Here is a 56,235-nt window from a genome sequence, read left to right as displayed (position 1 = left end):
GTCCTACTTATTCGTCGCCCAGGGGTTCCAACTCCCCGTAGAGGGGGATTTCATCCAAGTACATGTCTTCGGGACGGGCCAGCTCATAGGCGCGGAGAATCTTATGTGCCAGGGCAACTGCTTGATCCTTCGGAACAACTAAACGCACTAGGTCGGGGTAGTGGGACTTTCCGGCCCAGATAGTTTGTCCTTTGCCTACTGTGAATTCGTGATCCTTTGTAGCCATGCTGGTTTCCTCGTTACTAAGCAGCCGGAGTGGGCTGCGGGCCAACCAGATACTCGCCGTCACGGAGCCAAGACTGCTCAGCGCCGTTGAGCGATTTGAATTTCCTTCCCCACTTCGCCCGGTTGATCAGCACCGGGAGAGGCTCGGAGACACCGTTCTCGAAGTGCCAAAACAGGCCTTCGATCTCGGGCACGCTTGTGAACTTGTCCACTCCTGTTTTCCTCGGCTATACGATTGGGGTGACCCAATCCTCAACTCTCAAGCCGGGTACGCGGTCGAACTCGCGGCGGTTATTGGTGACCACGATCAGGCCCTGAGAGCGGGCGTGCCCGGCGATCATCTGGTCATAGGGGCCGATTTGCTTGCCGAGGCGGGCCAGTTCAGCGCGGAGCTGGCCGGTGTGGGCGGCAGCGTCCTGGTCGTACTTGAGCACCTCCAGACGAGCAGCGAAGCCTTCCACGTCTGCAAGATTGCGCGAGGGGTTCGAGGACTTCTCTGCGCCGTAGATCAGCTCCATCAGCGTCACGGTGCTGATGCACATCTGGTCGTGATGGCGCAGGAACGCCTCGCGCACCTCTTGCGGACGTTTTTTGATGGTGAAGATGCAGATGTTGGTGTCAAGCATGAACTTGAGCATCAGAAAGTCTCGCGCTCCTGATCGGCAGGCTGTTCACGCTCTGCCATAAAGTCGGCAGTAACGCCCTCGCCATCGAACCAGCTATCCCAAGACTCACCGGCAGGCGTGATGATTCTGGCGCGCCCCACAGCGACCACATCCACACGCTTAACGTCATCAGGAAGCGCGACGGCCTTGGGCAGTCTTACGGCCTGGCTACGATTGCTCTGAAAAACAGAACCTTGTTCCACGATACACCTCATGGGATATATCAAACGTATATCCCATAGTATTCACCTCTCGGGATATGTCAATGGGATATACGACAATGGCTTTATAACGCGACCTCGAAGGCCCGCCGAATGGCGTCCTGACACAAGCCAAGCTAGGTCTTGGAATGGTCCAGGCAGGTGTGCACGTTGCCCAGGAGCAGCAACAGCAGCTCGACTTCTGATGACGTTACCCTTCAGCTCCTCCCGAAAACTGCAACAGCGCACCGTCCATTTCGCATTGTTGGCCAGCTCTCTGATCGCGACAGTTCGACCGACTGTTCCGAGAGATTCCGCCGATGCACCTCGTAATCATTGAAGCCCCGGGCAAGCTGAAAAAGCTGAGGTCCCTTCTACCCTCGATTCGTCCCGACGTGACCTGGCAGGTCGAGGCGACAGCCGGCCACATCAGAGACCTCCCCGTTCACGGCCAGGATCCGCAGATGCTCACCGTCGGCGTGGGCCAGGATTTCAAACCGCACTACCAGATCCTCTCGGGCAAGGAAAAAACCGTTGCACGGCTGAAGGAGCTGCAGCAGAAAGCGCTGGAGATCTACGTCGCATCCGACCCGGATCGCGAAGGCGAAAGCATCGGCTGGCACATCCTCCAGGCTGCCGGGATCAAGAACTACAAGCGCGTTGCCTTCAAGGAAATCACCAAGTCGTGCATCAGCGCCGAGCTCAACTCGCCGCGCCGTCTGGACCTCCCGAAGGTCGCCTCGCAGGAATGCCGTCGCGTCATCGATCGCCTGGTGGGGTATCTGGTCACGCCAGAGCTGCGGCGCGTGATGGGCAGGCCAACCACCGCCGGGCGCGTGCAGTCCGTCGCGGTGTACCTGGTAGTCCTGCGAGAGCGGGAGATTCGCGCCTTCACAGCAATCAAGCACTTCGGGGTGGAACTGGCCTTCGTTTCGCCCAGCGACGGCCGCACCTGGAAGGCGGAGTGGGATCCAGTGCCCACGTTTGCCAGCAAGGAGTTCCCGTATGTCCAGGATCGTCAACTCGCAGAACTGGTGGGGGCTATACGCAATGTCATCGTCGAGACCTGCATCGATGGCGAAGAAACCGATACGCCTCCGGCACCGTTCATCTCCTCCTCGCTCCAGATGGCCGCCGGGAATGCGCTGAAGTGGTCACCCGACAAGACGATGAAGATCGCCCAGCGGCTGTATGAACAGGGGCTCATCACCTACCACCGGACGGACAACCCCAATATTTCGAAGGACTCCATGCCGGATATCCGTGCTGTCGCCAAGGCATTGGGGCTGAAGTGTGTTGAGCAACAGCGGATGTTCAAGGCTGACCAGGACGCCCAAGAGGGCCACCCCGCCATCACCCCTACCGATTGGACGGCCGCTACCGCCGGTGAAACTGCTGATGAGCAGGCCCTGTACCAGCTCATTCGAGTTCGTGCGCTTGCCAGCCAGATCGAAGCTGCCGTGTACGCAGTGAGAACCATCACCCTCCTGGGCGTCGGCCCCGACAAAAAGCCGCTGCGCTTCGGCGCCAAAGGGAAGCTGTTGAACGTGCCTGGCTGGAGAAAACTGCTGCAGGGTGATGACGCAGAGGAGCAGAAGAACGAAAGGCCTTCAAACACCATCCCGGCGCTGGAGTCAGGCCAGATACTCAAGGTCTACAGCGGCGAGGTCCTGGAGAAGAAAACCACCCCTCCCAACCGATTCACCGACGCCAGCCTGGTGGGCGAGATGAAGCGCCGCGGGATTGGTCGGCCATCCTCCTACGCCTCGATCGTGAAGAACATCATCGACAAGGGCCAGGTGCAGATGAAGGGGCGAAGCCTGATCCCCGGCGAGCTGGGAGAGGCCACCATCGCGCTCCTGGAGCACAACTTCAGCTTCCTCAGCCTCGACTTCACCCGCAACCTCGAGGTCGCCTTGGACCGGATCGCCAACAGCGAGGACACCTACATGAACGTGGTCCAGCAGTTCTACCAGCTACTACAGACACAGCTGCAGACACTCCGCGCGCTCCCCAGCGCACAGGACGAACCACGCGCAAGCTCCACCGCCAGTATCTCCTCGGCGCCGACCAGCGACTTCCTTTGCGGCAAGTGCGGTCTGCCCCTGGTTCACCGCAAGAAAGCCGGCAAGGGCGGCTTCGACTTCTGGGGTTGCAGCGGCTATCGCACCATAGGGTGCAAGGTTAGCTACCCCACCAAGAGCGGCCGGCCTGACTTCGACAACCCGCGCGGGCTATAGGTAATACATGAACATGCAAACCAGCACCGACAGGAACCTCAATTTCGACTTCGTGCGCAGGCAAGTCGAGCAACCGCCAGCATGGGCCTCAGAGGTCCTGCGCTCATGGGAGGAAGCCTACCCCCAGGAAAAGCACGCCTTCCTTCAAAGCCACTACTGGACCGAGACGGGATCGATCAATGTGTTCCGCGTCGTGGGTACGGACCATTGGGATTACCAAGGAAAGTCCTGGCTCGACTTCCTCACTGGCGGCAAGCGAATGCAGCGAAACCTGCAGGCCTTGCTGGACAACCCGAGCTACTACCTGCAGCCAACGGAGCGCAGGCCCGCGATCCACTACAACACGCTCGATGGCTTGAGCTTCTACGTCGGCTCCGACGGCAACCACCGCACCTGTATTGCCCGATTCTTCCTGGCCGAACAGCAGAAAAGCCAGCTTCACGACGTGACGCTCAACCACTACCAGGTCAACGACAGCTTCTACCGCCTGTACGGGCAACTTCGGCAACTGCTCCTGCTACAGGGTCTGCCTGTGCAAATTCATCCGGAGCGCGTGCAGTTAGGTCGGGAAGATACTGCTGGCTGGAAGATGGATACTTACCAGACCACATTGAACTGGTTGAACCTCAAGACCCAGGTGGAAATTTCTCTGAACGAAGCCCAGGCGCGGGAGCAACTAATCAACCTCATGCGGGGAAAGCCGTCTGAAGGGCAATCACGGGATTGGAAAACACGACTGAAATTGCTTATTTCGGGCTGAGTTACTGATCAGTTGCGCAATTGCGCTTACTTGACCGCCTGATTGCATTCGACTTGACCAAGCATTTGCATCGGATCTGACCAGCAGAGAGCGACGCAAAGCGGACGGTTGCTTGCCTAGCGAATAGGCAGTAGCGCACCAAAGGCCACAAAGAATCCACCACACACTCGATTGAAACGCCGCCCCGCTCGTGCCAACCAGGGGCGCACGCGATTGGCGGCGCTGGCTACACCGAACTCCACCGCGAACTCCACCACTGCATAGGTCAGTGCCATGACTATCGTCTGGAGCAGAAGATTCTGCTGCGAATCGATAAAGGGCGTGATGAATGCGGTGAACAGCAGCAGCGCTTTGGGGTTGGAAATGGCGGACAGCAGCCCCTGACGAAATAGCGACCACCGGCTCGAGTTGGAAAGATCGCCCAGGGAGAGGGTCACTGGCTCCGAACGCCAGATGTTGACGCCAAGCCAGATGAGATAGAGCCCACCGACAACCTTCAGAACGGTCAGCCAGAGCATCGATGCCTTCAGCAGTGCGCCCAGGCCGAGCACACACAGCGCGATCATGGCGATGAAGCCGATGACGCCACCGGTAATCGTGAAAAGCGTCTTGCGGTTGCCATGAAGCGCGCCGTGGGTGAGAACGAGCAGCGCGTTGGGGCCGGGGACGACCGAGATGCCACAGCACGTCAGCAGATAGAACAGCCAGGTATCGAAGTGCATGAAATCTCCAGGATTAATTCCGCCGGCGGCGCGCCAGTGGATCATGCAAAGACTTTGGCTGGACGAAAAGCGCATAATCTAGCAATCAGCTATTCGTTTATCGAATGCAGGAGCTATGCAGATGTCGCCTCGGGATCTACAGATCGATTGGCTGAAGTGCTTCGTTGCGGCGGTTGATACGGGCTCTCTGTCCAGCGCCGCCACTGAGGTGCACCGGTCGCAATCCGCTGTGAGCATGCAGCTCAAGAAGCTGGAGGCGGCGCTCGGTCGCCAGGTGCTGAGCCGGGGGCCACGGCATCTTGAATTGACTGAGGACGGGCAGACGCTGCTGGGCTACGCCCGACGGATGCTAGCGTTGCACGCCGAGACCCAGGCTGCCTTCTGGGGCGAGGAGCTTACCGGGAAAATTCGCCTGGGTGTCGCGGAGGACTATGCGGCGCACTACCTCACGCCGGTCTTGAAACGTTTTGCACCACGGCACGGTGGCGTCGAGATCGAGTTGAGCTGCGAACAATCGACCGCACTTATCCCCCGCGTGATGAGTGGCGACCTGGATCTGGCATTGGTTTCGCGCGACAACCCACGGCGGGGCGCTTTCCTTTTCCAGGAGCCCATGGTCTGGGTGGGTTCCGCGCAGTTCGATCTGTGGCGACGCGATCCATTGCCCATTGCGGTCTACGAGTCGGCCAGCCTCGCACGTCGATGCGCCGTGGATTCTCTGGCCCGGCAAGGCCGTCGATACAAAGTCGTTTACAACAGTTCGAGTCTGGCGGGGCAGATCGCTGCCGTTGAGAGCGGCATCGCGGTGGCAGTACTGACACGCTGCACCGTGCCGACCCACCTTCAGATTCTGGGGCGGGAACACGATCTGGGACCGCTGGAGTCCATGGACGTTGCCGTCTATCGCAGCAAGGCATCGCAGGGCTCCAAGGCAGTGGCCAGTCTCAGGAGCTTCCTGATTAGAACGCTTTCCTCATCACCAACTGGATGACACCTAGTTCGACCAACGTCCACTCCTGGCCGGTTGCTGCCGATAATGGTTTCAAACCGTTCTGGCCAAATCCGATGCAGTCGGTGGTCAGAACGAATGCAAACGGATAGTCAAGTGCAGTGCTATTTCGCCATCAGCCTTGCACCATTATGTCAGCCAGCTACCCTCACTCATACACGCTGTTTATACGCGGCGTGTTCCTCACCTCCGACAAGCCTGCCCCCGCACCCAGGCTTGTCGGGGGTTCTCTTTGAGGCCAGAGCGATGAAAGGCACAGTTTTCGGCATATTCGCCCTTCTGTTCTTGGTGATTTCACTGAGCACGTACTTAATGCTCCAAGCCCCGTAGAGGTGAGAAATCCCCCCCTCTGAACTGAACATTTCCCATCGATCCGTAGCACACCGACCAGCCACAGTGCTGCTCGCTTACACAGGAGCATGCGCGTGGCACCACTCGACAACGCCCCCCCTAGCAGGCCGCTACAGGATCCATCCCTGGCCCGCTACAGCGAGCGGCAGCTCGCCGTCGCCAACACCTGGGCAACGCATTTCTCCCTCGTAGGGACAGCTCGAACCAAGTTCATCCGTCACTACCTGCGCAGCACATCTACGAGCAGGTGCTGGTGCATCACCGTCGCGGCTGACAACGGTGTGCGTTATACCATCATGCGTGCAGGGCCGCTGCTCCAGGTATTCGACGGTCAACTGATCGGTGCGTGGGAGTGCAAGCCTGCCCATCGTATCCCGGCAAGCACGCCGTCTCCAGCAGGGGCCTTGAAGCTGCTACAGCGCCTTCAAAAGTTCGACGACGCAGTTGCTGTACTCAGCTCATACACAAAGCGAGCGCACGACCTAGCCACACAGATGGCCAGGGACGATCTCGGACTTCAACATCGCCTCGTGTATCCGAGCCACAGGAACAAGCGCTACTACGCGCCAAGGCACCAGTTCTACTTGAAGCAGATCGGAGCGGTCTTGCGAACCTTCAGACAGTCCCTGGACCAAGACCTGCTGTTCGCCATCCGCTCGGTTCGGTGCCTCTCGCCCCAGCTCTACAACTGGCTCGCTCAAGGCGACCAAGTGCGCCGGCTACAAATGTTGAAGGCTCAGCCGGTCTTGACGCCACTACTGGTGGATTGCGAGGAGGGAGTCTGGCCCTACACGACGACCAATGACAACGGCGAGAGCATCCGCCATTACCTTCCTTGCCCCTTTTCCCTGCTCGACAGTGAACGACCGCAGGCCGCCGCCATGCCATGCGACTTGTACCTCGATATGGGCCGTATTCTGGGGCAGGTCGCGGACGAAGGGATTTCGGTCATCAACTTTTTCGCCTGGCTATTTCAGGCGCCGCGGGCCTCGATTCGATTTCTTAGTCACGTCAGCCCCGGCCGTGCGGGAGGAGCTCTCTTCCATCGCAAACGGGAAGGCCGATATTCGGGTTGGCATGCTCTCCTACTGGCTGCATCGCTAGGTAACCGGCGGCCGATCACTCGCGCTCAATGGACAGCATTCTATGCCGCCTATAATGCGATCCCCTGGCAAATTCACAATGCCAAGCCCGACTACAACCGTCTCTTCAACGGCTGCCCGTCGGATTGGCAGGATCCGGCATGGCTTGCAATCACTGCACGGCTGAGCGACATCAAGGAGTTCTATTCCGCCCTCGACCAGGGGAACTCACAGGTTGTTTGGCAGGCGCGCAGCGCCCTGAAAGCGTATCTGGGTCATTGTACCTACCGACAGGCTGGCAACCTGGTGGACGACTACCACCAGGTCCAGAGGGAGCTGCGTACCGCAGTGCAGAGCAGCCTGCCCGATCTGATCGACACCGACGAGTACACCACCTGGGAGGGAATGCTGTCTGTCGGCCTTATCGATTGCCCTAATGGCCTGCAGATCGTCGAGCTCCGCTGTCCTGCCGACCTCTATGCCGAACATATCGCTCTGGCACATTGCATCGATAGCTACGACCAGGCCGCCTACCGAGGAGACTGCCGACTGCTCTCAGTACGTGAGGCTGGTCGTCCGCTGGCCTCTGCCGAATTGGAGCTCAGGCGTGAGCATGGCGAGCCTATAGGTAGGCCCTGGAATCCCAAGCACCTTTCCACGGTGCAACTGCGCGAATTCGATAATGCCCCCGTGCCGACAGACTCGCCTGCCGGCCAGGCATACCGCTGGTTCATGGAACGGATTCGCTCGGGAGCCATAGCGACGAACCTGAACTGGCCCGACATGACCGTCCACATGACGCGCTTCGCCAATGGCCGCTGGAAGGCGGGCCTCGCCGAAGCCACGGCGAAGTGGCTGCTCACTCGGTTGGAAGACCGATGAACCGTCCACGCCTGATCAACCGTACCTCCGCGACACGTTCGACGCTTCTGCAGCGGGCGATCTTCGACGGCTACGACTTCGGCTTGAAGATCCCCTATATCGCAGGCAGCAACCGCGCGCTGCTGGAGCTATCCGGCTTCTTCATCAGCGCCCGGGAGCATCCGTTGCACCGCTACTGGCGGGTCCCCAAGGGCAAGCTGCTGCCTGAACTGGACACTCTGTACAACCGTCTCGCCGAGCTCGCTGGAGGCCTTCACTCCCAGTCCTGGCGGGAGTTCAGCTCCTTGGTCGAATCCGCGCAGGCCTCGCTTGACCGACAGGTCTTCACCTGGGGGATGCTGCTGCGCATCGCGCCCCTGGCCGAGGGAGGCGTCCTACTGTCAGGCGAGTTCCATCCTGGTGTGGTGGCGGTGGCTCGGCGGATGCGCGGGGTATTCCTGCGCCCATCGAGCTCCTGGCGCATCGACACCACTCCCGAGCTGCTCCGAAGCAACCTGATTCTGGAGCTTGGCCTCGCCGAGGAACAATTCGAGATTCTGGATACTGTCCAGGAGCTGCTCAGCGACGGCAGCTTCGCGCCGTCGACCGAGCTGCCCAGCATGAGCATCGGCGGTCCACAGCAGGAACCGGCAGCGCCATCCCTGGAGGACGAGTCAGCCTCTGACATCTACCTCGCCGCGGTGCCGGAGATCGAGCGCACCGAGTACAGCTCGGCTGATATCGAGGCGGCGCTCCAGGGCTACTCACTACTGGCCCACCAGCCTGACGGCATCGCTCATCTGCTGCAGAGGACCAGCGCCTTACTGGCCGACGACATGGGACTGGGCAAGACCCGCCAGGCGGTCATCGCCGCTTCGATCCGCGCGGCGGGCAGACCAATTCTGGTCATCACCCTGGCCACCCTGCTGATCAATTGGCAGCGGGAGATCCAGGAGGTCTATCCCTCGGCCACCGTGGCCATCCAGCAGGACACCCCAGAGGCGCAGTGGATACTCGTCAACTACGAGCAGTTGAGCCCTCTCGTCGCCAACGCTTCGCGCTTCGCCGTGATGGTCATCGACGAGGCGCAACGGATGAAGGAACCGACGGCGCAATGCACGCGGCACGGTTTCGACATTGCCGCCCAAGTGCCGAACCGCTACCTGCTTACCGGCACGCCGGTGCTCAACCGCGAGACCGAGCTGCACACCCTGCTGCGCCTCTCAGGCCACCCCATCGGCCAACTGCCGCTGAAAGAGTTCTGCGACCGTTTCGCCGGCAACCCGGGGTTCCGCCAGAGTCTGCGGGCGGAGCTGGGTGACTGGATGCTGCGCAGGCGCAAAGATGTGCTGCCCAGCCTCAAGGGCAAGCAGCGGCAGTTGCTGAAGGTGGCTCTCTCCAGCGAGGAACGCCAGCAGTACGAGATGCTGCGCCTCGAGGACCGACCGGTCTTCGCGCGACTCGGCGCGCTGCGGCGTTACCTGGAAACGGTGAAGGTTCGCGTGGCGATGGACCTGTTGAGCGAGCTCGACGCCGAGGACAAGGTGATCCTGTTCTGCGAGTTCAAGCCGACCGTGGCTGCGCTGAAGGAACTCTGCGAGCAGGCCGGGCTCGGCTGCGTCACGCTGGTGGGCAATGACTCGCTCACCAAGCGGCAGAAGGCGATCGATCGCTTCCAGCAGGATCCCGACTGCCGAGTGTTCATCTGCACTACGGCGGCCGCAGGGACGGGCAACAACCTCACTGCGGCGAACTACGTGTTTTTCCTCGGCCTGCCCTGGACTCCCGGTCAGCAGGAACAAGCCGAAGACCGCGCGTACCGAAACGGCCAGCTCCGCATGGTCGTGGTGAAAATCCCACTGGTCGAGGCCACGATCGACGAGCAACTGTGGCAACTGCTCAACGCGAAACGCCAGGTTGCCCAGGACCTCATCGAGCCCGAGCAGGTCGACGGAAACCGCGCGCTTTTAGCCGCAAGCCTAACTGGATAAAAAAGCCCTGATCCTCCGCCGAGTATTTCCTGCTGAAGCATGGCGGATGGCCTGCCACTGTGTGCCCCATCATCAAAGGGGGCCTCAATGACCAGGCAGTTGACCACTCTCACGCTGTGCCTGCTGCTCGCCAGCTGCACGACCCACAAGGCTGAGCCGGCCAGGCCAGCCTTCGACAGCAGCCGCAATCCAGACCTGCTCTCCCCGGACCTGTATCCAAACGGCGTGCAGCCGGAGAAAGAGCCCGTCGTGCGCTACGGGCGCTACACCCTGGTCAGCACCCAGCCTGATGCCGGTCAACGCGACCTGATGGCCCAGATCATCGACGTAACCATCCCGTCGAGCATGAACCCGAGCGTCAAGGACGCCATGCAGTACGTGATGAGCCGCTCGGGTTACTCGCTATGCCCGGCAGACGCCGGTCATGTGAACATCCTCTACACCCGGCCGCTGCCGGCAGCTCAGTACAAGCTTGGCCCGATGACCCTGCGCAACACCCTCCAGGTCCTCTCCGGCCCAGCCTGGCAGGTTAAGGTCGACGAGGTCGCGCGGCAGGTCTGCTTCGTGCTGCGCCCGGGCTATCAACTTCCCCCGGCGCCGAGGCCGATACCGGTCCAGCAACTGTATGCGAAGCCCGCTGCCCCAACTCCGCCGGCGGTAGCGCAACCCTCCTCCACGGAGAAAGTCAGCACGCTGGAGTCGCCCATCGTGGTCGCCTCGGTGCCGATCACAACCAGCCCCGCTCCGGCCAAGAAGCCTGAATCCACCACTGTGCTCCCCCCAGCCGCACCGGCCAAGGATGGCCACCCCTCTTCTCCTCCTCCCGCGGCTTCGGCACCGATCGAGCCCCCGGCTTCCGCCGTGAAGTCCACGCCGCCCACTCCGGCCACCGTGGCTTCCGCCCCACCGGTCAAGGTGCTCACGCCGGCGGAACCGAGCCGGCCGCTGGCACAGGCCTGGTCAGCCGAGACGGGATCAACCCTGCGCGACACCTTGGAAGCTTGGGCAAAGCGCGCACGCTGGACCGTCCGCTGGGAGCCGCAGGATCTCAACTATCCGATCGAGGCTCCCCTGACCTTCCACGGCTCCTTCGAGGACGCGGTATCCGAGCTGTTCCCACTGTATGACGCTGCCGAACGGCCCTTCCTGGTGAACGCCAGCCGCCCGCAGTCCCTGATCATCATCAAGGAGCGCAAGAACTGATGCGTGCCCCCCTGAAGAACCTCTTGGCTTGCCTCCTGATCCCCGCGCTGGCCAGTTGCTCGGTCACGCGGGTGAACGAGTCGGCGGATCGTGTCGAAGCTACGGCAGATTCCGCGTCTACGATCGCAGCGCAGATGCGCAACACCCGACCGGATCGGCGCGATACGGTGGTGTTCTCCGACAAACCCTGGGTCAGCACGAAACCCCTGAGCGTTTCGCACACCTTGTCCAGTGACTGCATCGTAACGTGGCGCCCTTCAGGCGCAGCGTCGCTGCAGGAGGCCGCCCAGGAAGTCATCAACCAATGCCACATGGCGGTCAGTATCACGCCCGACGCGCTGAACCCGGCCGCCTTCGCCCTACAACCTCAGCAGCGCGCGAGCAACGCCCCGCCGCCCATCCAAGGCGGCCAGGACATGGCCACCATGCTGTTTCCTGCCTCCGTCGCCAACGGCATGTCGCTCGGTGCCGGCGGCAGCATGGGGTCGAGCTTCGGGTCCTACGGCCCGCGGTCTCTGTACAACATCAAATGGAACGGCAAAGTCAGCGGGTTCCTCGATCTCATCGCCGCCCGCGCTGGCGTGTCCTGGCGCTACAACCCAACCGAGAAACGGGTCGAGTTCTACTACCTGGACACTCGGACCTTCCGCATCTACGCCTTTGACGACGTCAACACGGTGGACTCCACCGTGCGTTCCGGTATGACGACGGCCGCCGGCATCAGCGGGGACGGCTCCGGATCCACCGGACAGAATGGCAGCTCCGGCATCAGCGGCGACTCCGGCAGCAAGCAGACCACCAGCTCGGAGCTGAAGACATCGATCCTCAGCGACATCGAGAACAGCATCAACTCGATGCTGACGCCGAGCATGGGACGCATGTCGCTGTCGCGTGCCACGGGCACCCTGACCGTCACCGACCGTCCAGAGGTCCTCAACCGTGTCCAGCATCTGGTCAACCGGGAGAACGAGAGCATCACCAAGCAGGTGCTGCTGAACGTCAACGTGCTCTCGGTCGCCCTCACCGACAAGGATCAACTGGGGATCGACTGGAACCTGGTCTACAAGTCGCTCAACAACAAGTGGGGCATCGGCCTGAAGAACACCATGCCGGGCATCGACCAAAGTGCGATCTCCGGCTCCGTGAGCATCCTGGATACCGCCAACAGCGCCTGGGCAGGATCCAAGGCCATGGTCCAGGCGCTGGCCCAGCAGGGCCGCGTCTCGACCGTCCGCTCCCCGTCCGTGACCACGCTCAACCTCCAGTCGGCGCCGATCCAGATCGGCCGCTACGACAGCTACCTGGCCTCCAGCCAGATCTCCAACGTCGCCCAGGTCGGCAGTACCACCTCGCTGATCCCGGGCGCCGTGACCAGCGGCTACAACATGAGCCTGCTGCCGTTCGTGATGGAAAGCGGCGAGATGCTGCTGAAGATCAACATCAACATGACCTCCCGGCCGACGTTCGAAATGCAGACCAGCGGGGACTCCAAAGCCCAGTTCCCGAGCTACGACATACAACTGTTCGACCAGAAGGTACGCCTGCGCAGTGGCGAGACCTTGGTACTCTCCGGCTTCGACCAGACCACCGAGGACACCAACAAGGTCGGCACCGGCGACGCTGGGTTCTTCGGGCTTGGCGGCGGGTTGACCCGCAATACCAAGCGCGAGGTCATCGTGGTGCTGATCACCCCCGTCGTGCTGGGCTGAACCATGGAGAAGCTTGACCTCGGCAGCCGTGGACCAGACGTCTCGATCCTGAGCTACCACGGCAACAAGTTCGTCAGCGGCCTGTTCTGGCGGCCGCTGTCCAGCCAGCGGCAGTACATGAAGGAAGCGCGCAAGCTGGGCAAGGAAGAGCATCTGGACATCGTTGCCATCCGCCATTCGCCGACGGTGATCCAGGCCGGCTTCGTTTCGAAGTCGCAAGGCGCAGTCGAGGGCATGTACTCCCTGGCCTCGGCGCTTTCAGGCCAGTTCGACGGCGACTTCCTGGCCTGCTGGAAAGTCGACGAGGACCGCTACGCGCTGGTCGCCACGCTCGATGGCGCGATTGTCCCCGGGCAGGATTTGGTCACCACCCTCGACGAGGCCCGGGACCGGGTCAGGAAGCTCTCTACGCGCGGCGTGCTGCGAAACGCACAGGTCTTCGTTCCCGAAGGGTTCGATTTCCCCGTCAAGGACTTCGACATCGAGGAATTGCTCGCGCCGAAGCGCCTGCGGCGCGACTACCGCCTCCGGCAACTCACCTTCGGCTTGTCCGCCAGGGAGTGGACGGCAGTGGCCCTGCTCGGTTGCGTGGTAGGCGGGTCGCTAACCGCCTACTACCTATGGAATGCCCACCAAGAAGAGCTCGCCAGGCAAGCCGCGCTCCTCGAGGAGCAGAGGCGCCTCGCCGAGCTGGCCGAGAAGAACGCCCAGGCCAAGCAGCCGCTGGACCTGGCGTCATTGCAGAAGCCCTGGACGCTCATGCCTGACCTCGAGGACATGCTACGCGCCTGTAGCAAGGCAACGGGGGTACTGTCGCTGTCGATCCAGGGCTGGCTCTTCGAATCCAGCAAGTGCGACGGCAGGGTCCTGGTCGCCACCTACCACCGTACCGGCAACAGCACGGCAGCCGACCTGACAGCGGCCAGCCAGCACCTGTTCGCCGACCGCCCCGCCTTCGTCATCGACAACGGCAACACCGCGGCCCTGAAGGTCGATCTGAAGGTCGCCATCGGCAGTGATGAGCCGCTACTGCCGGCGGACGACGTTCTGCAGGCGCTGACCAGCCACCTGTACCGTCAAGGGGTCGAGCCCAAGCTGTCGATCAGCCAGGAAACAACTCCGCCCCTCCCTGGCGCGGAAGCTGCGACTGAACAGCAAGTTGTGTTGCCTTCCTGGAAAAAATTCACCTTCAGCGCCCAGACCCGGCTCCCGGCAGACCTGACCTTCCAGGGGCTGAACGCTGCCGGTGTCCGCATCACCAACCTCGAAACCACGCTCAAGGACAGCCGGTTGGACTGGACTGTCACAGGAGAAATCTATGCGAACTGAGCCGATCGGCATGGCCGTGGCCGTGCTCTTCCTCCTCGCGTCCGGCCAGGCCTGCGCTGGCACCGTTGGCGAACTTGCGGAGATCCAGGCCCAGGCCATCCTCACCGAGGCCAAGGTGCGCCTGGCCACGGCGCAGCGGCAATTGGAAGGCAAAGGCGAAACCGGGCAGGTCGTCAGCGCCCAGGGGCAGACGTTCGCCATGCCGGTGCCGGCGGCGCCGCCGACGATCACGCAGCCGGTTCCGCCAGTGGTGCGGACCATCTACGGCGCCGGCGGCAAGATGACTGCCACGTTCTTGTTCCCGGGCGGGTACGAGGTTGACGCCGCCAGCGGCGCGGAGCTGCCGGGCAACTACCGCGTCGAGTCAATCTCGCTGGACCAGGTCGTGCTCACCGACAAGGACGGCAACCGCGTGCCCGTGGGCTTCTCCAGCGTTGCCCCCACCCAAGCCTCCTCTTCGGCCCAAGGCGCCTCGGTTCCGCCGGCGCTACCCGGGGCTGTACCGCAGCCGTTCATCCAGTAGGCACCGCCATGACGAACCTTCAGATTGCCGCGCTTGCGCAACCCTCCATGGTGACCCAACTGCTCACCGCCGACGGTGGTGAATGGGAGGTATCGAAGCACCTGCAGGAAATCATGGCCCTGGCCGCCGACGGCACGCTCTATCTATCGGAGAGCCACCAGAACGACATACACGTTCTGTCGTTCATCGACCGTCTCGATCGCCGTGGCTTCCGATACCAGCTCAACCTCACCGACCTGCAGACCATTCACCAGCTTTACCGCGCCGTCGCCATGGACGGTCTGGTCGATAGCGATGGCCAGCGCGCCACCCAGATGCAGGAGCGCGTGGTCAAGATCATTCGTAAGGCCACTGAGCTGCGCGCCAGTGACGTGCATTTCGTCGTGAGTCCCGCCGGCACCGGCAGCAAGATCCGTTTCCGCGTCGACGGCCTGCTGAAGACCGTCGAGCAGTTCCGCAGCCAGGAGCTGCACGAACTCTGTGCAACCATCTACCAATCCATGTGCGACGTGGCCGAGCCACTGTTCAAGCCGCAACTGGACCAGGACGCGCGGATGAGCCAGACCTTCGTCGAGAAGCTCAACCTGTTCAGTGCCCGGATCGCCACCCGCCCGCGTGCCGGGGGGTTCCTGATGATCCTGCGACTGCTCTACGACGACACCGGCCTCGACAGCCTGGAGCAGCTCGGCTACCTGCCCGAGCAGAACGCACTGTTCGATCGCATGATGCGTATGCCCTACGGCATCAACATCCTGTCCGGCCCCACCGGGTCAGGGAAGTCGATGACCTTGAAGGTCACAATGGAAGGCCTCGACAAGCTGCATGGCGGATCCAAGCACATCCTGACCATCGAGGATCCGCCGGAATACCGCATTCGCGGCGAAGGCATCAACCAGACTCCACTGGTCTACGACGCCACCGACCCAGACGCAGAACGCCAGGCCTGGGCCGCGGGCATCGCCAACGGCATGCGCCTGGATCCGGACTACATGATGATCGGCGAGGTACGCGATCTCTTCGCCGCTGTCGCCGCGTTCCGTGGTTCGATGACCGGGCACGGCCTGTGGTCGACCCTGCACACCAACAGCGCGATCGGCATTGTCCAGCGGCTGAAAGACCTGGGCGTCGACCCCGGACTGCTGTTTGATCCTGCCCTGCTAACCGGCCTGATCAACCAGAGCCTGCTGCCCAAGCTCTGCCCCCACTGCAAAGTGCGCTTCCAAGACCACCAAGACCAACTCGCGCCCGACTTGGTCGAACGGGTTCGACGCTTGACCGATGTTTCCCAGGTTCACGTCAAGGGGCCTGGCTGCCAGGCCTGCCGTGGCTCCGGGGTCAACGGCCGCTCGATCGTCGCCGAGGTGGTGCTGCCCACCCTCGCCTTCATGCGTGTGTTCGCCAAAGGCGGCCCAGCCGAGGCACGCAACTACTGGGTCAAGACCATGCAGGGCATCACCAAGCACGCCCACGCCATCCGCCGCATCAACGAGGGCATGTTCGACCCGCAGATGGTCGAGGATTTCATTGGGCCACTCGACTTCGATGAGCATCTGCTCGACGACAGCTTCTACTCGCAGGAGGCGTGCTGATGGGGGGCTTCTGGGAGCAGTTGCAGTTCGCCTTCTACAGCAAACAGTTCGGCCGCAAGGAACGCCTGCAGTTCTACGAAAGCATGTCCACCCTGCTCGAAAACGGGGTCCCGTTGAAGGATGCTGTGGCAGAGGTGCACAAGATATTCGCTCATGAGGGGCAGCATCCGTTTCATCCGGTGGCCATCGCCAGTCGCGAAGCGCTGATGGGGCTGTCCAACGGCAAGCGTCTGGCCACCGCCATGGCGCTCTATCTCCCCGCCCAGGAGCGAGCGCTGATCGAGGCCGGCGAGATGAGCGGCAACCTAGTTCAGGCCATGGGCGATGCCGTCTCCCTGGTCGAGGCCCAGGCCAGGATCCGCGCCACCATCTGGCAGGCGCTGCTCTACCCCTCGGCGCTGTCCGCCATGATGGTGTTCCTGCTGTGCATCGTGGCCTATCGCATGGTCCCCAGCCTGGCCAGGCTCTCCGACCCAGTCACCTGGACCGGCCCGCTCGCCACGCTCAACGCCATTGCCAGCTTCGTCACAGGACCTGGTATCTACGTTCTGGTCGCCGTCATCACCCTCACGGTGGTGGTCATCGTCACGTTGCCGACCTACCGCTGGAAAGGCCGGGTCTGGCTGGACCGGACGCTGCCGCCCTGGTCCATCTACCGCATGCTCCAGGGCACCACCTTCCTGCTGAACATGGCGGTCATGCTCAACGCCGGCATACGCCCCTACGACAGCCTGGCCAGCATGATCAAGATCTCCCCGCCCTGGCTGAAGCAGCGCTTGGAAGCTGCCCGCTACGGCGTGGGCCTGGGCCAGAACTTGGGTGTTGCCCTTCGCAGCGCCGGTCACGATTTCCCCGACCGGCAGGCCATCCAGTACCTGTGCATCCTCGCCAACCGGGGAGGCTTCTCCGAGGCGCTGGTCAAGTTCAGCCGCCGCTGGCAGGAGACCAGCCTCAAGCAGATCGAGCTGGCCGCCGGGCTGGTGAAGAACTTCGCCCTGATCTTCATCGGCGCGCTGATGATCCTGGTCCTGCTCGGCGCCTACCAGGCACAGCAGCTCATCCAATCCATGAACCACTGAAACCTCACCAAGGAGCGCTCCATGAGCACTACGCAACGCACTTCCCGTCCGACGCAGGGCGGTTTCGTTTCCATCGAGATGATCATCGTGCTGATCATCATCGCCATCGGGGTCGGCCTGGGCCTGGCCGCAGCGGCTGGGATGTTCAGTTCGTCCAACGCCAACGAGGAACAGCGCAACATCAGCGTTATCGCGGCCAACGCGCGGGCCCTGAAGACCTCTTCGGGCTACGGCTCCAGCGGTACCAACCTGATCCCGAGCCTGATCGCAATCAACGGCGTGCCGAAGAACATGAGTGTCTCCTCCGGCGTCGTCTACAACGTCTACGGCGGATCGGTCACTGTCTCGTCCACCGGCATGGGCTTCTCGATCACCACCAGCAAGTTGCCCCAGGACGCCTGTATCACGCTGGCCACCAAGATCGCGAAGAACACCTTCGAGCAGACCAAGATCAACAGCGGATCCGCGATCACCGGAGAAGTGACCACCGCAGCCGCGACCCAGGCCTGCAGCAGCGACAGCAACAGCATTACCTGGACCTATAGTTCGTGAGTGTGAACCCGATCATCCAGGCTCAGTTCGTCGACCTCTACCTCGGTGAAGGCTTCGCCGACGTGAAAGGCCTGGCCGGCGCCGGCGCGCGCCGAGTCGAAGTGCCTCGCGAGTGGGAGTCGCACGCCCAGGAACTGCTCCAGATCTGCAGGCAAACGCTGGAGGAGCTGCAGGATCCTGAGTTCGCCATCGTCGTCGACGGCGTTCTGCTTCGCGTCACCCTCCTCGAGGACGCTTTCAGTGGCAGCGTCTTCGTGCTGCGCCGGTCGAGCGCCCAATTGCGGGAGTTCCAAGAGATCGGCTATCCGAGCGAAGTGGTTTCCGCACTGATGGATCCGCAGTTGCAGGGCCTGGTCCTGTTCTGCGGCGAGATGGCGACCGGCAAGACCAGCTCCGCCGCCTCTCTGCTCCTGGCCCGCCTGCAGGAGTTGGGCGGGGTGGGCTGCGCCGTCGAGGACCCGCAGGAAACCAACCTCAGCGGTCAGCATGGGCTCGGCCGCTGCATCCAGGTCAGAACCTCACGGCGCTCAGGCGGATACAGCGAGGCCCTGCTGCGCACGCTGCGGGCCGGTGCCGACCTGGTGCTGATTGGCGAGATCCGCGACGAGGACACCGCCTACCAGGCCTGCAAGGCCTCTCTGACCGGCAGCTTGGTGATCGCCACCATTCACGCGAAAAGCTGTCATCAGGCGATCGAGCGCTTGGTGACGCTCGCCCAGCCACTGGCGAGAAACGCCTACGACGTGGTTGCCGAGGGCATCCAAGCTGTGATCTGCCAAGCGCTGGAGAGCGATGGCTCCTCGCGCCGCCTGACCGCCGAGCCACTGCTGTTCACCGGCGACGACGGCCCGTCCATGCGCGACAAGATCCGCCGAAAGGAGGCTCATCTGCTGCAGGACGACCAAGCTCGCCAGTCCCGGCAAAGCCTGTGGAGATAACACCATGAGGAGTAAGCGCAGCAGTGGATTCATTTCGATCGAACTGCTGATCGCCCTGGTCGTGATCGCCATCGCGACCGCCGGCGGCATATCGGTCCTGATGAGCTACCTGGACGGCCTGGACGAGCAGCACGCGGCCCAGCAGCAACAGCAGGTGGCCAAGGCAGCGGAGAAGTACCTGAAGGACAACTTCAGCACGGTTCTGGCCAGCGCCGGCGCCACGGCCCCGGCGGTGATCACCGTCCCGATGCTGCGCAACACCCGTTACCTGCCCGCAGGCTTCCGCGACACCAACATCTACGGCCAGCAATACCAGGTCCTGGCCCGCAAGCCGGCGGCAAGCCAGCTCGAAACGCTGATCGTGACCACGGGTGGTCAGGTAGCTTCCGAACTCTCGATCCGCCGGATCGCGCAACTCATGGGAGCCACCGGGGGATACATCTCGAAAACCAACACCAGTATCGCCCAGGGCGCCGCCTGGCAGGTGGCCTTAAGCAATTTCGATAGCGCTCCCGGCGCTGGACATCTGGCGACGGCGCTGTTCTTCCAGGACGGCGCCATCGCCAACGAGTACCTCTACCGCAATGCCGTCCCGGGTCATCCTGAACTCAACCGGATGAATACCACGCTGGACCTGGGAGGCAACAATATCGCCGCGGCCGGGGCGATCACGGCCAGCGGCAACATCACCACCAGCGCGGACATCAGCGCGCGCAACGTGACAGCCACTGGCACGGTGAAAGCCGGTACTGCTGACGTCGCCGGCGAGACGTACACCGGAGGCTGGTTCCGGACCCGTGGTGACACGGGCTGGTACAACGAGAAATGGGGCGGCGGCTGGTACATGAGCGACAGCACCTGGGTGCGCTCCTGGATGAACAAGAACGTCTACACCGGCGGCGAGATGAAAGCGGGCAAACTCACCGCCGAGGGCCGGACGGAAGTCGGCGAGTACCTACAGCTCAAAGGCGTGGCCACTGAAGGAGCCAACTGCTCGCCGAACGGGCTGGCAGGCATCACCAGCAGCGGACTCTGGCTGTCCTGCCAGAACGGGAAATGGGGACGAACCGCTGCCTCCATGCGCCTGAACACCACGGCCGGCGTGATCAAGGACTGGTGTACGTTGCATGGTCAGGATAGCGCCATGGTGAACTACGACTACGTCCGCTACGCGATCACCTGCGGCGGCCGATTCTGCGCAGTGGGCTTCAACCAGACATTTGGCACCAACTACTCGTTCGGGCTAATCACTGAGATCGGCCCAGGCTTCAACTACCCGGAACCCTACAAGACCCCCGACTCGACCAACGTGACCGTTACCTGCGTGAACTAGCAGGTCGCCACGACTCAAGGACTACCGTATGCCGCTGATGTGGATCGTCCTGGTGCTCGCGCTCATCACCGGTACCTGGCTGAGTGTACAAAGCGACCACGCGACCTCGAGCGCCGAACTGGCCGAGGTCGACACCCTGGCTAGGAGCTTGCTGCTCTACCGCTCCAGTCTGGCGGAGTACGCACACGCCAACCCCGGTTTCACCGGTTTGCCGGCGGACTCCGCTCTTGGTTTACCGGCCTGGTTCCACAAGCCTGCGCGGCTTCAGGGCTACATCGCCGCCGGCACCAGCTACGCCTTCATCGCCTCGCCGCCGGCGGGGCTGGCGGCGGCCGTGGATGCTGGTACGGAATCCGACCTGGTTGGCGTCAGGCGCAACGGCCAGTTAGTCACGCGCCGCCTCGGAGCCACTGCCATTGCGCTCCCTGCGCCCATCCCCGAGGGCGCGGTGGTCGCGGTCAAGTAATCTCCACAGGCCAGTAAACCCCGGCGCTGCTTGATAAACCAGCCTTCTGAACACATAATGCCATCAACTTTGATTTCACCCCGCTGGCTACTGACGGTCATCAGTAGCGCCCTGGTGATGCAGGTTCGCCTCATCGCCAAACCGTAAGCACGCTACAACACCGGGTGGGGCGTGCGGATCTGGTTGAGAATTCTCCCTGTGTCTCCCTGTTCTTTTGCTTGTCATGCAGCCGTCAACTCGTGTCGAGCGAGTTTAAAGGCACATAGGGTTCTCAAGAGGTTCGGTGTTTCCTCGATTTAAGGGTCGTACTGGTGTTACGGCCCCTCCTTTTCCCCTCTCCATGGGTAGCCTGATGCTCCTGCTCCAGGACTATCAGGCTACCCATCGGGATACTTCTCCCTGCCGGTGGCCCGCCGGTGATACGCAGGGCTCCCTTTGTACGCGGATGCGTGCCTACTGTTTGCTGGCCAAGCCACGATAATGGCCGGGTGATGGGATCGAGACGATCAATGCCCAGGGATCGACGATTCAACCACAGGTGGCTCACTTGACTCCCCTTCCAGACACGGCTGGGGAAACCTTTGACAGGGTTTCTGCCAGCCGCTCTCCTCCATCTCCATCGTTGGTTCAGCATAGAGTTGGGTAATCAAAAAAGCAGAGACTGCTGTGAGGGCCGGAAGATTCAATAAGATCTGCTGGCGAAACCTGCCCCCCGAAACCAGAAAAACACGAGCACCTTGCTGCGTCTGCGGCTGCCGAGCACCTGAAGTAATTCAGGGGCGATTCAGAGAGCATTTCTAGAAGGCTTACTCTTCCCTGAGCAAAACAATCTGCTGATTATCTGCCGCCTCCTGCCCGGGCATGCCTAAATTGAGCCGCCTCTTTAGATAGAAAAGTAACGCCCGCCGCGTTTTTATAACGGCCTGACCATTGACCATTTTATAGTCGCGTTCAATAGCTTGTCTTCGAGGCTTTGAGTAGCCTGGGTTCGGACCGATGACTAAAGTGACGAATGTATTCCAATCATTATCTTCAGGGATATCAGATATCGGAGCAAGAACTTCGCCTGTCGAATAAATTCTCCCTAAGACAAAATCCTTATGTTTCTCAGATTTTAAACAGAAGGCCCTGAGATGCCAGCGAAATCCATCAAAGGCAAATGCTCTTGGGAATATCTGTCGATCCTCTGGGAGTGGATGCTCCATTGACTGGTACCCAATCACTATCACTGCTTGCTGTTGGATTGCCCGCAGTAGGGCAAGCATCACGTTGATGTCAGCATTTCGGGTGGGGAACGGCAATGTATCCACCTGCGGGAACCAACCGACGAAGCTATCGCTATGTGCTACCGTTCCTGAGTTTCTCCACAGCAACTCATTTAGATATTGGGTGCTATCAGGTCTATTCAGAACTGGCTCGAAATTTTCCGTGGCGACATAGGTCTTTTGGGTTCGATCGTAGACCATGTTCTGAGGAGCAATCTCCTGGTATCTCGACAGATCCAAGGAGGCCTGAGGAATGGAGATTTTAAAAAATTTCGTAAGGTCAGATCGGTTGAGGCGCCCCTCCCAAAGCAACCTGAAGTCGATGAACTCAAGGCGGCGCTCCTGCCCCCAGCGGCCTGCACGCGGCGAGATATCACTCATGCCTTTGATTTTCCTGTAATTTAAAATAGATATAAAAAATATTCGCACAAAAACTAGACGAGCATAATTTCTAGTCGTATCTTAGCTCCTCAAGTGTGGCCTATCAACCAACACCCGGGAGGATCCATGACTGCGAAAGTAACCTTCTTTCCTGTAGACAACGGGGACATGACTTTAGTGCGCTTGGCTGATACCCGGGTCACTACATTGCTGATCGACATCCACATACGCCAGACTGCCGACGACCCAGCAGATCCTACTCCCGATGTGGCAAGCGAGCTGCGAAAGCGTCTCCAGTACGACAGCAATGGCCGCCCGTTTGTAGACGCATTTCTTCTGAGCCATCCCGACAAGGATCACTGCTCGGGACTGCGCAATCATTTCTGGCTGGGCGCGCCAGAGGACTACCCGGACGATGAACTGGAGATGACAAAGAAGCGAATCTTGATTCGTGAGCTCTGGTCGTCACCAATGGTTTTCCGTCGGGCTTCGAAGAGTCATACGCTCTGCGATGACGCGAAGGCATTCAATACTGAGGCTAGGCGCCGCGTGGCCTACTGGCGGACTTATCGGTCTGCCGGGGATGGCAATCGAATTCGCATTATGGGAGAGGATGAGAATGGTAAAACCGATGACCTGACTCCAATCCTGGTGAAAGCTGGAGAAATTTTCGAGCAGATCAATGGCCAGTCGACTGCAGGACTCTTCACCGCACGACTGTTGGCCCCCTACCCCAAACAGGATGACGCAGAGCTGGAGGAGACACTGTCGAAAAACCATTCCAGTGTGATCCTCAATATTCACCTCTCACCGTATCAATGGGCAGCCAATCCCACTCGCTTTCTCACTGGAGGGGATGCGGAGGTAGCTATCTGGAAACGGCTTTGGGAGAAGTATGAACTCACTCCTGAAGTATTGGCATACGACCTACTTCAGACGCCCCACCACTGTTCATGGCACTCGCTCTCTTACGACAGTTGGTCAACCTATGGCGAGGAAGCGGAGGTCTGCCAGGAGGCTCGGAATGCTTTAGGACAGGCACGTGAGGGGGCAACCATCGTCTCTAGCAGCAAGAAAATTCTTGACGATGATATCGATCCGCCCTGCATCCGCGCTAAGCGAGAGTACAAGTTTATTCTTCAGTCGGTTGATGGCAGTTTTCTGTGCACGGGGGATCTCAAAGGGCCGGAGCCCCTTGAGCTTGAATCGCAATCAGATGGCACGTTGGCTCGGGTTATTGTTGGATTGGGAAGCGCAGCAGGTAGCGCTGTTGCCGCAGCTGCACCTCGAGCAGGCCGAGCATGATCGAGTACTTCGATTGGGGAAGTCCTCTCAACAGGACAGATGCTGAGCGATCATTGAGTCCGCTAGCCCAGTCATTGCTGAAGGCTTGCGAGAATAACCCCTACATCGAAGTAATTGAGCTGCGTGCAGGGGAGGATTTGGGCCCTGTAGAGGCGATCATCATTGATGCCTGCGATGGAACTGTTCCGCGAGCGAATCCCGGCGGCATCCATCGCAATGAGCGACTTGCCATCACAGTAGGACACAGTGATGGCCTCCGCATGCCCGTGATCGTGCGCCCACTGCGTAAGGACTTTCCCGCCCTATCTCACCAGCATCCGACACCTCCTGATGCTCCTCGTGCATTGTGCCTCTACAACATTGCGTGGAGTGCAGTGGAGCGCACATGGACAGCTGAGCGGTTCCTTTCCAGGCTTTTCTGGTGGCTGCGTGAATCTGCTGCGCTGAAGCTTCATCGTGAAGATCAGCCTTTGGAGCAGCTCTTCTATATGAGCCCTTATCAGGTACTGCTCCCTGCCAACTTTTCAGAGCTTGCCGGTCGCAATGGTAGCTGCGTCATTAAGTTGGTGGCGGGAGATTTCAGCGGTTCGACAACACTCCGTGTTACGCCTACCTCTTCAGCGAAGATTGCCAAACAGGAGTTGCGTGGCTACAGATTGCTATCGCTTGCTGTTGATGGGGTTGGTTCATCCGCGGTGCTGGAGTTCCCTCAGACACTTGGCCAGTTGCATGAGCGTTTAGGTACTTGGGGGAGCAATCTAGCTATCAATTTATACGAAACCTTAGTTAACGGGATCCCTACCAATGGCCTCTCCGCGTTATCGGAGACGAAGCATGAGGGACTGTTAATCGTCGTCTGGATTCCGCGACTCCGAGATGGCCAGGTGGAGCGATATGATGCTCTGGGGTACCTGGTTATGAGCTCTTTCTTTGAGCTTGCCAAAGCATGCGGAGTGATCTCGCATCCTGACGCAGACGGGCGATATTTTCATTCGCCATTGATAGGTCTACCGGCGGGTGAAATGCCGGCATCCGATTGGCTCTCCACTGCATTAATTCCGGTCGAAGTGCGCATTGCACTAGATGCAGAAAGAGCCCGAAAAATTTCCGCACTGGATCCAGCAACAGCAGACTTCAAAGGCGTGCTGGCTGGGGCTGGGGCACTGGGTAGTATGCTAGCCGATATTTGGACTCGGCAAGCATGGGGAGAGTGGGTATATGTCGATCCAGATCAATTTTTACCCCATAACCTAGCCCGCCATGTTGGCTTCGATGATCAGCTTGGATACAGCAAGGTTGACTCCGTGCAGGCATTGGCACGAAGCGTCTATCCAAACGAGCATGTACCTGTAGCTATCTCGAAAAGCATCGTTGATCAGGATGAGGTGGTTCTGGCGGCGATTGCAAATGCGAGCCTTCTTGTTGATGTAACTACTACATTTAGTGCACCTAGAGAGCTAGCCCAACGAGACAATGTGCCGAGAACAGCCAGCCTGTTCCTTACTCCATCGGGTGGGGCGTGCGTCTTACTGCTTGAGGATGCCGATAGAGCGATACGAACCCCTGCATTAGAGGGGCAGTATTACAGGGCCATTCTTGGGGAGGACTGGGGGGCGCACCATCTTGACAATCATTATGGCGATATGTGGGTTGGCGGAGGGTGTCGTGATATTTCCGTTTGCTTGCCTGTCGAGCGTGTTCACCTGCACGCAGGGATCCTTTCTCGTCAGCTTAGGCAAAGCCTCCTAGCGCCCTGTGCTAGGGCCTGCGTGTGGAGCATCGACGAGCGGTCTGATTCGGTAACAGCCTCAGAAATTGAGCTTCAACCTGTACATGTGGCACAGGTCAATGGGTGGTCGATTATCTATGACGATGGTCTGATTGCTTTGCTCTGCCAGCTCCGTGAGCGGGCTCTTCCTTGCGAAACTGGGGGCATTTTATTAGGAGTGACAGACCTTAAAAGCAAAACCATTGTTTTGGTCGACGCTCCTCCTGCGCCTATTGATAGCCAATCTAGTCCGAGCCACTTTGTACGTGGACGAGAAGGTCAAGAAGAAGTTCTAAAAGAGGTCCATCGACGTACTGCAAATGTGGTGGATTACGTGGGGGAGTGGCATTCCCACCCTCAGGGATGTTCTGCAAACGCCAGCACCGATGACCAAAAGCTTTTGGCTTCGCTTTCCAACTTGATGTCCGGAGAGGGGCTACCCGCACTTATGCTGATTATGGCCGATAAAGAGGTCAGTCTGCACCTAGCTTGAAGTTGTTGTTTCAAAGTAGGCAGCACCATGCGCGTATCGCGCAGTGAGCTGCCTTGGATTAACTCATAACTTTGGCAGAGTTTTTATGGGCAAAGGAATGGCAGAAGGTATAGAGATTGATTTTTTACCTGTAGGCAACGGAGAGCACAGCGGAGACGCAATCGCTATTCGTTGGCGTGAGGGAGATGTGTTTCGCGTGCTGGTTTATGACGGTGGTACTCAAGAGTATGGTGCCGCATTGGTTGAGCACATCCAGAAGCACTTTGACACCAACCACGTCGACTACCTAGTTAACTCTCACCCGGACAACGACCATGCTGGAGGGTTAACGCATATAGTGGAGACCCTTTCTGTAGGAGAGGTGTGGATGCATCGCCCTTGGGAGTACAGTAGCGAGATTCGCCACTACTTCCATGATGGGCGCATTACTGACGACAGCCTAGCTGAACGCTTGAAAAGCAAAATGACGGCTGCTTTTCGCTTGGAAGAAGCTGCTCTGCAGAGAAAGATCCCTATCTTTGAGCCTTTCGCGGGTAGTCGAATTGGAATTTTTCAAGTGCTGTCACCCACTCGGGAGCGATATGTTCACGACCTTATTCCCGCATTCGAGAAGTCCCCTGAGCTAAAGGTGGAGAGTGCAATGGAGGCAGTCTTGGACTTCGGCCGTAAAGCCATTCAACTCATCGCAGGTGCTTGGGACATTGAATATTTGCCCGATAGCGTCACTACGAGTGCCGAGAACGAGAGTAGCGCCATTTTGTTTGGGATCAATGGGGGGCGCGGCTATTTGCTGACCGGTGATGCCGGAGTTGAGTCACTCAAGGCTGCAGCTGAGTTCGCCACTGGCCAGGGCATCAATCTTCCGTCTGCCGTTAATTTCGTACAGATCCCACATCACGGAGGCCGTCACAATGTGTCCACTGACGCATTAAATTTGATTGTTGGAGAACCTGTGCCAGAGAGTCACTCGCCACAGCGGAGAGCTTATGTCTCAGCTTCGAAAAAAGCACCAACTCATCCCAAGCGTGTGGTCACAAACGCGTTCATTCGCCGCGGCTTCAAGATTGGCCAAACGAAGGGTGTTGCCATCCGCCACCACCGTAACATGCCTGCAAGAAATGGCTACGGAGTGATGACCTATGTTCCTTTCCATTATGAGGTTGAAGAATGAGCAATCTGCAGGGGTTAGGCACAGGGCTATCCAAAGCTGCGCTTTTGTTCGAACCTTATGAGCGCCAAGCACGCCTATATCCAGCTTTTCTCTGTATCTTGCCGCTCGTGGTCATGGCCATCACGCTATACGGCAATCAATTGCTCGATATGAAAGGGATCTTCGCGCTTGCGGGAGGAGCGGGCTTGATGTACCTCCTAGCCGACATCGTGCGTAGTAAGGGTAAGGAAAAGGAGAAAGCTCTCTGGCAGGAATGGGGCGGCGCCCCTAGCATCCAGATCCTACGTCACCGAGATGGTGTCTTAGATTCAGTATCTAAGGGACGGTACCACGAAATCCTAGCGTCAAAGATCAAAGTGAAATTCCCGACTAAGGAGGCAGAGGCTGCGGATCCGGCAGCAGCAGATGCCGTCTATGCGGCAGCAGGCAACTGGCTTCGGGAGGCCACGCGCGATAAGAAAAGGTTCGACTTACTGTTCCGAGCCAACGTGACCTACGGCTATCGCAGAAATGGTTTTGGTGTGCGTTGGCTCGGCCTTCTGATCAGCTTGGGGGTCGTGGGCTGGGTTGTAGTTCGGCTAGGCTTCAGTTCCTGGGAGCAGAGACTGAGTGCTGCTGCTACCCCAGAAGCGCTCTTGGGGGCCGGCGAAGTTGCCTCGCTTGGAGCGGCTCTACTCATGGCTCTCATCTGGGTCTTCTACTTTTCAAAGTCCCGCGTACATGAAGCTGCATACTCATACGCTTGCCGTCTCATTTTGGCATGCGAGGCTCTTCCTCTCCGCGTAACTACAAAAGCTGCCAAAAGAGAGACGGCATCTAAATAGTGACGCTGTCGCCACGTAGACTTTTGTAAGAGCGATTTAACTCTTCTCACCCATTTGGGCATTAGGTTCGTCTCATCAGCTATTGGAGTATTTCGTTAATCATATCTCCACCTCCAATGTTGAGCGCTGTCCTATCGCTTGACACCTCCCTCCCCCGCTTCGATGATAAGCGCGTGATCCGCTGACGTTGTCAGCGACATGCCCCATGCAGCTCGGATCCGAAATGCTGCAGCACAGTCCACCGTGTTGATCCAACCCAAGACCGCATAGCTTCTGGTAGCGCGGTCGGTCGGCCTCGGTCGATAGAAGCTCCCTTCCGCAACCCAGCGGGGAATCCACTTCCCCGCCAGGGCCAGTGTTTTCTCCGCACCCTCAACCTGCAGGAGAAACACCATGTCCAAGCAATCCACCAGCTTCGAAATCGGCTTTGCCCTCGGCAGTGTTGTGCGTGAGTTCCGCAGAGCGCTCAGGCGCCCTCCGGTCGTAGTGCAAGCACAAGCGCCGGTTGCGTTGAGCGTCCAGCGCATCGATCCTGCCTTCCTGGCCGGCCCGACCGCTGGCGAGCTAGAACACATCAGCGACATCCCAGCCATCGTCCGGCTGAAGAAGGTCAACCTGAATGACTGGTATCTAGCCAATACGCGCGAGGCGCAAAAGCCCAAGCGCGCACGCAAACCCAAGCCGGCCAAGGCGACCGCCAAAGCTGAAACGCCAGTCAGGAAGGAGCTCAAGCTGGGTTCCCTCGATCAACTGATCGCCCCGGTTGATCCGCTGACCTGCTGATCCACACCTCCCACCAACCCTGCCGGGAAACCATCCCGCAGGGTGGTTTTCCGGTATTCATCGAGGAAAACCATGGGGTCCGCAAAACTTTCCGCAATCGCAGAAGATCTACGCAAGATTGGAACCACGGCGGTAGCCGCTGGTTTGATCGGCATTTTTCTCGGCGAGCATCGCATCCTGACTGCCCTTGCGCTGTCGGTAGGTGTGGTAATCTGGTCTACAGGTATCTACCTGACTCAGGAGGAATCTTGAGATGAGCCAAACGACTTTCGGCGTGATCATGCTGACCGCCTTGCTTGTAGTGTGCTTGTCGATGGCGGCCTGGGCCGATTGGCCCAACCTCAAGCGCAAGCTTACGAAGTTGAATCATCGGCACCGCCCGCACTGACCTCAAGCCCCTCCGTATGAGGGGCTTTTTCATTCGCGGGGGCTTGACAACTGCAACAGGCCTTTTCATTCTTTGCATCGTGAGCTGCTGACGTTGTCGGCAACCCTCCCCCAGTAGTCATGATCTGAAAGACTACGACACGGATTTCCGTGTAGATCGAACCCAAGATCGCACCAGCTTCCGGTAGCGCGATCAATCAGCCCACAGGTTGATGGAAGCCCTCTCCCTCTGCTTTACCTCCCAATACCGACCCATGCGGGGAATACTTTTCCCTGACGGGCAAGGTGTTTCTCCGCTTTCGCTTACGAAACTGGAGAATCATCATGAGCAACAACACCCAAGCCCAAGAAGCCAAATATTTCGACCTGCACACCACCGGTATCGGCTACCTCAATCGCATCCGCGAGGTACCGATCCGCCGAGGTGAACCATTCCTCGCCGTAACCGTCGCAGCCCTCCATGGCGCGGCAGACAGCGTGGAATACTCCTACATCGACTGCAAAGTGGTCGGCGCCCAGGCTGAAAAGCTTGTCCGCCGTTGCAAGGAAGCAGTCGAGGCCAAGAAGAAGGTTCTGATTTCCTTCCGTATCGGCGATATCTGGGCGGATCCCTTCATCCACCAGAAAGGCGAGAAACAAGGTAAGCCCGACGCAAGCCTCAAAGGCCGGCTGCTCTTCATCTCCTGGATCAAAGTGGATGGCACCACCGTCTACGATGCGAAGGAAGAAGCTGAAAAAGCCCAGCAAGGCCAAGGCGAACCTCAAGGTGAGCCCGCAGCCCCCGCTGATCACGCTGAACCAGCTGCTGCTTGAGCACGGCTTGATCGAATACCGGCCCTCATCCCGAGGGCCTTTCACTACCTACGCTATGCGCCACTCTTCATCGCATACCCATCCGGGGGGCACCATCTCCCCCAGGGCGTGGTGTTCTCCATTATCTGGAGATCATCATGAGCAATATCCAAATCGTAGATCTGCCCGCCCTGCCGGAAGTTGAGGAGGTTAGCCTCAGCGACGTCGAGGACGAGCTGCTGCTCAGCAGTCAGTTCTGCAACTTCGCCTGGCTGTTCCTGGCCAGCAACAATGCCCAGGTATCTGCCTTGGCCTAACCGCCAGACATTTCCCATTTAGGGGACCACAGTCCCCTGTGGGACTGGTGTTTCCTACCGAAAGGAGAATCACCATGCAATACGGAAAGCGGGCACTTGCCCATCTTCGTCTCGAACTGCCGCTGCAGGTTCTTATGTCTAACGCCGGCTTCTATATCGGCACCCTTGATGAAGAAGGGCCAGCCTCGCGCGAGTCGGTTGAATATTACCCCTCACGCGAACTTGCCCAACAGGCATTAGACAACGGCACTTGGACGCAACGGGGATATTAAGCTTTACCCTTTTGCCCATGTGCATCTTCTAATTCAACCCAGACGGGGTCATCACCCCTGTTGGGAGGTGACCTCTCCGATTTGATTACGAATTGGAACTCACCATGAACACATACCCAGAAAGGCTCCCAGCTCTACTCAACATCGGAGTGCATGCTGCACAAAGCAGGTTCGAGTACATCCAGTGCAAAGGCTTGGTTGATGAATTTGGCGATGCCGGACTCAGTATCGAGCTTTATGTAATTCAAGATGCAATCGAAGCTTTGGCGCAGGCCGACTGTGATCATGGTTGCGACTCAAGCACATCACCGGTACTTCAATACTATGGCCTGGTAGAGCGATACCAGAAGGCTCGGCGTAAAGAAGAACACCTATCGCGTTAACTGCAACAACTCGACATCACCTGGGCGCTTCGGCGCCCCTTACTCACCTGGAGGTCCATAGCCTCCAAGGGCATGGGCTTCCCGGCAACCGGAGATATCCCATGACTCAACTCAACCCGTTTATTCGCGGGTATGAGAGTTTCCGCATCGAGCGAAACCTGCAGATTACTGACGAAGGCAACAATCTACCGTGCTACCGCGCTCTGCATGAAACCCAGCAGCACCTCCCAGACGAATATTTTCAGTGCGAGCTGTGCTACTTCAATAACGATTTCGCCGTGGTAGTCCAAGAGTTAGACGATGAAAGAGTTGAAAAATGCCCTCACCAAGGAATAGTGAGAAACGTACTTTACAGCATCTACGGTGAGCAGGACGGCAGAAAAAAGCTTATCGGAGACCAATACTCACTGACCGAAGCCGAGAGTGTCGTTCGGTACCTTTCGTTCGGCGGCGGTTATAACCGCTGCTGGGAGATCAGAAAAACACATCTACCCATCAGCGCGTGGAATAGCCTCTACGAAAGGTTCTCGACCAAGATGCCAATCCGCTTGCCCTCGGTGTTGGTATCGCTCTTCTGGTGTAACGAGCACGGTGCCGTGGGCTTTCGCTTGCACAACACCCCTTGGACGGATGAGTGTCTGGAGATCCTGGAGATGACCGCAGCCGCTCTTCGACAAGAACAGCTTGCCTTCGGCCTCGACGAACACCTGGTCGATCTGCTTCACCTCGCGGGACAAGCAGACATTCGGCTCCTGGTACTTGATCCATTCGCGCCCACGCTCAAGGGCCTGCCGCTTTATGACGATTGAGCAATCCGGCCGGCGGGAAATCCCGCCAGCCCCCGAATTCGAATTGGCTCGCTGTCGTTGACAGCGCCTCCCAAGGAGCCAGGGTTTAAGGCTCCGGCGCGCAAGCGCTAACCCACCCAAGACCGCCACAGCACTCGGCAGCGCGGTCGCATCACGCAAGTGATGGAGTGCATCCTACCCACCCACGCGGGGACCTCATCCCCGCGGGAGAGGCCTGCGTATTCGGAGACCTCTCATGACCTCTCTCAACAACCACTCCAGCGCAGGTCACACTGCTGCTTACCTCAAACTCCCGATCGTTCTCACCAACGCGGCCTGGCTGCGCCTGGTCTATCTCGCCAACCCTGCCAGGGTCGACGAGATGGGCACCCGGCTGGCCAGTGTCGTTCAAACCGCCTGGCAGGAGCTTTCGCTCCAGCCGACCGAGAAGCACATCCAATTCCACCTGTACCACAAGGAGGAAGAGGGGCAGGACCGCGCGCTCGCGCTGCTGGTTCTCTCGATAGTCGAGCCGTCCGATGAGCCTTCCTACCTGCGCATCGAGCTGCAGGAAGAAAGCCTCCCGGGCGACCCGGATACCGAGTAGCTCTCCCCTCACCACGATCCCGCTTCGGCGGGATCATCCTTTTCGCAGGTCACGCCATGATCAACATACCCGGCCAGTTGGCCATTCGAACCATCAATGGTCGCAATGGCGAGTTCAACGTGGGAAAGCTCTCGACCTCGATCGGGGAGTTCGTCATCAAGGACGCTCTCCTGGACCAGCACATCGAAGGCAAGTACCGCGGTGATTTCGCCATCACCGAGATCCGTCCCTCGTACTACACCACCGGCGGCCGGCTGGTCGTCGAGATCCGCGCCAAGCTCGACAGCATGACGCTGGACGACGTGGACAACCTCAGCGACGAGGAGGCAGAGCGTCTCTCTGGAAATGAGGTGGATCCGCTCGACGAAGTGCCCGCGATACAGCAACCCACTGCCGCACCGGCGGCACTGCCGAAGTCGCCCCCGAAACCGAAGCCTCTGCGCCCCAGTGCAACTGGGGACGACGCGCCTTTCGGTATGGACCCTCCGGCTTCTGCAAAGCAGGCCGCCCCTCTGGACACAGATGCGGATGCAGAACTGTTCGGGACGGTCTGGCCGCTAGGCGAAATCGTCAAGCTGGACACCACGGTCGACCGCAAGCGACTACGCCAACAGTGCGTGCGACTCGGCGCGCTGGGCTATGAGCTCGACTTCAAACAACAGGTGTGGACCCGCAAGGAGGCCGCATGAAATCGATCTACAACACCCCAGGCTTCAGCGAGGAGTTGTTGCTGGTTTGCGCCTCGCTGCGCGAGGTCGGACTAGACAATCTGGCTGACCAGTTCCGCGCGGCAGTGTTCGACCGATCTGTCGTCGACCAGGCCATCATCGCACTGCGTGAGCGGGTGAAGACCCCTTCGCCGGAGCATGCGGCCGACAACGAGCCCTGGTTGTACTGCGACTGGCAGGCCAGGCAAACAGCTTACCGGCTCCTCCAGCGCCTTGAGCGCGCAACACGCTGAAGCAACACCCTACCAACCCCTGCCGGGCTCTCCCGTCAGGGAGACCTGGCCAACCACAGGAGCACACCTATGGGATGGCTTTTCTCACATCAGACGAAGGAAGACCTGCTGCGTGAGCTGCTGGCCCCAACCAGTACCTTCGCAGGCAGCACCGAGGTGCTGGCACACGCAGTCTCCGGCAATGAACTTTGGACTGTCGTAAAACGAACTTTTCACCTTGCCGGATTCTATTTCGGCAAGCCGGCCGGTCACTCGATCACCATGATCGAGCTGCACTTGCTGGACTGCTCGGCCGGGCAATGGGGCTACAAGACCATTCCAGAAAGCGCCGGCCCGTTCTACTACGGCTGTCCGCTGGAGTTCCTGGACCTGGCTCACGATGAGATCAACCAGGAATGGCGTGAACGCCTGACGCACGAACACCAAGCCTGACCGCACCAACCACTTCCCTTGAGGGGCTCCCTCAAGGGCGCTCCTCGTCTACCACCAGGAGCACACCATGAACCCATTGTTCACCAACCTCACCCAGGAAACCCTCGCCTACCTCGAGGACCAACTGTCCAACAACGACGTCGCCGGCGACGACGAGCTCATCGACCTGTTCATCGAGGAGCTGTCGCTGACCTTGGAGCAGGCCGAAGCGGCTGTCGCGCTACGCGATCAGTACCTCTGCCAGGTCTTCCTGATCGGCCAAGGGCCGCTGCACCAAGCCGATGGGCTCAGGTTCGACCCTCACACCAAGAGCGTTCGGTAGCCACCACGCTCCCCTGCACCAGTTGGACTACACCCCGAGGGGCTTCACCGCCCCTTGAGGGCGGCGTGGCTCCTCCTTCCAGGAGGTTCCTATGCCCAGTCCCACCCCGCTCTACCAGATCGAAGAGTGCCCAGACCTGTACGTCGACGCCTGCGTGTGCGACGAGCAGCGCAACCTGGTCTTTCTTTCGGCCTGGGGCCGCGACACCGTGACACAAGAGTTCCTGGCCAGGCTGACGCTGGGCCGGGAAGAAAATGGCATCGACCATTTCCACATCATCGTGGACGGCCGCCGATTACCTGTCTTTCCAAACCAGGATCTCCTGGAGAAACGCACCACCCGCCAGTTCCGCGGCACGTTGTTCGGCAGCCTGCTCAATCTTTGGCTGTTCGATCGACGCGCCTCGGCGCCCGACCGAGGCAATCACCTCGCCTTCGCACTCCTGCAGCGCGATGAGGATCCACACCAGAGGCTCTGGCCGCTGGTGATGGAAACCTGTCCGCTCCCCCTCCTGCAGCACTGGCGCGAGCCGGTGATGGAGGTCCTCACCCAGCACCAGATGTTGACCGCCCTACCCGGGACGATCGGCAACGTCTGCGCCTGGCGACTCGCCCTGCGGGTCGACGTGCTCGAGCCCACCCTCGGTGAGCTGATCCGCGAAAGCATTCTTACCACCGATGCTCAGGCGCAAGCCTGAGCCATCCCTCTCAGACTCAAGGAGGCCCCATGGCCCTCATGTTCCCGCGCTTGGCGCGCAACTTCGCACGCAACGGCTATTTCCCTACCGATGAGGTCACCCTCGAACGCGCTCTGCAGGCCCTCGCTCCTGCCCCGTCGGGCAGAATGAGGATCTGTGATCCCTGCGCCGGTGAGGGTGTTGCCCTGGCTGAGGCAGCACACACCCTCGGCCGCGATCAGGTCCAAGCCCTCGCTGTCGAGTACGACCGCGAGCGCGCCGACCATGCCCGAGGATTGCTTGACCGAGTGCTGCACAGTGACCTTTTCGACACCATGATCAGCAGGCAGTCGTTCGGACTGCTCTGGCTCAACCCGCCTTATGGCGACCTGGTGGCGGACCACTCCGGTGCGTCGCAGTACCAGGGCAGCGGCCGCCGGCGTCTGGAGAAAGCGTTCTACCAGCGCTGCCTGCCGTTGCTGCAGTACGGCGGCGTCATGGTTCTGATTGTTCCTCACTACGTCTTGGACGATGAGCTGACTGGCTGGCTGAGCAACCACTTCACCGGCCTGCGCATCTACGCAGCCGCGGATCCTACCTTCAAGCAGGTGGTGATCTTCGGCATCCGGGTCCGTCGGCAGGACCTGGCCCGGGCGGACGCCAATCAGGTGAGGTCTCGCCTGCAGACGATTGGCGCGGGCCAGGAAAAGGCCGAGGAAATTCCAGCGGCTTGGCCGTGGGAACCCTACGTGGTTCTGCCGGCCACCAGCGAGCTGGAGCACTTCTACCGAGTAACCCTGGAGCCGGAGCAGTTCGCCGGTGAAATCCAGCGGCTGCGAGGTCTCTGGCCTGACTTCAACCTGCACTTCGCGCAAGCGGGGCTGCAGCCGCGCCCACCAGTCCGCGAGCTGTCTCGCTGGCACCTGGCCCTGGCCCTGGCCGCCGGCGCGATATCCGGCGTCGTGCGATCGAAGTCGGGCCGGATCCTGGTCGTGAAGGGGGACACCTACAAGGACAAGGTCCGCAAGACCGAATTCACCGAGGACGACGACGGCAACATCACCGAGGTGAGGATCCTCACCGACCGTTTCATCCCGATCATCCGGGCATGGGAAATGACACCCTCCTCGGTCAATCAGGGCCGCGTGCTGACCATCAGCTCCTCGGCCGCGACCACGGAAGAAGCTGAAGAGCCCCAACCTGAGCCGGCCTCTGCACCGCTGCTGTTCAGCCCTGGCCAGGTCGTGATGACCGCAGCCGTGAGCCACCTGGTGGAAACCGGTCAACTCAACCCAGCGCCTTTGCTGAAACGCCATCTGGCGGGAGACTGGGGGACGCTGGACCAGGAAGACTGGAACACCAACCAGAGAGCCCTGAAGTTCGGCGATCGGCTGCTGTCGTCCTACGACATCGACGCCGGCGACGAATCCAGGCTCTGGATCATCACTGAGGCAGACCGCAGCTCAACCACGCTTTTGCTCCCTAGCGATTACTGACCTCGCCCCCGCGGCGACTCCTACCACTCCACCCTGCAGGGTACGCCGATACCCGAAGGGGACCGTGCACGCCCTGCTCCGTTCTTCACCTGCAGGAGATGCACATGAACGCTCTGACCCAACCGGCCGCCCTGGCCGCCTCCCCCCTGAACATCAACCTGACCGACTTCATCGACGAGTTCGGCGACGAGCTCCTGGAGTCGCTCAATCGCTCCAACCCCCCGGTCTATACCGGCTCCGACAACGCTCACCGCCAGTTGGTGATGGACCGACTCAAGCGCAAGCCCTTCGCGGCCCAGGCCGAGGTCGTCCAGGCCATCACCGCCCTGTTGCTGGACCGTAACGAGCAGGCCGGAATCATCAACGCCGAGATGGGCACCGGGAAAACCATGATGGCCATCGCTGTCGCAGCGGTCATGCACGCGGCCGGCTATCGCCGGACCCTGGTCATCTCTCCGCCGCACCTGGTCTACAAGTGGCGCCGCGAGATCCTGGAGACCATCCCAGCCGCCCGAGTCTGGGTACTCAATGGCCCAGATACTCTACTCAAGCTGCTCAAGCTGCGAGATCAGATGGGCGACGCCTACGACGGACGCCAGGAGTTCTTCATCCTCGGCCGCGTGCGGATGCGGATGGGCTTCCACTGGCGGCTCGCCTGCTGGAAGAAACGCGCCGCCGGCGGCCAGTTGCTCGCTGCGTGCCCGGATTGCGGGCAGGTCCTCGAGGACCTGGAAGGCAACCTGGTCACGGTGGAGGAGTTCGAGCGTGGTGACCGTCGACGTACCTGTTCCTCCTGTCGTGGGGCGCTCTGGACGCTGATCCGGCCAGGCAAGCCCAACGGCGGCAACCGGCGCGCAACGATCCTCACGTCGATGTGTCGGATTCCAACCATCGGCCCGGTCAGGGCGGAGCGCCTGCTGAACGACTTCGGCGAGGACTTCCTGGCCACGATGTTGGTGGACAACGTCTCGGAGTTCATCAACCTGATGGACGCCAAGGGCAACTTCGTCTTCAGCGATCGGCAGGCCAAACGCATGGAGCGATCGATGGCGAACATCGAGTTCGGCTTCGGTGAAGGCGGCTACCAACCGACTGAGTTCATAAAAAGGCAGCTTCCCAACGGCTACTTCGACCTGCTGGTGGTAGATGAGGGACATGAGTACAAGAACAGCGGCTCGGCTCAGGGCCAGGCCATGGGCGTTCTCGCAGCCAAGGCACGGAAAACGGTGCTGTTGACCGGAACGCTCATGGGCGGCTACGCCGACGACCTGTTCTACCTCCTGTTCCGCATCCTCACCCAGCGCATGATCGAGGACGGCTACCGGCCCAACGCGCGCGGCAGCATGGCTCCAGCAGCCATGTCGTTCATGCGCGACCACGGAGTGCTCAAGGACATCTACACCGAACGCGACGGTGACTCGCACAAGACAGCCCGGGGCAAGAAGCTCTCGGTACGCACGGTGAAGGCTCCCGGCTTCGGCCCGAAGGGCATACACCGCTTCGTATTGCCGTTCACCGTGTTCCTGAAGCTCAAGGATATCGGTGGCAACGTACTGCCCGACTACCAGGAGGAGTTCGTCGACGTGCCGATGGCGCCTGAGCAGGCCTCGGCCTATCAGCGCCTGGCGGCCACGCTGACAGCGGAGCTCCGCCAGGCTCTGGCGCGACGAGATACCACGCTCCTGGGCGTGGTCCTCAACGTGCTGCTGGCTTGGCCGGACTGCTGTTTCCGACCGGAGATCGTCAAGCATCCGCGAAGCCGGGACACCCTGGCCTTCGTGCCAGCGATCTTCGGCGACGAGCAGTTGATGCCCAAGGAGCAGGCGCTGGTGGACCTCTGCCTCGAGGAGAAAGCGAAGGGCCGCAAGGTCCTGACCTACACGGTCTACAGCGGGACGCGCGACACCACGTCCAGGCTGAAGAAAGTGCTCGAGCAATCCGGGCTGAAGGTGGCAGTGCTACGTGCTTCGGTCGATACCGCTCGACGCGAGGATTGGATCCTCGACCAGGTCGATCGCGGCATCGATGTGCTGATCACCAACCCGGAGCTGGTGAAGACCGGGCTGGACCTGCTGGACTTCCCGACCATCGCGTTCCTGCAGACGGGGTACAACGTGTACACCTTGCAGCAGGCCGCGCGGCGGTCGTGGAGGATCGGGCAGAAGCACCCGGTGCGGGTGGTGTTCTTCGGCTACGCCGGCAGCTCGCAGATCACCTGCTTACAGCTGATGGCCAAGAAGATCGCTGTGGCTCAGAGCACGTCGGGAGACGTTCCCGAGTCAGGTCTCGACTCGTTGAACCAGGATGGGGATTCGGTGGAGATGGCGTTGGCACGACAACTTATTGCAGCATGAACTCATAGGCCACCTCCGGGTGGCCGTTTTAGCTTCATTTTTACTCATCTAGAACTGCCTTTGCAGTGAGCAAAGTGTTCCACCGAAACAATATCTTCTCCTACTCGATCAGCCAAACTGAGTACCTTTCTGGATTAACTCTACCTTGTAACCGTCTGGGCCCTCAAGAAATGCGATAATGCTACACCCATACTTCATAGCACCCGTTTCACGAATTACTTTATAGCCCAGTACTTTAACTTCTGCGCAGGTCGCTGCTGCATCATCGACTCCGATTGGCAACATGCCCATAACCATCGCCAAGAACATAGCTATCTTGATCCCAGTCATGGGTCAACTCCAAAACTGCCACATCTTGCTCATCGGTATAACCAACGAATGCCAACGTGAATCTCCCATCGCGGTAGTCTTGAGGTCGATCACGCTGCCGGGGTCGAGCACGCACCGCTCTACGGCCCCAGCTCTCACACCAAATACACTTTTAATCGAGCCACCAGAAAATAAAAAAACCTGCTTCTACGCGGGGGGAAGGAGAGAAACAGGTCTTGCGCAAATTCATGTAAAGAAAAGCGCAAAAAATCATAAATCCTTCTTAGGCAATCATCAAAGACAGACTCACCTAGAACAATATGGAACCTGGACATACAACAAGAAACTTTACATATTGAAAGTCAAAATTAAAACAAACGCAGTAAAATCCAAACCATAAATCCCGCCAACTCAAACAACCTCACAAGGCAATTTCTCCTCAATAAGTTTGACTTGACACTGAAACCGGGGAACAAGTCAACCAAACACAGGCCGCTCCAATGGCCCACTCACACACCACTCCGCCCAGATGAATACCGACGCAACCTCAAGGCGATATCCAGCCTGTTGACCCAGTCGGCATCAGCCAAGCGCGCTCCAAGTAATTCCTCGACTCGTCCTAAGCGATAATCCAGGGTGTTAGGATGGATGCCCAAGCGTTTCGCCGTATGGCCGCGACGGCGTCCCAGGTTCAGGTAGGTTTCCAGGGTCAGCAGCAGGTCGGGCTCGTTGCCCAGTTGTTCGAGCAGCGACACCAGGTAGCGCAGCGCATTCTCGCTGCCACGGATGCCATCCTCGACCAGGATGTTCGAGTAGCGCCTGACTGCTCGCTCGGCGCGTTCGCCGGAAAAGAAATCCAGCGCCTTCAGCGCCTCCTCCATCGAACGGGCCCAGCCCCGCGCGCCGTGGTTCATGATCCCCAGCCCAGCCTGGTAGATCTCCGCCTGCGAGGCGAGCAACGCCGCCACGCCCCGGGCCAGGCGCTGGTCGGCCTGGCTGATGGCTTCGCCGTGGGCGCAGGGCAGCCAGACGATCAGGCGCTCACGGTACCAGGTGCGCACGAGGTCCGCCGTCGCCACCCTGAAGGCACGCGAGACCTGTAGGAGCAGGCGCTCGATCTCTTCCTCGCGACTCCGCAGTTTCTCCGCGTCGATGCTGACGTCCAGCGCGAGCGCTACGCGTGGCATGCTCGGGTCGAGACCGAGGGCAACCAGCACTTCGCGGAAGCCCGTCTCGTCCTCCGGCGTATGCAACAGGATGTAGTACAGCCGCTGGCCCAAGTATTCGCGCCAGCGCACCTTCCTGATCTGTTCGTCCAGATAGGCCTGGACGGTTTCTTCGGCGACCTCGTCGAAGTAGCAAAACATGTAGCGGGACACCTCGAACAGCAGTTCCCTGCCCAATTCCTCGCTGTCCCCGGCCAGTTCCAGATAGCCCTGCCAGATCTCGCGAATGCCGATGCTGAATGCACGCATCAGCGATTGGAGGGGCACTCCCTGGTGTGCCCGGCGCCGCCCGTAGCCGGCAAAAACCTCGCGCGCCTCGGCGGACAGGCCGGCGCCACTGAGCAGGGCTTCGCACCAGAGTTCCACGGAGCAGACCAGGAACTCGTCGACGCTTTCACGGGCCTCTGCGGAGAGGTCCCGGTAACCCTCCATGTCCAGCAGTTCAGAATGAACCCGTCCGCTTATCCGCTGAGGGTCTTCGGCAAGTTTCGCAGTGATCGCTCTCAATCGATCACTCATCGTAGGAATCGAAGCGATCACTTTTTCCTCGACATATGAAGAAGCAACTAAGAATACGAAAAGACAATAAACCAGTAGTCGGCGCAGCAAAGAATAGCAGAAGGCTTACCGCAACTTTCATTGTGAAAAACCAAAAATAAACTTGTAGTTATTCACAATACCCAACAGCGCCAATCCGCAATAGCATATGCACCACCGACTTTCTCGTGGTCTGCCGACCCTATCGCCCGAATTCCGTAGCCCCAGGTAGCGTGCATGCCAATTCCCACTCGACCCAGGCAGGCACTGTTGCTGGCCAGTATCCTGCTCGGCGGTTGTTCGATGTCTCCCTCGCTCGTGCTCTTTGGCGCGGCCTTTCCAGACTGGCTGTTCTGCATCATCGGCGGCGTCGTCGGCATAGCGCTCATCCACGCGCTCCTGAGCAGATCCGACAGGCACCGACGGCTGGAGCCGCTGGCGCTGAGCTATCCACTCCTCACTACCCTGCTCGCCATGTCGCTATGGCTCGTCTTTTTCCATCGCTAAGACTTTTCGCCCATGACCCAGACAGTTCCTGCCCGGCGTAGCCGACTGCCCGTGTTGCTGCTCACTCTCATCTGCCTGGTCATGCTCGGCTATGTGATCCATCGTCTGGAAACGGCGCCAAGCACCGACGATGCCTACGTCTACGCCGATACCATCGATGTCGTGCCCGAGGTCAACGGGCGGATCATCGAACTGCCGGTGCGCGACAACCAGTTGGTCAGGCAGGGCGACCTGCTCCTGCGCATCGACCCGCGCCCCTACCGGGATGCGCTGGCCCAGGCCAGGGCCAGCCTGATCACCCTGGACCGGCAGATCGAGCTGACCCAGCGCTCGGTCAACGCCCAGGAATACGAAGCCGCCTCTGCGGTCGCCGCAGTGGAGCGCGCCCGCGCCCAGGCCAAGCAGGCCGGCGACACCCTGCGGCGCCTGGAAAAGCTGCTGCCCGGCGGCTACGTCTCGGCAGAGTCGGTAGACCAGGCGCGCACCGCGCAACGCTCCACCGGCGCCGAACTGAATAGCGCTCGGCTCCAGGCCCAACGCGCGGCGGCGGCGGTAAGCGGGGTCGACGCGCTGGTGGCACAACGTGCCGAGATTGAGGCGCAGATCGCCATCGCCGAACTGAACCTGGAGTTCACCGAGGTCCGCGCGCCGTTCGATGGCCGCGTGGCGGCCCTGCGCACCACCGTCGGCCAGTTCGCCTCGGCCTACAAGCCGGTGTTCACTCTGATCGATGCGTGCCACTGGTACGTCATCGCCAACTTCCGCGAAACCGACCTCAAAGACATCCGCGCCGGAACACCGGCCACGCTCTATCTGCTCAGCGATACCGGCAGGCATTTTCGCGGCCGGGTCGACTCCATCAGCTACGGAGTCACGCCCGACGATGGTGGAACCGTCGTCGGGGGTCTGCCACAGGTGCAGCGGAGCATCAACTGGGTGCGGGTGTCGCAGCGCTTCCCGGTGAAGATCGCGGTTAGTGCCACCGACCCCGAGCTATTCCGGATAGGCGCGTCGGCGGTGGCGATCCTGCGTCCCGATGACGCCCAGGAACCCACCGCGGCGGCCCCTACCTCCCATGCGCAGCCCCGCTGATTCGGGCATCGCGCGCCTGCGCGACTTCCTCGCGGGCGAGCTGCGCTCCTACCCAGGCCGGCTCAACCTGATGCTGCGCAGCCTGCTCGGCTGCGCCTTGGTAATCCTCGTCTCGATGGCCTTGCAGATCCCCTTCCTAGCGCTATCGTTGATCGTCGTCTTCTACGTCACGCAGACCAACGTGGTGGTCACGCGCCTGATCGGCAGCCTGTTCGTCGTCGGCTCGACGCTGGCCATCGGCCTGTCGATCCTGCTGCTGAAGTTCACCTACGACCACCCTATGCTACGCATCCTCGGCGCCTCCCTGCTGTTCTTCTGCAGCACCTTCCTGATGCGCACCACGCGGATCGGCACGGTGTTCTTCGTCATCGGCATAGTGGTCATCTACTCGCAGAGCTTCGCCGATCTCACCGACCAAGGTGAAATCGTCCTGCGCCAGTTGCTCTGGGTCTGGGTCGCGGTGAACTATGCGATCATGCTGACCCTGCTGATCAATACCCTGTTCCTTCCACTGGAGCCGCAGAAACAACTGCGCACGCACCTGCTGGGGCAATTGCAGATAATCGCCGCCAGCCTGCTGCCAGACACCGCCACACCGGCTGCGCGCATGGCCCCGCTCGATCTCCAGCGTAGCCTCCTGGCCTCTCAGCAGTTGCTGCGCTTCGCCAGCATGCGCGACCCGCGCTTCCGCGCCGAGCAGGGCGCTCACCTGGCCCGCGTCGGCGCAATCTCCCGCCTGCTCCTGCTCGCCCGGCAATTGCAGGAAACACCCAGCGCATCACCGGCTCTACTGGTGTTGCAGCAGGCCATCCATACCCTACGGATCGCCACGGAAAACGCACAAGCCCCGCGCTTCCCCAACGAGCTGGCACAGCTCGACACCCGTGCACTGCCGAGCGCCTGCCAGGAAATGCGCCTGGTCCTGCTGGCCCTATGCGAACACGACAACGCCAGCCCGAAGCTGAAGGCCAGCAGCACCCCGCCGTTGATGGTCGGCGACGCCTTCGACAACCCGGCCTATATCCAGTTCTCCCTGAAGACCCTGCTCGCCGCCCTGCTCTGCTACCTGTTCTATACCGCCAGCGACTGGCAGGGCGCGCATACCATCATGCTGACCTGCCTGATCGTCGCCCAGCCCAGCCTCGGCGCCACCGGCCAGCGTAGTCTGCTGCGGGTGGTCGGAGCCTTGCTTGGCGGTAGTCTCGCATTGGCCATGATGCTCTGGGTGGTGCCGCACCTCGATGACATCATCGGCCTGTTGGGTATGGTCCTGCCAGTAATCGCGCTAGCTTCCTGGGTCTCGGCCGGATCGGAGCGGATCAGCTACGCTGGCACGCAGATCATGTTCACCTTCGCCCTGGCCCTGATGGAAGGCTTCTCGCCGAGCACCGACCTGACGGAAATCCGCGACCGCCTGCTGGGCATCCTGCTGGGCGCGGGCATTTCCTGGGTCATCCATGTTCTGCTCTGGCCAGAGGCGGAGGGAGAAGCCCTGCGCCAACGCCTGGCTCGGTTGTCGCGCGCGGTAGCCACCTCGCTGCGACGCGGACGCACCAACAGCGCCACCACGGACCCACAACTCTGGAGCGAACTGAACGACAGCCAGGACATGCTCGCGCGAGTAATCCTTGAGCCCAGTTGGCAGTCTGGCGAAGGCCAGCAGGAGGTGCTAACACTGCGCCTACAGGAGATTCTTGCAGCGATCAGGGTGATCGTCCTGACCAGTGATAGCCTACAGACGGAACTCGCTCATGCCCGGTTGAAACCGGAATTACGCCTGGCCTTGCTGGAGTTCTGCGAACAGGCCGCCGCCTGCCTGGAACGGTACGCAGACTGGCTGGCCGGTCAACTCGACGCGGCGTTGATGCCTACCACAACGCTGGACGAAAGCTGGTACAGACTCCGTCGTGAACTCGAAGACTTAGAGAAATCGCCGCTACCCAGCCTGCTAAACGAGTTGGTAAGGGAAATCGAGCACCTGAAGACGCAGCCTTTATTTGACCGCCCTGCCCGGCCATAAATTAATTCCACCGGCTACGCCTTGTCGTTAACCTCCTTACCCTACCTTTGGAAATGCTACTGATGCTTGTACTTCACGCTCCTGAACAGTGGTGGGGCTTGTAGTGGTCCACTGATGCCGGATACCGATTTAGGCAAGAATCCTCGCCGAGAGAGAGGTGTCTGATGAGCAAGCAATGACGTACGTTTTCCGCCGAGTTCAAGCGAGAGGTCGCTGCCGTGGTGCTGGGCCAAAGCTACTACCATATCGACGCCTACCGTTCGCCGGGGGGAGTGGATTCGGCCTTGCAGCATTGGGCAGCAGCTCCCACAGGAGCACGATGGCGTGATCCCGAAGAGCAAAGCGCCTCCCCCCAGGCAGCAGAAACCAAGCCAGAAATGAAATAAAGGAACACACCTCTTCGGCCGTAGGTACGTTGAGAGTCTCGGCACCGGTCGCGTTCGACCGGCGACATATCGCACCACTGCTCAGCACACTGCTGAAAAAGAATCCCGGCCTCAAACTGGATTTCTCCCTGAACGACAGGTTTGTCGATCCCGTCGGGGAAAAACTCGATCTCTGCATCCGTCTCGGCATCCTGCCGGACAGCAGCCTGATCTGCTCGAAGCTGGCGGGGCTACTCCGGGTGCTCTGCGCCAGCCCGGAATACCTGCTGAAGCACGGTCTGCCACGCACCCCGGAAGAACTCGAACGGCACATCTGCCTGCAACACAACGGCTGCAGCAACGCCTCGTTGAGCTGGCAGTTCAGCAGCGCCGACAGTACCAGGCGAATCAGGATCTCGCCGGTCAGCCGCCTGTCCGTGAACAGTGCCGAGCTCCTGGTGGAAGGAGCCTTGCAAGGCTTGGGGATCATTCATGCGCCGACCTGGCTGGTCCACGAAGAAGTGGTCAGCGGTAGGCTGGTGACCTTTCTCGAACGACACGCTCTGCCGGAGCAAGCGCAGGGGGGCATCTACGGCGACCGCAGGGTTCGGTGGTACCGGCGAAGATCTCGCTGTTTCTCAGCGAGCTAAAGAGCGCAATCGGCGAGACGCTCTACTGGGACCTGCGGTTCCAGCAGACGCCAGCTCGATTGGCCGGCTCCTTCTAACATCCGCGGCACGCACCACGACACTTTCCAGATCCACCACGACAAACCGGGTTAGTTCATGAGTCGTACGTACGACATCGTCATCATTGGCAGCGGTATCGCAGGCTCGATTTCGGCAGCGATTCTGGCGAAGCACGGTCTGAAAACTCTCATCCTGGATGCCGGTCAACATCCGCGATTCTCCATCGGCGAGGCCATGCCCCCCCGAGAGCGGCCTGCTCCTGCGCCTCCTCGCGCAACGCTTCGGGATCCCCGAACTGGCCTTCATCCCCAATCCTGAGCAGATCGTCCGGCACATCGGATCGTCAGCCTGCGGGATCAAGCTGGCATTCAGCTTCGCCTGGCACGCTGCCGGCGTGGACAGCGCTGCCGAGCATGTCGTCGCCCCTCCGCTGGACGCTCCGGAGGCCCACCTGTATCGCCAGGACATCGACTTCTACGCCTTGCTGCTCGCGCTCCAGCACGGCGCGAACGCCCGCCACCACACGCGCATCGAAGGATTCGAGTTCCTTCCCGAGGGTGTGGCCATCCGTCTCGCCGACGGCGAAAGCCTGCAAGCTCGCTATGTCATCGGCCAGGCTTGTACGTGGGTATCCAGTGCAACTGTCTGAAATTCCATCTCAGCGGGACGCCAGAACAGGAGTTTTCAGGTTGCTGGATCTATCCGTCATCACCCAGCACTTCACAGAGGCCCTTACAGTGCAGGATTAGACACATGGGTTACAGTTCAACTGTCATAGCCGCTCCCCTTGGCACACGCTTCTGCTGAAAAACTTAGTTGAATTCTCAAAAAACAAATCAACAACAGACAATAAGATAAAAATCTAAAGCCCTCTAAAACAAAAACCAATTATCCGGAACTTATCTAAAAACAAACAAAAGCCAGAAGAGAATTACGACAAGATCAGTCAGACTAAAAATTCAGAGCAAAGTAAAGAATCAATCCTTCTCGTTTCTAAGACCATCATACAGAAAATCTATGAAACTTGATATTTTAACTGGACTCAATCTGTTTTCGGTTAATGCGTATACGGATAGTGGTTTACCACTCCATTCTGGCAAAACCCTAACCAGTTCACCATCGGATGCTTCTTTTCTGACCACTCCTGGAGCAATCATTGCAATTCCCTCCCCCATTATAGCTAAATTTTTTAACATGCCTATGCTATTCATAAGAAACCGTCCCTTTAGTTCAACTTCCGCTTCTTCATCTTTACCTAGTAAGCTCCAGTATTTTCTCTCCTGCGGCGTATTCATTATCAAACATTTATGAGAATGTAGTTCAGAAGGGGAGGATGGATAACCATTGACCTTCAAATATTCAGGAGATGCATATAAATAGCGAGGAATCGTAATCAAATGCCTAGCTATCAAACTAGAGCTTTGTTGCTCTCCTAGCCTTATCGCCACATCCAGAGGCTCTCTCGTCAAATCTACTTGACGAGGAGTGAGATCAAACTCAAAATCAATATCTGGATAAATTTCCGAGTACTTAATGACCAATGGCATTATATATGCTATGGAAAAATCTACCGGCATTGAAACTCGAAGCAGGCCAGACGGCGCCGAAGCCATATCACTCAAACTTTGATTTGCTACACGTGCCTCATCTACTATTGGTTTGCATCGTTGATAGTATGCGTTCCCAAGCTCTGTAACCTCTAAGGTTCTAGTAGTTCTCCGAATTAGTCGAACGCCTATCTCTTTCTCTAAAACTGACAATCTTCTTGACAATGTAGAAACTGGTATTTTTAGTTTTTCCGCCGCTTTTCGAAGACTATTCTGCCGAACAACCTCTACGAAAATTTCCATATCATCGAGTCTTAACATACAGTCCCTCAGCCTTGATTAAAAGGCATTAAGCACAAATAAAACTAGAAGAAAATCCTCAAAAACAAAATAAACCATCACTATTGCAGAAGGAAGATCATGAACCAATCAACTCGAACACCAACAGGCTGTTCTTTAATCCACGTGAAAGCAATAGAACACCTACTCCAATATCATACATACTAGGATATCACAACTACCAGCACACAACGGCGACAAGGCGACAGCTTTATAAGCTAAACATAGGCCCCCAATAGCTTTGGCCTAATTATAGAGAAGTACAGCAAAGGAAAATGAAAACTCAGAATATTAGACACAGGATATATATCTCCCAAAAACAACGGATCACAAACCATTAACCCCCACAAGTAGCTATTTCATAAGAACCATAAAGCTCTTACCTAAAAACTCGCTGAACCACTGAGACCAACAAAACAATCATGGAAACCCAAAAAATCAACCAGTAGTATTCAACTCCGGCCAAAAAAACAGCTTGTCGACTTAACTCTTGAGACTGTTGAAATATTGCCAGCGCGTCGGACTGCTTGCTGCCATACGTAAGGGAAATATACTTTGACATCTCCTCTATACTCCTGCTATACAAAGGATCACCGGTGACCATATTTATGTTCAAGTTCCCATATTGAACCGTCTGCCGCCACTGCATGAATATAGTTGCAGCAGCCGTCCCTATAGCCTGTACAATCTGCCCTAACATATTTTTCAACTGATAAGCATGCGCAAATAATTGTTCATTGCCACCAAATTCCCTAAAGGTTTGCATTGCCGTAGTCCCCATCCCCGCGCTAATAAAAAATCCACTCAACACTAGAGCCGGTACGATATGAGCCCACACATCAACCACTGGTGAAAAGGAACAAAAGATCCACGCATATACCGCAAGAGAGCCGAATGCAAACACCCAATACTTTACAGGGGAAGGATACTTGGGTAATAAAAAACGCATCACTGGCATCCAAATCACCAGTGTACATAACAAAGCTACAGCCTGAAACACACCTATAGACTCCCAGTAATATTTTAAGCCAGTCGACAGATACTGAGGTTGTACATAATTATTCATACCGATCAAGAGGTAACACACACAAAACAATCCAACACCAGCCACATAACGTTTAGTAAGAATATCCCTCAACCGAAATAGCGGCCTTTCACGCTGATGCTCAGTATAAAAAATAGATATCAAGCCCCCAAGGAACAAGAAAACAAAACATACCAATATCACTCCTTCATTATAAAAATCATAATAAGAGCGCTGCAGCAAATAGAGTATAAAGAATGAAAAAAGCCCTAACAAAAAAACAAAAGAAAAACTACTACTAGACCAGGTCTCTCTAGGAAGCTCCATTTTCGGAGCATAAATAATAGTCAACAAAGCAACGATACATGCCAATAGCAGCAGGGCCCAGAACATCGCTTGCCAATGGCCTTCACTAACAGTTAACGCAGCTAGCCAAGGCCCGCCCATGGTACCAAGCAGGACGCCTGTTGCAAAAAAACAAATTCCATTGAAACGTAAATGACCTGGGAGCGTATTTGCAAGGAGCCTCCCGATAGTCATAAATGTCCCTCCTCCCAAAGCCATAATGGCACGCCCGATCGAGAAGCTTATTTTTTCGTCACTGAGGCTACAGACCAGCGCACCAACTAAATACAAAATAATTGAAAAAAATACATAATATCTCCATCCGATACGCTCAATGAACCATCGAACCTTTGAAATGGACAGAACTGCAAAACAAGCATACAAGACGGCAATAAAACTATACTCTTCCGGACTAGCCTGTATCTCTCCACGAATAGGAGTCGAGGCAAAACCCAACATACTGGACTCTAAAAACTGTATTGTTGACAGCAGCAATACTGCTAGATAAAGAGAAGCATAACTAATAGCCAATTTAAGTTTCTCACATCAGAATTTTGGCGGCGACATCATAAAGCCTTCATTACTTCGAATAATTTCTTCCACCTCATCGTTAGCATTCTTAAGTTCATGATCAAAAACCTGTGTATCATAGGTGAACTTTGAAACAATACCTGTCCTAATAGCCTTCCCACTAACATTACTAGTATCGACTACTGCATGCATAGACAAACCTACACGTAAAGGATTCCTCACAACCTCATTTGAATCCAGGGATATCTTCACAGGAACACGCTGTGTAACCTTAATCCAGTTCCCTGTTGCATTTTGGGCAGGGAATAGTGAAAACGCACTACCAGTTCCTGCATCCAGGCCAACAACCTCTCCGTGATACACAACATCAGAACCATACATATCGGCTGTTAGCTCAACAGGCTGCCCGATGCGAATATCTTCCAGTTGAGACTCTTTAAAGTTAGCCGTAACCCATAAACTATCTAATGGAACCACCGACATAAGTGCAACTCCGGCGCCGATATGCTGACCGACTTGAACATTGCGTTTAGTTATCATCCCATCAACGGGTGCTGGAATAATAGTCCGCTTTCTCGCGATATAAGCCTCCCGCAAGCTAGCCGCAGCAGTGGCCACATCAGGGTGTGAGCGTATTACCGTATTATCCACCTGAGCCAAACGCTGAGAAAGAATCTGCTGAGTTGAGTCCTGAGCAGCAAGAGCGCTTTTAAGAGCGTCTTCGGCATGGCTGATCTCCTCACGAGAGACAGCCCCCACCGACGCAATTCGCATGCGCCTGGCTAAATCAGTTTTAGCTTTTTTGACATCCGCTTGCCTTTGAACTAGATCGGCTTTGGCTTCGGAGACCTGTAAGTACAGTGAACGCACAGATCTCGTAGCTTTAGCAAGCGCAGCACGAGCTCTTTCATAAATGATCTCCTGATCTACAGGATTTAGTCGTACAAGGGGCGTGCCGGCTTTAACATGATCGGTATCATCGGCATGAATCGCAATTACTGTACCATCAATTTGAGCTGTCACTTGCACGACATTCCCATTTACCTGTGCATCTTCAGTTCTTTCCACATTTAACTCATAGAAATACCAAAAAACAGATAATGTTATCAAAACAAAGACAATGACTATAGAAACCAGCAAAATACCTTTCCCACCATCTTGAATAGGGGCTACAATACCCCCTAACTTTGACGAAGCAGGTGACGCAGAACTCTTATCGTTCATTTCTAGGCTCTAAGAGATTAGAAGAAATATCTGAAACCAATGGCAGATTATCAGGAGAATAACCACCTCCCAGTGCTCTGTTTAATTGAGCATAAAGCGATAAACCGCGAGATGTCAGCTGAGACAATAGTAACTTCTGACTAAACACCACACTTTGTGTAGAGATAACTTGCAAATAGCTTACTAGTCCTGCACCGTACTGAGCCAATGCTAAATCAGCGCTTTCCTGGGAGGTTTTCAGTGCCTCTCCTTGCTCTTTCGGACGCTCTTTCAGACGCTCTTTCAGACGCTCTTTCAGCCACTTTAGAGAAGTCATCTGATCCGCTAGATCCTGCAGAGCTCCGGTCAAGCCTGCATTATAGTTTTCCACCGCCAGATCATAACTAGAAATAGCATCAGCCAAGTTAGAGTCGAGCCTTCCCGCATCAAAAATCGGTAAAGAAAGCGCTGGTCCAACTGAAAACTCATAACTATTTCTTTTATGCAGATTTGAAAAGCCAAGGGACTGCACTCCAATAAAAGATGATAAATTTATATTCGGATAATACTCGGCTTTTGAAACGCGCACATCATAACTTTTCGCCTCAACCATCCACCTGTTAGCGACTATATCCGGACGGTGCCCAAGCAACTCCGCCGGCAGGTTGTCAGGAACCATAGTAATATCAGCATAGTTTATACTTGGCTCTTCTATTTGCAGCCCTCTATCAGGCCCTTTTCCAACTAGCATTACAAACTGGTTACGAGTCAACTCCAGAGACTCTCTCAAAGACGCTATTTCTGCACGGGTAGCAGGAATAGCCGCCAGAGCTTGCTTAACACTTACTAATGAATCCAAGTCGGCAAAATAGCGCTGACGAGTCAATTCTAGCAAGCTCTTATAGGTTTCAAGCATTTCCTGTTGAATAGCAAGCTCGCTGTATAGCTGATCTAGGTTTATATAAGCCTGCACGATTGAATGAGCCAAGGATAATTGCGTAGCGTATCGTTCAATCTCTTTCGATTTTAATCGACCAATTGCAGCTTTAAGAGCGGCGCGGTTCTTCCCCCAGATATCCAGCTCAAAATAAGAACTAATTTTCGCATCGTACAATTTGCTCCAAGCCCCATTACCTCTACCGTACAATGAGGTGCGACTACGCGAAAACTCTGCCGTACCATTTAAACTCGGCCATAGCTCTGACTCTACTGACCCAGCAATTGCATTAGCCTGACGAATACGCGCTTCTGCAGCCCGTAAGTCACTACTATTGGCTATTCCTTCCTGAACTAATAGGTTTAACTGTTTATCGCCAAAAACTTTCCACCAATCTAGCGTTGGCCATATAGTTCTCGAGAATTTGCCATTAGTCTTTTTCAATCCGAAGTCTTCTGCCCGTAAAACCTCAGACTGCGGCCTTATGTGCTTTGGAACACAACCAGACGACAAAAAAGAGCTTAGTATCACTACCACGCACACACGCAAGCGCACGAAACACCCCCTGGAAATTTATTTTTATTTAAAATTTAAAAGGATGTCTTACTAAACACTTTCTTTGCAAGGGGCCGCTGTACCCAACCCAAAGATAAAGCAGCAACAAATTTCATTGAGAGAGCACTTATATTCTAAATATAAAAAAGCAAGGCTCAGAAGCACTGCTTACTGAGCCTTGCTTATAAAGTTAAGCCATCAAGGCGTCTTGAAGAATCTGCGCAAGCTGCCCGCCCTCTGCAGTAGCCCAATTCCCTGCAAGCTCTGCAATTAGTTGGTTAGTGCTGGTAAGAGTTACGCCATTTTTCTCCATACGCCGGAGCGCCATATCATCGGCAAATCTAGTTGGAGAGGCACCGGCATCGGCAACAACTTGTACGGAATAGCCCTCAAGCACAAGGCTTAGTGCTGGATACACTGTACAGACATCATTGGTAACACCAGCAATTATTATATTTTGACGACCGGAGGCTCGTACCGCTGCGGCAAAGTTTTCGTCATCCATCGAATTCACGATGCCAACGCGTTTTATACGGGCGGCAAACTCCTTCGGTAAAATATCCTGCAACTCCGAGAGCAATGGCCCTTGAGCATGCTCCTCCATGCTGGAAGTCAGAACAGTAGGCATCTTGAGTATGGCGGCAGCCTTAGCCAACATCAACGCATTACGTTTTAGCTCTTCGAATGGCAGAGATTTGGCCCACCCCATAGTACCAACCTGATGATCGATCAGAAGCATAACAGCGTTATCCGCCGTAAATCTTTTAAAAGACATATTCTTTCTCCTCAATATAAGCTGAAGGCTAGGCTTCAGCGAAAGTTGGGCACTGTTCTACACCCAACAAAATCAAAATAGAATTCTAATAAAGTCAAACTTTACAACGCTGTATGAAGCGGACTCCCAACGAACATTGCAACTCCAGCGCGTCCATTACTCGATTTTATCTCAACAATATATGGCTCTGGGCTTACTGGAAACAAGGGAATCTTAAGATCCTCGCACTCATAAGAATCTCCACCTATTTCAATCTTTCCAAAAATTGGAATAGCAAATGCTATTTTCCCCGCTTCAACAGGCACAGAAAGTCCGTTATCCTTTTCAATTAAAATATCAAGCAACGTCACATCAGTAGGCGGCGTTAGAGGTGACTTCATATCGAAGAAACTGCCTATGGGCACACGCACTTCGACTCCCGGAAATCGAACTACAGGTACATTTTCTGGCTCAAGTATTAGTGGATATGGCTCGAGATTTTTTTTCTCAATGCTTAAATCTACAAAAATCTGCAATGAATGTACCGTTTTATCGGTCTCAGCAGGAACCTCTTCATGAATCACTCCTACCCCGGCAGTAGTCCAATGCACTCCGCCCGCTCTAATAGTATTATCCGTTCCAATCGAGTCTCTATTGTGAATGCTCGTCTCTGAGTCAAGAAACAGATACGAAACAGCAGAAAAACCGGAGTGAGAGTGAGGCGGGAAAGTAGGCGCACTCATCCAAGCGTGATCAACCCCAAGGAAAGGATCCAGCACTCCTTGCGCATTGCGTAGCATGTAAGCATTAAATCCATCACCATGTCGCATACGCTGAACAGAAAGGGTAATAGGCATAACCATCTCAATTAAACCTCACCAAAACTTCTGGATAGTAAACATCACCTAAATAACGTAGCCACATATATATTGACTAATACCACAAATATAAATCCCTTCACGATAAGGCTTTAGCAATCTTTAATCAGTTTTGAAGTCGAGATAAAGACCTAATCTTGAATAACAGTTTTCCATTTCTGGATCAATCCTGCCTAGCTACCGACTAAAAAAAGCAGAAAACCGCATGCCTTCTAGCCTCAGTGCAACACCTAGGTATTCCTACTGCCCACAGTTTATTAGCGTTCCGCACCGGCACACCTACCGAGTATCTGCTGAGGATGCCACCACTATTGACATCTACAGCAGAGATATGCAGAAAGTAATCAAGCGATCATGCGTTGGAGAGCTGGATGACCTTTTTGACTATAGGGTCTTTTTCCATTAGAGAATAGAACCTAGCAATATTGGGGTACTCTCGCCATTTTTTCGGCAGTCTTTCAGTCCATCGAATCATGACATATGCGTACGCATCTGCTACTGATCGTCGTCCTAGGTACAGGTATCCTTCTTCTCCAACAAGTTGGTCAAGGTGAGTCATTACTCGATTTATTCTTACGTGGGCGGCGCCAACGACGTCTTCAAGTGCTTCTGAGGATTCATTTACTGTAAAGCGCTGGGGTGAAAAAAATGGCCAGAAAGATGGATGAAAGTCACTTGACAAGAAAGACATTACCTCATTGAACTTCGATCTAGCTTCTACACTATCACCGCACCCTATTGATGCTAAAGGATATTGCTCGGATATGTAGGTCAATATAGCACTAGCCTGTGTCAAAACTTGCCCTCCCCCTGTATCCAAGGCCGGAACCAACATAAGAGGATTTACTTGCTGAAACTCTTTGGAGGTGTAATCGACATTTATCAGATCATATTGAGTTCCAACCCATTCAAGTGCAATCCAACATGCAACCGCGCAGGTTCCAGGTGCATAGAACAACTTCATCTAAATTCTCCTTATATTAAGGATACGTATATGAAAAACAATACTAAACCAACTCAGCATAGTGCCATAGTCAATGGAGTGCGTTTGCGTTACAGTATTTCAGGCTCGGGTGAACCTCTGGTATTGCTTCATGGTTGGCCACAAAGTAGAAGAGAATGGCGTCATGTCATCCCTTCTTTAGCTTCTCACTTCACCGTCATTGCTCCTGACATGCGAGGTTTCGGTGACTCAGACAAACCAAGCAGTGGATACGACAAAAGAACAGTTGCCAAAGATATTCATGAACTAATTCATCAACTGGGTTTTGAAAAAATATATCTCGTCGGGCACGATATCGGTTTAATGGTTGCGTATGAGTATGCAGCCTCGCATCCTAACGAGGTAAAAAAATTAGTCGTAATGGAGGCTGCGATCCCGGGCCTAGGTCTAGAGGCCTTACAAGATACAGCTCGCTTTCCACATCTTTGGCACTTTGGCTTCTTTATAGCTCCAGGTGTTGCAGAATCATTAGTAACAGGGCATGAAGAAGTTTTCTTGAGATATTTCATACAGCACCTTGCTTATGATGCATCAGCCATTACAGACGAGGATATAGCCCACTACTCTACTAACATGAAAACTCCCGGAGGATTGCGAGGTGGATTTGAACATTATCGAGCGTTCACTGTTGACGCAATCAATAACAAAGAAAACGCATCAACCAAACTGCCGATGCCAGTGCTGGGTATTGGGGGTTCACACGGAATGGGCAACCATGTGGGTGAACTCATGAAACCTTTGGCCCAGAATGTAAAAACCATTGTAATCGATCGTAGTGGCCACTGGATTCCGGAGGAGCAACCGGAGCAACTAGTAAATGTGCTTATAAATTTCTTAAATAGCAAATAGGCCAAAACTTTTCCTGTCAGTACAACACAAATAAAATTATAAAAATCCGTTGCTGCGAACGGGGGCAGGCTGCAGCAACGGTGCAAGACAGCTTGCAAAAAATTATTTCACCCTCCAAACATTATTTACAATAACCATTCAGCTTTCCTTCGTTCTTTCTTCCAAGGACTCCTTATACTTTATCGCTTCGTCTTCACTTTGGTATACTCCAACAAGTACCTCCCCCTGATACACCTCCCAAAGGTCCACTCCCGCCCCTTTAAACTCACGACTCATCCTTTCTTTATCATGCTGCTTTATGATAATTTTCATATGACTCTCTCAAATCAGATAGATAATTTTTCAAGAAATCAAATTAGACAAATTATTACTTTAAGCGCTACTACTTCCTTTTAACACTAAGCGCATCGGCAACACCTTTCCCGTACTCTGAATCGACCTTAAGGAACAGGCCGATCTGGCGCCGCTGGATCTGTTCCGGGACATCGCGAATGTCTTCGGCGATGTTGGCGAACAACCGCTGCTTCTGCTCGTCGGTGAACAGATGGAACAGCGCAGCCGGCTGGCTGTAGTAGTCGTCGTCCACCCGGTGGCTCCAGTGGTCCGCCACGCCCTCCAGGCTCAGCGGCGGCTCGGAGATATCCGGGTGCTCCTGCCACTGGTTGTAGCTGTTAGGCTCGTAGGTGACACGTAATAATGCATTATTACCGTCCACCCGCATGCCGCCGTCGCGGTGGTAGACCTGGTGCGGGCAACGCGCGGCGTTCACCGGGATCTGGTGGTGGTTGACGCCCAGGCGGTAGCGATGGGCATCGCCGTAGGAAAACAGACGGCCCTGGAGCATCTTGTCTGGAGAGAAACCGATACCGGGCACCACGTTGGCCGGCGTGAAAGCGGCCTGCTCGACCTCGGCGAAGTAGT

The 56,235-nt window shown here is 57.2% G+C and carries 56 protein-coding genes and 2 pseudogenes; 42 read left to right on the top strand and 16 right to left on the bottom strand.

The annotated features are described in order from the left end of the window. Positions 1 to 7: 7 nt before the first annotated feature. From HMPREF2914_RS17470 to vapB, 4 genes are read right to left on the bottom strand one after another with little or no spacing between them, the layout of a single operon-like run. A complete protein-coding gene (locus HMPREF2914_RS17470) occupies positions 8 to 226 on the bottom strand; it encodes a hypothetical protein (RefSeq protein WP_033945042.1) in 219 nt (72 codons plus the stop codon). Positions 227 to 242: 16 nt separating this feature from the next. Beyond that, the gene (locus HMPREF2914_RS17465; protein ID WP_023094845.1) at positions 243 to 437 is read right to left on the bottom strand and encodes a hypothetical protein; all 195 of its coding nucleotides are present in this window, start codon (positions 435 to 437) and stop codon (positions 243 to 245) included. A gap of 15 nt (positions 438 to 452) precedes the next feature. Next, positions 453 to 863: a type II toxin-antitoxin system tRNA(fMet)-specific endonuclease VapC gene (gene vapC / locus HMPREF2914_RS17460; RefSeq protein ID WP_033945041.1), complete on the bottom strand. Its 411-nt coding sequence runs from the start codon at positions 861 to 863 to the stop codon at positions 453 to 455. Then, positions 863 to 1,105, bottom strand: a complete 243-nt coding sequence (gene vapB, locus HMPREF2914_RS17455; RefSeq protein ID WP_168928567.1) for a type II toxin-antitoxin system VapB family antitoxin — start codon at positions 1,103 to 1,105, stop codon at positions 863 to 865. Before vapB ends, vapC begins: the two co-directional genes overlap by 1 nt. A gap of 305 nt (positions 1,106 to 1,410) precedes the next feature. Here vapB and topA point away from each other — a divergent pair, with 305 nt between their 5' ends. Both topA and HMPREF2914_RS17445 read left to right on the top strand, forming a co-directional pair. After that, on the top strand, positions 1,411 to 3,330 hold the full coding sequence (topA, locus tag HMPREF2914_RS17450; RefSeq protein ID WP_033945040.1) for a type I DNA topoisomerase: 1,920 nt from the start codon (positions 1,411 to 1,413) through the stop codon (positions 3,328 to 3,330). A 13-nt stretch (positions 3,331 to 3,343) separates the two neighbouring features. Then, positions 3,344 to 4,090 carry a hypothetical protein gene (locus HMPREF2914_RS17445; protein WP_058199490.1) on the top strand — a complete coding sequence of 249 codons (747 nt, stop codon included), beginning with the start codon at positions 3,344 to 3,346 and terminating at the stop codon, positions 4,088 to 4,090. Positions 4,091 to 4,206: 116 nt separating this feature from the next. Here HMPREF2914_RS17445 and HMPREF2914_RS17440 read toward each other — a convergent pair whose 3' ends face one another. Next, positions 4,207 to 4,812, bottom strand: coding sequence for a LysE family translocator (locus HMPREF2914_RS17440; RefSeq protein ID WP_033945032.1), 606 nt, complete (start codon positions 4,810 to 4,812; stop codon positions 4,207 to 4,209). 121 nt (positions 4,813 to 4,933) lie between these two features. Here HMPREF2914_RS17440 and HMPREF2914_RS17435 point away from each other — a divergent pair, with 121 nt between their 5' ends. The 13 genes from HMPREF2914_RS17435 (at position 4,934) to pilM (ending at position 20,827) form a co-directional block, all read left to right on the top strand. Further along, positions 4,934 to 5,803, top strand: coding sequence for a LysR family transcriptional regulator (locus HMPREF2914_RS17435; protein ID WP_023094849.1), 870 nt, complete (start codon positions 4,934 to 4,936; stop codon positions 5,801 to 5,803). A 443-nt stretch (positions 5,804 to 6,246) separates the two neighbouring features. Then, positions 6,247 to 8,136 (top strand): hypothetical protein, encoded by a 1,890-nt coding sequence (locus tag HMPREF2914_RS17430; RefSeq protein WP_033945085.1) that lies wholly within the window; start codon positions 6,247 to 6,249, stop codon positions 8,134 to 8,136. Further along, positions 8,133 to 10,106 (top strand): DEAD/DEAH box helicase, encoded by a 1,974-nt coding sequence (locus HMPREF2914_RS17425; protein ID WP_003134119.1) that lies wholly within the window; start codon positions 8,133 to 8,135, stop codon positions 10,104 to 10,106. The genes HMPREF2914_RS17430 and HMPREF2914_RS17425 overlap by 4 nt, the downstream gene beginning before the upstream one ends. 87 nt (positions 10,107 to 10,193) lie before the next feature. Continuing rightward, positions 10,194 to 11,309 carry a PFGI-1 class ICE element type IV pilus protein PilL2 gene (locus HMPREF2914_RS17420; RefSeq protein WP_033945031.1) on the top strand — a complete coding sequence of 372 codons (1,116 nt, stop codon included), beginning with the start codon at positions 10,194 to 10,196 and terminating at the stop codon, positions 11,307 to 11,309. Then, positions 11,309 to 13,018, top strand: coding sequence for a PilN family type IVB pilus formation outer membrane protein (locus HMPREF2914_RS17415; RefSeq protein WP_058162721.1), 1,710 nt, complete (start codon positions 11,309 to 11,311; stop codon positions 13,016 to 13,018). Before HMPREF2914_RS17420 ends, HMPREF2914_RS17415 begins: the two co-directional genes overlap by 1 nt. Positions 13,019 to 13,021: 3 nt before the next feature. Further along, a complete protein-coding gene (gene pilO2, locus HMPREF2914_RS17410; protein ID WP_033945029.1) occupies positions 13,022 to 14,347 on the top strand; it encodes a type 4b pilus protein PilO2 in 1,326 nt (441 codons plus the stop codon). Next, positions 14,337 to 14,870, top strand: a complete 534-nt coding sequence (gene pilP, locus HMPREF2914_RS17405; protein ID WP_004352829.1) for a type IV pilus biogenesis protein PilP — start codon at positions 14,337 to 14,339, stop codon at positions 14,868 to 14,870. Before pilO2 ends, pilP begins: the two co-directional genes overlap by 11 nt. A gap of 8 nt (positions 14,871 to 14,878) precedes the next feature. Then, entirely contained in the window at positions 14,879 to 16,459 is a 1,581-nt protein-coding gene (locus tag HMPREF2914_RS17400; RefSeq protein WP_003134124.1) for a GspE/PulE family protein, read from the top strand. After that, positions 16,459 to 17,538, top strand: coding sequence for a type II secretion system F family protein (locus tag HMPREF2914_RS17395; RefSeq protein WP_003109360.1), 1,080 nt, complete (start codon positions 16,459 to 16,461; stop codon positions 17,536 to 17,538). The genes HMPREF2914_RS17400 and HMPREF2914_RS17395 overlap by 1 nt, the downstream gene beginning before the upstream one ends. A 21-nt stretch (positions 17,539 to 17,559) precedes the next feature. Continuing rightward, positions 17,560 to 18,090, top strand: a complete 531-nt coding sequence (locus HMPREF2914_RS17390) for a type 4 pilus major pilin (protein WP_003099765.1) — start codon at positions 17,560 to 17,562, stop codon at positions 18,088 to 18,090. After that, positions 18,087 to 19,028, top strand: coding sequence for an ATPase, T2SS/T4P/T4SS family (locus HMPREF2914_RS17385; protein WP_003134125.1), 942 nt, complete (start codon positions 18,087 to 18,089; stop codon positions 19,026 to 19,028). Before HMPREF2914_RS17390 ends, HMPREF2914_RS17385 begins: the two co-directional genes overlap by 4 nt. A gap of 4 nt (positions 19,029 to 19,032) precedes the next feature. Further along, positions 19,033 to 20,361: a shufflon system plasmid conjugative transfer pilus tip adhesin PilV gene (gene pilV / locus HMPREF2914_RS17380; protein ID WP_033945028.1), complete on the top strand. Its 1,329-nt coding sequence runs from the start codon at positions 19,033 to 19,035 to the stop codon at positions 20,359 to 20,361. A 28-nt stretch (positions 20,362 to 20,389) separates the two neighbouring features. Continuing rightward, positions 20,390 to 20,827 carry a type IV pilus biogenesis protein PilM gene (gene pilM, locus HMPREF2914_RS17375; RefSeq protein WP_003134129.1) on the top strand — a complete coding sequence of 146 codons (438 nt, stop codon included), beginning with the start codon at positions 20,390 to 20,392 and terminating at the stop codon, positions 20,825 to 20,827. Between the two features lie 806 nt (positions 20,828 to 21,633). Here the strand turns inward: pilM and HMPREF2914_RS17370 are convergent. Further along, positions 21,634 to 22,473, bottom strand: a complete 840-nt coding sequence (locus tag HMPREF2914_RS17370; RefSeq protein WP_033945026.1) for a BrxR family helix-turn-helix transcriptional regulator — start codon at positions 22,471 to 22,473, stop codon at positions 21,634 to 21,636. Between the two features lie 126 nt (positions 22,474 to 22,599). Between HMPREF2914_RS17370 and HMPREF2914_RS31735 the strand changes: the two genes are divergently transcribed. The 19 genes from HMPREF2914_RS31735 to HMPREF2914_RS17295 all read left to right on the top strand — a co-directional run bounded on the left by HMPREF2914_RS31735 (position 22,600) and on the right by HMPREF2914_RS17295 (position 38,604). After that, positions 22,600 to 23,778 carry a ComEC/Rec2 family competence protein gene (locus HMPREF2914_RS31735; protein ID WP_023094853.1) on the top strand — a complete coding sequence of 393 codons (1,179 nt, stop codon included), beginning with the start codon at positions 22,600 to 22,602 and terminating at the stop codon, positions 23,776 to 23,778. Further along, positions 23,775 to 26,039: a Mov34/MPN/PAD-1 family protein gene (locus tag HMPREF2914_RS31730; protein WP_003134145.1), complete on the top strand. Its 2,265-nt coding sequence runs from the start codon at positions 23,775 to 23,777 to the stop codon at positions 26,037 to 26,039. The genes HMPREF2914_RS31735 and HMPREF2914_RS31730 overlap by 4 nt, the downstream gene beginning before the upstream one ends. An 85-nt stretch (positions 26,040 to 26,124) precedes the next feature. After that, positions 26,125 to 27,210 (top strand): ComEC/Rec2 family competence protein, encoded by a 1,086-nt coding sequence (locus HMPREF2914_RS31725; protein WP_023094854.1) that lies wholly within the window; start codon positions 26,125 to 26,127, stop codon positions 27,208 to 27,210. Beyond that, a complete protein-coding gene (locus tag HMPREF2914_RS17360; protein WP_023094855.1) occupies positions 27,207 to 28,034 on the top strand; it encodes a hypothetical protein in 828 nt (275 codons plus the stop codon). The genes HMPREF2914_RS31725 and HMPREF2914_RS17360 overlap by 4 nt, the downstream gene beginning before the upstream one ends. A 393-nt stretch (positions 28,035 to 28,427) precedes the next feature. Next, positions 28,428 to 28,817, top strand: coding sequence for a hypothetical protein (locus HMPREF2914_RS17350; RefSeq protein ID WP_033986425.1), 390 nt, complete (start codon positions 28,428 to 28,430; stop codon positions 28,815 to 28,817). A 72-nt stretch (positions 28,818 to 28,889) separates the two neighbouring features. Further along, positions 28,890 to 29,069 (top strand): hypothetical protein, encoded by a 180-nt coding sequence (locus HMPREF2914_RS17345; RefSeq protein WP_004347955.1) that lies wholly within the window; start codon positions 28,890 to 28,892, stop codon positions 29,067 to 29,069. Position 29,070: 1 nt separating this feature from the next. Further along, the gene (locus tag HMPREF2914_RS33005) at positions 29,071 to 29,205 is read left to right on the top strand and encodes a hypothetical protein (protein ID WP_003109366.1); all 135 of its coding nucleotides are present in this window, start codon (positions 29,071 to 29,073) and stop codon (positions 29,203 to 29,205) included. 323 nt (positions 29,206 to 29,528) lie between these two features. Beyond that, positions 29,529 to 30,017, top strand: a complete 489-nt coding sequence (locus HMPREF2914_RS17340) for an STY4534 family ICE replication protein (protein ID WP_023094856.1) — start codon at positions 29,529 to 29,531, stop codon at positions 30,015 to 30,017. Between the two features lie 137 nt (positions 30,018 to 30,154). After that, entirely contained in the window at positions 30,155 to 30,313 is a 159-nt protein-coding gene (locus HMPREF2914_RS32665; protein ID WP_003121002.1) for a hypothetical protein, read from the top strand. A 74-nt stretch (positions 30,314 to 30,387) separates the two neighbouring features. Continuing rightward, positions 30,388 to 30,585 (top strand): hypothetical protein, encoded by a 198-nt coding sequence (locus HMPREF2914_RS31720; protein WP_058199496.1) that lies wholly within the window; start codon positions 30,388 to 30,390, stop codon positions 30,583 to 30,585. A 484-nt stretch (positions 30,586 to 31,069) separates the two neighbouring features. Continuing rightward, positions 31,070 to 31,777, top strand: coding sequence for a DUF5983 family protein (locus HMPREF2914_RS17335; protein ID WP_004347950.1), 708 nt, complete (start codon positions 31,070 to 31,072; stop codon positions 31,775 to 31,777). Positions 31,778 to 32,012: 235 nt separating this feature from the next. Continuing rightward, complete coding sequence (locus tag HMPREF2914_RS17330) at positions 32,013 to 32,363, top strand: hypothetical protein (RefSeq protein ID WP_003134150.1); 351 nt, start codon at positions 32,013 to 32,015, stop codon at positions 32,361 to 32,363. Positions 32,364 to 32,419: 56 nt separating this feature from the next. Continuing rightward, positions 32,420 to 33,052 carry a DUF3275 family protein gene (locus tag HMPREF2914_RS17325; protein ID WP_033945024.1) on the top strand — a complete coding sequence of 211 codons (633 nt, stop codon included), beginning with the start codon at positions 32,420 to 32,422 and terminating at the stop codon, positions 33,050 to 33,052. Then, positions 33,049 to 33,324, top strand: a complete 276-nt coding sequence (locus HMPREF2914_RS17320; protein WP_003117060.1) for a hypothetical protein — start codon at positions 33,049 to 33,051, stop codon at positions 33,322 to 33,324. The genes HMPREF2914_RS17325 and HMPREF2914_RS17320 overlap by 4 nt, the downstream gene beginning before the upstream one ends. Positions 33,325 to 33,393: 69 nt before the next feature. Then, positions 33,394 to 33,756, top strand: coding sequence for a hypothetical protein (locus tag HMPREF2914_RS17315; RefSeq protein WP_003134152.1), 363 nt, complete (start codon positions 33,394 to 33,396; stop codon positions 33,754 to 33,756). A gap of 67 nt (positions 33,757 to 33,823) precedes the next feature. Continuing rightward, on the top strand, positions 33,824 to 34,078 hold the full coding sequence (locus tag HMPREF2914_RS17310; RefSeq protein ID WP_003149550.1) for a hypothetical protein: 255 nt from the start codon (positions 33,824 to 33,826) through the stop codon (positions 34,076 to 34,078). Between the two features lie 91 nt (positions 34,079 to 34,169). Further along, entirely contained in the window at positions 34,170 to 34,775 is a 606-nt protein-coding gene (locus HMPREF2914_RS17305) for a hypothetical protein (protein ID WP_003125296.1), read from the top strand. A gap of 29 nt (positions 34,776 to 34,804) precedes the next feature. Beyond that, on the top strand, positions 34,805 to 36,250 hold the full coding sequence (locus tag HMPREF2914_RS17300) for a DUF6094 domain-containing protein (protein ID WP_033936396.1): 1,446 nt from the start codon (positions 34,805 to 34,807) through the stop codon (positions 36,248 to 36,250). 104 nt (positions 36,251 to 36,354) lie between these two features. Continuing rightward, a complete protein-coding gene (locus tag HMPREF2914_RS17295; RefSeq protein ID WP_003086216.1) occupies positions 36,355 to 38,604 on the top strand; it encodes a DEAD/DEAH box helicase in 2,250 nt (749 codons plus the stop codon). Between the two features lie 108 nt (positions 38,605 to 38,712). On the opposite strand, the gene HMPREF2914_RS33000 is transcribed toward HMPREF2914_RS17295, so the two are convergent. Next, positions 38,713 to 38,934 (bottom strand): VOC family protein, encoded by a 222-nt coding sequence (locus HMPREF2914_RS33000; protein WP_049821745.1) that lies wholly within the window; start codon positions 38,932 to 38,934, stop codon positions 38,713 to 38,715. Positions 38,935 to 39,422: 488 nt separating this feature from the next. Further along, complete coding sequence (locus HMPREF2914_RS17285; protein WP_014603647.1) at positions 39,423 to 40,679, bottom strand: PucR family transcriptional regulator; 1,257 nt, start codon at positions 40,677 to 40,679, stop codon at positions 39,423 to 39,425. A 234-nt stretch (positions 40,680 to 40,913) separates the two neighbouring features. Here HMPREF2914_RS17285 and HMPREF2914_RS17280 point away from each other — a divergent pair, with 234 nt between their 5' ends. The 7 genes and pseudogenes from HMPREF2914_RS17280 to HMPREF2914_RS33170 all read left to right on the top strand — a co-directional run bounded on the left by HMPREF2914_RS17280 (position 40,914) and on the right by HMPREF2914_RS33170 (position 45,998). Further along, complete coding sequence (locus tag HMPREF2914_RS17280) at positions 40,914 to 41,183, top strand: YtcA family lipoprotein (RefSeq protein ID WP_023094860.1); 270 nt, start codon at positions 40,914 to 40,916, stop codon at positions 41,181 to 41,183. A 12-nt stretch (positions 41,184 to 41,195) separates the two neighbouring features. Further along, positions 41,196 to 42,275, top strand: a complete 1,080-nt coding sequence (mdtN, locus tag HMPREF2914_RS17275; protein ID WP_023094861.1) for a multidrug transporter subunit MdtN — start codon at positions 41,196 to 41,198, stop codon at positions 42,273 to 42,275. Further along, complete coding sequence (locus HMPREF2914_RS17270) at positions 42,259 to 44,295, top strand: FUSC family protein (RefSeq protein WP_003086207.1); 2,037 nt, start codon at positions 42,259 to 42,261, stop codon at positions 44,293 to 44,295. The genes mdtN and HMPREF2914_RS17270 overlap by 17 nt, the downstream gene beginning before the upstream one ends. A gap of 218 nt (positions 44,296 to 44,513) precedes the next feature. Next, positions 44,514 to 44,661: pseudogene (locus tag HMPREF2914_RS32995) on the top strand (IS3 family transposase); the annotation flags it as partial. Between the two features lie 49 nt (positions 44,662 to 44,710). After that, on the top strand, positions 44,711 to 45,310 hold the full coding sequence (locus HMPREF2914_RS17265) for a substrate binding domain-containing protein (protein WP_003086204.1): 600 nt from the start codon (positions 44,711 to 44,713) through the stop codon (positions 45,308 to 45,310). A 135-nt stretch (positions 45,311 to 45,445) separates the two neighbouring features. Further along, positions 45,446 to 45,667, top strand: a complete 222-nt coding sequence (locus HMPREF2914_RS33175; RefSeq protein WP_225525649.1) for an NAD(P)-binding protein — start codon at positions 45,446 to 45,448, stop codon at positions 45,665 to 45,667. A 76-nt stretch (positions 45,668 to 45,743) separates the two neighbouring features. Next, positions 45,744 to 45,998: an NAD(P)/FAD-dependent oxidoreductase gene (locus tag HMPREF2914_RS33170; RefSeq protein ID WP_003086201.1), complete on the top strand. Its 255-nt coding sequence runs from the start codon at positions 45,744 to 45,746 to the stop codon at positions 45,996 to 45,998. Between the two features lie 328 nt (positions 45,999 to 46,326). Here HMPREF2914_RS33170 and HMPREF2914_RS31710 read toward each other — a convergent pair whose 3' ends face one another. The 7 genes from HMPREF2914_RS31710 to HMPREF2914_RS31690 form a co-directional block, all read right to left on the bottom strand. After that, on the bottom strand, positions 46,327 to 47,217 hold the full coding sequence (locus HMPREF2914_RS31710; protein WP_003086197.1) for a LysR family transcriptional regulator: 891 nt from the start codon (positions 47,215 to 47,217) through the stop codon (positions 46,327 to 46,329). 397 nt (positions 47,218 to 47,614) lie between these two features. Continuing rightward, on the bottom strand, positions 47,615 to 49,135 hold the full coding sequence (locus tag HMPREF2914_RS17255) for an MFS transporter (RefSeq protein ID WP_003086195.1): 1,521 nt from the start codon (positions 49,133 to 49,135) through the stop codon (positions 47,615 to 47,617). A 15-nt stretch (positions 49,136 to 49,150) separates the two neighbouring features. Continuing rightward, on the bottom strand, positions 49,151 to 50,359 hold the full coding sequence (locus tag HMPREF2914_RS31705; protein ID WP_023094862.1) for an HlyD/EmrA/EmrK family protein: 1,209 nt from the start codon (positions 50,357 to 50,359) through the stop codon (positions 49,151 to 49,153). After that, positions 50,349 to 51,806 carry an efflux transporter outer membrane subunit gene (locus tag HMPREF2914_RS31700; RefSeq protein WP_223865676.1) on the bottom strand — a complete coding sequence of 486 codons (1,458 nt, stop codon included), beginning with the start codon at positions 51,804 to 51,806 and terminating at the stop codon, positions 50,349 to 50,351. The genes HMPREF2914_RS31705 and HMPREF2914_RS31700 overlap by 11 nt, the downstream gene beginning before the upstream one ends. Before the next feature lie 214 nt (positions 51,807 to 52,020). Then, the gene (locus HMPREF2914_RS17250) at positions 52,021 to 52,605 is read right to left on the bottom strand and encodes an isochorismatase family protein (protein WP_031632454.1); all 585 of its coding nucleotides are present in this window, start codon (positions 52,603 to 52,605) and stop codon (positions 52,021 to 52,023) included. Between the two features lie 101 nt (positions 52,606 to 52,706). Continuing rightward, positions 52,707 to 53,441 (bottom strand): pirin family protein, encoded by a 735-nt coding sequence (locus HMPREF2914_RS31695; RefSeq protein WP_071535248.1) that lies wholly within the window; start codon positions 53,439 to 53,441, stop codon positions 52,707 to 52,709. Between the two features lie 373 nt (positions 53,442 to 53,814). Then, positions 53,815 to 54,426 (bottom strand): glutathione S-transferase family protein, encoded by a 612-nt coding sequence (locus tag HMPREF2914_RS31690; protein WP_023094864.1) that lies wholly within the window; start codon positions 54,424 to 54,426, stop codon positions 53,815 to 53,817. A gap of 30 nt (positions 54,427 to 54,456) precedes the next feature. On the opposite strand from HMPREF2914_RS31690, the gene HMPREF2914_RS31685 reads away from it, so the two are divergent. Continuing rightward, positions 54,457 to 55,314, top strand: coding sequence for an alpha/beta fold hydrolase (locus tag HMPREF2914_RS31685; RefSeq protein WP_003086189.1), 858 nt, complete (start codon positions 54,457 to 54,459; stop codon positions 55,312 to 55,314). Between the two features lie 382 nt (positions 55,315 to 55,696). On the opposite strand, the pseudogene katA reads toward HMPREF2914_RS31685, so the two are convergent. Next, positions 55,697 to 56,235: pseudogene (gene katA, locus HMPREF2914_RS17245) on the bottom strand (catalase KatA); the annotation flags it as partial.

The sequence above is a fragment of the Pseudomonas sp. HMSC067G02 genome, assembly GCF_001813485.1.
Lineage (GTDB): Bacteria > Pseudomonadota > Gammaproteobacteria > Pseudomonadales > Pseudomonadaceae > Pseudomonas > Pseudomonas aeruginosa.
Note: the sequence above shows the minus strand (reverse complement) of the source record. Positions and strands in the feature narration are given on the sequence as shown.

Excerpts from the sequence above, each read along its gene's own strand:
- HMPREF2914_RS17470 (WP_033945042.1), bottom strand. The coding sequence starts at position 226 with ATGGCTACAAAGGATCACGAATTCACAGTAGGCAAAGGACAAACTATC.
- vapC (WP_033945041.1), bottom strand. The coding sequence starts at position 863 with ATGCTCAAGTTCATGCTTGACACCAACATCTGCATCTTCACCATCAAA.
- vapB (WP_168928567.1), bottom strand. The coding sequence starts at position 1,105 with ATGAGGTGTATCGTGGAACAAGGTTCTGTTTTTCAGAGCAATCGTAGC.
- topA (WP_033945040.1), top strand. The coding sequence starts at position 1,411 with ATGCACCTCGTAATCATTGAAGCCCCGGGCAAGCTGAAAAAGCTGAGG.
- HMPREF2914_RS17445 (WP_058199490.1), top strand. The coding sequence starts at position 3,344 with ATGCAAACCAGCACCGACAGGAACCTCAATTTCGACTTCGTGCGCAGG.
- HMPREF2914_RS17440 (WP_033945032.1), bottom strand. The coding sequence starts at position 4,812 with ATGCACTTCGATACCTGGCTGTTCTATCTGCTGACGTGCTGTGGCATC.
- HMPREF2914_RS17435 (WP_023094849.1), top strand. The coding sequence starts at position 4,934 with ATGTCGCCTCGGGATCTACAGATCGATTGGCTGAAGTGCTTCGTTGCG.
- HMPREF2914_RS17425 (WP_003134119.1), top strand. The coding sequence starts at position 8,133 with ATGAACCGTCCACGCCTGATCAACCGTACCTCCGCGACACGTTCGACG.
- HMPREF2914_RS17420 (WP_033945031.1), top strand. The coding sequence starts at position 10,194 with ATGACCAGGCAGTTGACCACTCTCACGCTGTGCCTGCTGCTCGCCAGC.
- HMPREF2914_RS17415 (WP_058162721.1), top strand. The coding sequence starts at position 11,309 with ATGCGTGCCCCCCTGAAGAACCTCTTGGCTTGCCTCCTGATCCCCGCG.
- pilO2 (WP_033945029.1), top strand. The coding sequence starts at position 13,022 with ATGGAGAAGCTTGACCTCGGCAGCCGTGGACCAGACGTCTCGATCCTG.
- pilP (WP_004352829.1), top strand. The coding sequence starts at position 14,337 with ATGCGAACTGAGCCGATCGGCATGGCCGTGGCCGTGCTCTTCCTCCTC.
- HMPREF2914_RS17400 (WP_003134124.1), top strand. The coding sequence starts at position 14,879 with ATGACGAACCTTCAGATTGCCGCGCTTGCGCAACCCTCCATGGTGACC.
- HMPREF2914_RS17395 (WP_003109360.1), top strand. The coding sequence starts at position 16,459 with ATGGGGGGCTTCTGGGAGCAGTTGCAGTTCGCCTTCTACAGCAAACAG.
- HMPREF2914_RS17390 (WP_003099765.1), top strand. The coding sequence starts at position 17,560 with ATGAGCACTACGCAACGCACTTCCCGTCCGACGCAGGGCGGTTTCGTT.
- pilV (WP_033945028.1), top strand. The coding sequence starts at position 19,033 with ATGAGGAGTAAGCGCAGCAGTGGATTCATTTCGATCGAACTGCTGATC.
- pilM (WP_003134129.1), top strand. The coding sequence starts at position 20,390 with ATGCCGCTGATGTGGATCGTCCTGGTGCTCGCGCTCATCACCGGTACC.
- HMPREF2914_RS17370 (WP_033945026.1), bottom strand. The coding sequence starts at position 22,473 with ATGAGTGATATCTCGCCGCGTGCAGGCCGCTGGGGGCAGGAGCGCCGC.
- HMPREF2914_RS31735 (WP_023094853.1), top strand. The coding sequence starts at position 22,600 with ATGACTGCGAAAGTAACCTTCTTTCCTGTAGACAACGGGGACATGACT.
- HMPREF2914_RS31730 (WP_003134145.1), top strand. The coding sequence starts at position 23,775 with ATGATCGAGTACTTCGATTGGGGAAGTCCTCTCAACAGGACAGATGCT.
- HMPREF2914_RS31725 (WP_023094854.1), top strand. The coding sequence starts at position 26,125 with ATGGGCAAAGGAATGGCAGAAGGTATAGAGATTGATTTTTTACCTGTA.
- HMPREF2914_RS17360 (WP_023094855.1), top strand. The coding sequence starts at position 27,207 with ATGAGCAATCTGCAGGGGTTAGGCACAGGGCTATCCAAAGCTGCGCTT.
- HMPREF2914_RS17350 (WP_033986425.1), top strand. The coding sequence starts at position 28,428 with ATGTCCAAGCAATCCACCAGCTTCGAAATCGGCTTTGCCCTCGGCAGT.
- HMPREF2914_RS17345 (WP_004347955.1), top strand. The coding sequence starts at position 28,890 with ATGGGGTCCGCAAAACTTTCCGCAATCGCAGAAGATCTACGCAAGATT.
- HMPREF2914_RS33005 (WP_003109366.1), top strand. The coding sequence starts at position 29,071 with ATGAGCCAAACGACTTTCGGCGTGATCATGCTGACCGCCTTGCTTGTA.
- HMPREF2914_RS17340 (WP_023094856.1), top strand. The coding sequence starts at position 29,529 with ATGAGCAACAACACCCAAGCCCAAGAAGCCAAATATTTCGACCTGCAC.
- HMPREF2914_RS32665 (WP_003121002.1), top strand. The coding sequence starts at position 30,155 with ATGAGCAATATCCAAATCGTAGATCTGCCCGCCCTGCCGGAAGTTGAG.
- HMPREF2914_RS31720 (WP_058199496.1), top strand. The coding sequence starts at position 30,388 with ATGCAATACGGAAAGCGGGCACTTGCCCATCTTCGTCTCGAACTGCCG.
- HMPREF2914_RS17335 (WP_004347950.1), top strand. The coding sequence starts at position 31,070 with ATGACTCAACTCAACCCGTTTATTCGCGGGTATGAGAGTTTCCGCATC.
- HMPREF2914_RS17330 (WP_003134150.1), top strand. The coding sequence starts at position 32,013 with ATGACCTCTCTCAACAACCACTCCAGCGCAGGTCACACTGCTGCTTAC.
- HMPREF2914_RS17325 (WP_033945024.1), top strand. The coding sequence starts at position 32,420 with ATGATCAACATACCCGGCCAGTTGGCCATTCGAACCATCAATGGTCGC.
- HMPREF2914_RS17320 (WP_003117060.1), top strand. The coding sequence starts at position 33,049 with ATGAAATCGATCTACAACACCCCAGGCTTCAGCGAGGAGTTGTTGCTG.
- HMPREF2914_RS17315 (WP_003134152.1), top strand. The coding sequence starts at position 33,394 with ATGGGATGGCTTTTCTCACATCAGACGAAGGAAGACCTGCTGCGTGAG.
- HMPREF2914_RS17310 (WP_003149550.1), top strand. The coding sequence starts at position 33,824 with ATGAACCCATTGTTCACCAACCTCACCCAGGAAACCCTCGCCTACCTC.
- HMPREF2914_RS17305 (WP_003125296.1), top strand. The coding sequence starts at position 34,170 with ATGCCCAGTCCCACCCCGCTCTACCAGATCGAAGAGTGCCCAGACCTG.
- HMPREF2914_RS17300 (WP_033936396.1), top strand. The coding sequence starts at position 34,805 with ATGGCCCTCATGTTCCCGCGCTTGGCGCGCAACTTCGCACGCAACGGC.
- HMPREF2914_RS17295 (WP_003086216.1), top strand. The coding sequence starts at position 36,355 with ATGAACGCTCTGACCCAACCGGCCGCCCTGGCCGCCTCCCCCCTGAAC.
- HMPREF2914_RS33000 (WP_049821745.1), bottom strand. The coding sequence starts at position 38,934 with ATGACTGGGATCAAGATAGCTATGTTCTTGGCGATGGTTATGGGCATG.
- HMPREF2914_RS17280 (WP_023094860.1), top strand. The coding sequence starts at position 40,914 with ATGCCAATTCCCACTCGACCCAGGCAGGCACTGTTGCTGGCCAGTATC.
- mdtN (WP_023094861.1), top strand. The coding sequence starts at position 41,196 with ATGACCCAGACAGTTCCTGCCCGGCGTAGCCGACTGCCCGTGTTGCTG.
- HMPREF2914_RS17270 (WP_003086207.1), top strand. The coding sequence starts at position 42,259 with ATGCGCAGCCCCGCTGATTCGGGCATCGCGCGCCTGCGCGACTTCCTC.
- HMPREF2914_RS33175 (WP_225525649.1), top strand. The coding sequence starts at position 45,446 with ATGAGTCGTACGTACGACATCGTCATCATTGGCAGCGGTATCGCAGGC.
- HMPREF2914_RS31710 (WP_003086197.1), bottom strand. The coding sequence starts at position 47,217 with ATGTTAAGACTCGATGATATGGAAATTTTCGTAGAGGTTGTTCGGCAG.
- HMPREF2914_RS31705 (WP_023094862.1), bottom strand. The coding sequence starts at position 50,359 with ATGAACGATAAGAGTTCTGCGTCACCTGCTTCGTCAAAGTTAGGGGGT.
- HMPREF2914_RS17250 (WP_031632454.1), bottom strand. The coding sequence starts at position 52,605 with ATGTCTTTTAAAAGATTTACGGCGGATAACGCTGTTATGCTTCTGATC.
- HMPREF2914_RS31695 (WP_071535248.1), bottom strand. The coding sequence starts at position 53,441 with ATGCCTATTACCCTTTCTGTTCAGCGTATGCGACATGGTGATGGATTT.
- HMPREF2914_RS31690 (WP_023094864.1), bottom strand. The coding sequence starts at position 54,426 with ATGAAGTTGTTCTATGCACCTGGAACCTGCGCGGTTGCATGTTGGATT.
- HMPREF2914_RS31685 (WP_003086189.1), top strand. The coding sequence starts at position 54,457 with ATGAAAAACAATACTAAACCAACTCAGCATAGTGCCATAGTCAATGGA.